Annotated in this window: 37 protein-coding genes, 1 pseudogene and 1 riboswitch; of the genes and pseudogenes, 10 read left to right on the top strand and 28 right to left on the bottom strand. The window is 43.3% G+C overall.

Going from position 1 to position 45,265, the window contains the following annotated elements:
• The 19 genes from R7P69_RS18820 to R7P69_RS18910 all read right to left on the bottom strand — a co-directional run.
• Positions 1-420 (bottom strand): hypothetical protein (locus R7P69_RS18820; protein ID WP_225478043.1); only part of this gene is annotated, 420 nt, incomplete at its 3' end.
• An 8-nt stretch (positions 421-428) separates the two neighbouring features.
• Positions 429-863 (bottom strand): MSHA biogenesis protein MshP, encoded by a 435-nt coding sequence (locus R7P69_RS18825; protein WP_115386313.1) that lies wholly within the window; start codon positions 861-863, stop codon positions 429-431.
• Positions 853-1,563, bottom strand: coding sequence for a PilW family protein (locus R7P69_RS18830; protein WP_213898999.1), 711 nt, complete (start codon positions 1,561-1,563; stop codon positions 853-855). Before R7P69_RS18830 ends, R7P69_RS18825 begins: the two co-directional genes overlap by 11 nt.
• Positions 1,563-2,144: a prepilin-type N-terminal cleavage/methylation domain-containing protein gene (locus tag R7P69_RS18835; protein WP_213898998.1), complete on the bottom strand. Its 582-nt coding sequence runs from the start codon at positions 2,142-2,144 to the stop codon at positions 1,563-1,565. Before R7P69_RS18835 ends, R7P69_RS18830 begins: the two co-directional genes overlap by 1 nt.
• Positions 2,141-2,689 (bottom strand): type II secretion system protein, encoded by a 549-nt coding sequence (locus R7P69_RS18840; RefSeq protein ID WP_213898997.1) that lies wholly within the window; start codon positions 2,687-2,689, stop codon positions 2,141-2,143. Before R7P69_RS18840 ends, R7P69_RS18835 begins: the two co-directional genes overlap by 4 nt.
• A 115-nt stretch (positions 2,690-2,804) precedes the next feature.
• Positions 2,805-3,038 (bottom strand): type II secretion system protein, encoded by a 234-nt coding sequence (locus tag R7P69_RS18845; protein WP_213898996.1) that lies wholly within the window; start codon positions 3,036-3,038, stop codon positions 2,805-2,807.
• A 64-nt stretch (positions 3,039-3,102) separates the two neighbouring features.
• Positions 3,103-3,564, bottom strand: coding sequence for a type II secretion system protein (locus tag R7P69_RS18850; RefSeq protein WP_213898995.1), 462 nt, complete (start codon positions 3,562-3,564; stop codon positions 3,103-3,105).
• A gap of 291 nt (positions 3,565-3,855) precedes the next feature.
• Positions 3,856-4,317 carry an MSHA biogenesis protein MshF gene (locus R7P69_RS18855; protein WP_213898994.1) on the bottom strand — a complete coding sequence of 154 codons (462 nt, stop codon included), beginning with the start codon at positions 4,315-4,317 and terminating at the stop codon, positions 3,856-3,858.
• A gap of 3 nt (positions 4,318-4,320) precedes the next feature.
• Entirely contained in the window at positions 4,321-5,544 is a 1,224-nt protein-coding gene (locus R7P69_RS18860; RefSeq protein ID WP_005381186.1) for a type II secretion system F family protein, read from the bottom strand.
• A gap of 8 nt (positions 5,545-5,552) precedes the next feature.
• Positions 5,553-7,277: a GspE/PulE family protein gene (locus tag R7P69_RS18865; RefSeq protein WP_213894241.1), complete on the bottom strand. Its 1,725-nt coding sequence runs from the start codon at positions 7,275-7,277 to the stop codon at positions 5,553-5,555.
• Positions 7,274-8,368: a tetratricopeptide repeat protein gene (locus tag R7P69_RS18870; RefSeq protein WP_225478045.1), complete on the bottom strand. Its 1,095-nt coding sequence runs from the start codon at positions 8,366-8,368 to the stop codon at positions 7,274-7,276. The genes R7P69_RS18865 and R7P69_RS18870 overlap by 4 nt, the downstream gene beginning before the upstream one ends.
• Entirely contained in the window at positions 8,365-9,210 is an 846-nt protein-coding gene (locus R7P69_RS18875; protein WP_053306808.1) for an ExeA family protein, read from the bottom strand. The genes R7P69_RS18870 and R7P69_RS18875 overlap by 4 nt, the downstream gene beginning before the upstream one ends.
• A gap of 44 nt (positions 9,211-9,254) precedes the next feature.
• Entirely contained in the window at positions 9,255-10,895 is a 1,641-nt protein-coding gene (gene mshL / locus R7P69_RS18880) for a pilus (MSHA type) biogenesis protein MshL (RefSeq protein ID WP_238952126.1), read from the bottom strand.
• Positions 10,896-10,915: 20 nt separating this feature from the next.
• The gene (locus R7P69_RS18885; RefSeq protein ID WP_225478047.1) at positions 10,916-11,248 is read right to left on the bottom strand and encodes an MSHA biogenesis protein MshK; all 333 of its coding nucleotides are present in this window, start codon (positions 11,246-11,248) and stop codon (positions 10,916-10,918) included.
• Positions 11,241-11,891 carry a type II secretion system protein GspM gene (gene gspM, locus R7P69_RS18890; RefSeq protein WP_005381197.1) on the bottom strand — a complete coding sequence of 217 codons (651 nt, stop codon included), beginning with the start codon at positions 11,889-11,891 and terminating at the stop codon, positions 11,241-11,243. The genes R7P69_RS18885 and gspM overlap by 8 nt, the downstream gene beginning before the upstream one ends.
• Positions 11,888-13,333: an MSHA biogenesis protein MshI gene (locus tag R7P69_RS18895; RefSeq protein WP_225478048.1), complete on the bottom strand. Its 1,446-nt coding sequence runs from the start codon at positions 13,331-13,333 to the stop codon at positions 11,888-11,890. Before R7P69_RS18895 ends, gspM begins: the two co-directional genes overlap by 4 nt.
• 11 nt (positions 13,334-13,344) lie before the next feature.
• Positions 13,345-15,354, bottom strand: coding sequence for an RNase E specificity factor CsrD (gene csrD / locus R7P69_RS18900; protein ID WP_005381201.1), 2,010 nt, complete (start codon positions 15,352-15,354; stop codon positions 13,345-13,347).
• A gap of 604 nt (positions 15,355-15,958) precedes the next feature.
• Entirely contained in the window at positions 15,959-16,198 is a 240-nt protein-coding gene (locus tag R7P69_RS18905; RefSeq protein ID WP_318097680.1) for a helix-turn-helix domain-containing protein, read from the bottom strand.
• A gap of 351 nt (positions 16,199-16,549) precedes the next feature.
• Complete coding sequence (locus R7P69_RS18910) at positions 16,550-16,798, bottom strand: helix-turn-helix domain-containing protein (RefSeq protein WP_318121648.1); 249 nt, start codon at positions 16,796-16,798, stop codon at positions 16,550-16,552.
• Between the two features lie 126 nt (positions 16,799-16,924).
• On the opposite strand from R7P69_RS18910, the gene R7P69_RS18915 reads away from it, so the two are divergent.
• The 3 genes from R7P69_RS18915 to R7P69_RS18925 all read left to right on the top strand — a co-directional run bounded on the left by R7P69_RS18915 (position 16,925) and on the right by R7P69_RS18925 (position 19,561).
• The gene (locus tag R7P69_RS18915; RefSeq protein WP_318097664.1) at positions 16,925-17,485 is read left to right on the top strand and encodes a hypothetical protein; all 561 of its coding nucleotides are present in this window, start codon (positions 16,925-16,927) and stop codon (positions 17,483-17,485) included.
• 466 nt (positions 17,486-17,951) lie between these two features.
• A complete protein-coding gene (locus tag R7P69_RS18920; protein WP_318097661.1) occupies positions 17,952-19,046 on the top strand; it encodes a hypothetical protein in 1,095 nt (364 codons plus the stop codon).
• 122 nt (positions 19,047-19,168) lie between these two features.
• Complete coding sequence (locus tag R7P69_RS18925; RefSeq protein ID WP_318097659.1) at positions 19,169-19,561, top strand: hypothetical protein; 393 nt, start codon at positions 19,169-19,171, stop codon at positions 19,559-19,561.
• A 160-nt stretch (positions 19,562-19,721) separates the two neighbouring features.
• On the opposite strand, the gene R7P69_RS18930 is transcribed toward R7P69_RS18925, so the two are convergent.
• Entirely contained in the window at positions 19,722-20,093 is a 372-nt protein-coding gene (locus R7P69_RS18930) for a hypothetical protein (RefSeq protein ID WP_318097657.1), read from the bottom strand.
• 31 nt (positions 20,094-20,124) lie between these two features.
• A complete protein-coding gene (locus R7P69_RS18935; RefSeq protein ID WP_318121649.1) occupies positions 20,125-22,110 on the bottom strand; it encodes a hypothetical protein in 1,986 nt (661 codons plus the stop codon).
• 182 nt (positions 22,111-22,292) lie between these two features.
• Between R7P69_RS18935 and R7P69_RS18940 the strand changes: the two are divergent.
• Positions 22,293-22,822, top strand: a pseudogene (locus R7P69_RS18940) (IS5 family transposase); the annotation flags it as partial.
• Between the two features lie 148 nt (positions 22,823-22,970).
• Here the strand turns inward: R7P69_RS18940 and R7P69_RS18945 are convergent.
• The 5 genes from R7P69_RS18945 to R7P69_RS18965 all read right to left on the bottom strand — a co-directional run bounded on the left by R7P69_RS18945 (position 22,971) and on the right by R7P69_RS18965 (position 29,350).
• Positions 22,971-23,390: a hypothetical protein gene (locus R7P69_RS18945; RefSeq protein WP_318097653.1), complete on the bottom strand. Its 420-nt coding sequence runs from the start codon at positions 23,388-23,390 to the stop codon at positions 22,971-22,973.
• A 5-nt stretch (positions 23,391-23,395) separates the two neighbouring features.
• Positions 23,396-25,762, bottom strand: a complete 2,367-nt coding sequence (locus R7P69_RS18950; RefSeq protein WP_318097651.1) for an integrase — start codon at positions 25,760-25,762, stop codon at positions 23,396-23,398.
• Positions 25,755-27,308, bottom strand: coding sequence for a site-specific integrase (locus R7P69_RS18955; protein WP_318097649.1), 1,554 nt, complete (start codon positions 27,306-27,308; stop codon positions 25,755-25,757). Before R7P69_RS18955 ends, R7P69_RS18950 begins: the two co-directional genes overlap by 8 nt.
• A 4-nt stretch (positions 27,309-27,312) precedes the next feature.
• Complete coding sequence (locus R7P69_RS18960; protein WP_318097648.1) at positions 27,313-28,635, bottom strand: tyrosine-type recombinase/integrase; 1,323 nt, start codon at positions 28,633-28,635, stop codon at positions 27,313-27,315.
• A gap of 175 nt (positions 28,636-28,810) precedes the next feature.
• Positions 28,811-29,350 carry a single-stranded DNA-binding protein gene (locus R7P69_RS18965; protein WP_005387798.1) on the bottom strand — a complete coding sequence of 180 codons (540 nt, stop codon included), beginning with the start codon at positions 29,348-29,350 and terminating at the stop codon, positions 28,811-28,813.
• Between the two features lie 277 nt (positions 29,351-29,627).
• Between R7P69_RS18965 and R7P69_RS18970 the strand changes: the two genes are divergently transcribed.
• The 4 genes from R7P69_RS18970 (at position 29,628) to R7P69_RS18985 (ending at position 36,125) form a co-directional block, all read left to right on the top strand.
• On the top strand, positions 29,628-30,272 hold the full coding sequence (locus tag R7P69_RS18970) for a LuxR C-terminal-related transcriptional regulator (protein ID WP_005381237.1): 645 nt from the start codon (positions 29,628-29,630) through the stop codon (positions 30,270-30,272).
• A 159-nt stretch (positions 30,273-30,431) separates the two neighbouring features.
• Positions 30,432-31,304: a UTP--glucose-1-phosphate uridylyltransferase GalU gene (gene galU / locus R7P69_RS18975; protein ID WP_238952127.1), complete on the top strand. Its 873-nt coding sequence runs from the start codon at positions 30,432-30,434 to the stop codon at positions 31,302-31,304.
• Positions 31,305-31,453: 149 nt separating this feature from the next.
• Positions 31,454-34,276 (top strand): excinuclease ABC subunit UvrA, encoded by a 2,823-nt coding sequence (gene uvrA / locus R7P69_RS18980; RefSeq protein ID WP_054575329.1) that lies wholly within the window; start codon positions 31,454-31,456, stop codon positions 34,274-34,276.
• A 67-nt stretch (positions 34,277-34,343) separates the two neighbouring features.
• On the top strand, positions 34,344-36,125 hold the full coding sequence (locus R7P69_RS18985; RefSeq protein WP_238952128.1) for a PglL family O-oligosaccharyltransferase: 1,782 nt from the start codon (positions 34,344-34,346) through the stop codon (positions 36,123-36,125).
• Positions 36,126-36,184: 59 nt separating this feature from the next.
• Here R7P69_RS18985 and R7P69_RS18990 read toward each other — a convergent pair whose 3' ends face one another.
• Positions 36,185-37,306, bottom strand: coding sequence for a pyridoxal-phosphate-dependent aminotransferase family protein (locus R7P69_RS18990; protein ID WP_054575331.1), 1,122 nt, complete (start codon positions 37,304-37,306; stop codon positions 36,185-36,187).
• Between the two features lie 220 nt (positions 37,307-37,526).
• A riboswitch (Lysine riboswitch) is annotated at positions 37,527-37,705 on the top strand.
• Between the two features lie 101 nt (positions 37,706-37,806).
• Between R7P69_RS18990 and lysC the strand changes: the two genes are divergently transcribed.
• Positions 37,807-39,159: a lysine-sensitive aspartokinase 3 gene (gene lysC / locus R7P69_RS18995; RefSeq protein WP_065274909.1), complete on the top strand. Its 1,353-nt coding sequence runs from the start codon at positions 37,807-37,809 to the stop codon at positions 39,157-39,159.
• Positions 39,160-39,245: 86 nt separating this feature from the next.
• Here the strand turns inward: lysC and metH are convergent, their stop codons facing one another.
• Positions 39,246-42,926 (bottom strand): methionine synthase, encoded by a 3,681-nt coding sequence (gene metH, locus R7P69_RS19000; RefSeq protein WP_054728895.1) that lies wholly within the window; start codon positions 42,924-42,926, stop codon positions 39,246-39,248.
• Positions 42,927-43,117: 191 nt separating this feature from the next.
• On the opposite strand from metH, the gene R7P69_RS19005 reads away from it, so the two are divergent.
• Positions 43,118-44,449, top strand: coding sequence for a cation:proton antiporter (locus tag R7P69_RS19005; protein WP_031781147.1), 1,332 nt, complete (start codon positions 43,118-43,120; stop codon positions 44,447-44,449).
• Positions 44,450-45,265: the final 816 nt, after the last annotated feature.

Raw genomic sequence — 45,265 nt, forward strand, 5'->3', positions numbered from 1 at the left:
GTTTCTGTCGGCTGTCACGTTACCATTGATGGTATTGGTGCCGCCTTCGGTTTTTATCTCACCGCTACTGGATAAGTTGATGGGAGCGTTTGAGTTGCCGACCTGACTATTATCTTTGAGTATAATCTGACCTCCTGTGCGAATAGTCATCTCACTTTCAGAAACAATGGTTTCGTTATTTAACGTGAGTCCATTCGGGCATACGTAGGTTGTAGGCTCAGGCCTCGCAGAGTCCTTACCCTCTAGGTAGCCGTTAGTACATAAATAATCCGCATCTCTCGGAGTCCAACCATCAAACACTGAGTAAATCGGCCAGATTATCCATCTGTAGTTCTTCTTAGGCGTAATATCGTACTCTTTTGCGAGGACGTTCGCCGTACTCGTCATCCATATCAAGGCTAAGAAAATCAGTTTTTTCATTCTTGTTATTACTCCCTCACCCAAATCTCTTGCTGGCGCTGAACTTTTGATAAGCCCGAGCCACAAACGGCCGTAGCTTGCACCCTAAATAATGACTCTGCTGCAGACGTATCTTTGTTCAGAGTTCCTAAATATACACAACTCATTGATTTAAGCGTGCATCCTGTCCCTTGTGTGACATTAGGCGTTGCACCACTTACCTCGTCAGTACAGAGCGTCGACACGCTATCACTCGAACCGTTGAGTGGATATAACTTGGTCAGTGCCCACTCATTTGCAGACTGAGCAACAAACCAAGCTTTTGTTCCCAAAAACTCTCTTGTTAATCCGCTTTGATTCGACCATGTCACTTTCATTAAAGAGGAAGCCAAATATCCCATTACAATAATGACGAACAACACGATGATTAGTACATTTCCGCTGGAGTTTCTTCTATGGAACATTGAGCACCTGCACGTCTTGCTGATACACACTACGCTCCCCATCCTGTAAAAACTCTAAGTTAATATGCACTAGTCCACCACGTTGTAGAGTTGGCTCAACATAACGCATGTAACTCGCTGAGGCATCAATACTATCCGTGACAATGACATTATTACGAAGTACTCGGCCGTTATCGAAGCAATAACGGACTTCAGTGCTGGGTTGGTAGATGTAATGACGACCCGAAACCGATGTCGCACCTATTGAACTGGCAGCACCACTGACGACAAATGCCTCTTTCGTTTTGGTTAAACCGCTAATATCAATACTTTGGGAAGACGACTGAAGGTCCTCATAGCGGCTAGGGTTTATCACCATCCGATTCTTCTCTGGAATAGACTCAAGATCAGGATCATTACCGACTAAAAATTCAATATCGTTCGCCGTAAATACATAAAAACCAGAATATTCAATCGGCACAAACTCTAGACAATTAGTTGTTCCTTTTGGCACATGAAAACTATTAGGTACAGCATGGCGGATTTCTCGGGTCATCTTTTCTAAAACAAACTGAGCCTGTGTTTGTATTCGTTGGCGATCGATAGTATCAGCGTAACCTTTCATTCCTAACTGGACATACCCAGCTATCCCCAACATGATGAAGCTGCCGACCACAATCGTAACTATCATTTCCATTAAGGTGAAACCACGATCTTTCATCAGTAGTTCCCCTTAATAGCTGTTAAAGTAAGGGGCTGCGTGTTCCCCGCAAAAATCCTTAATGTTACTTTTTTGTATTCGGTTATTTCATCGGGAGCTTTATCCGTCAGATCATCATAGGCAACGCTAATTTCTAATCTAAAGTTTTTGTACTGCTCAGTACTGTCCGCACCAAGTACATCACTAATATTCCCTCTAGGGACACCATCACACTGAGAAGCCGTTGTAGATGTGCTCCAACACCCGATATAGTCATCGACATCATTGAAATCACTAGGCGTTGTTTCCAAGGAACCGTCTAGTTTTTTATCCGCACCTAATTTATTTACGTCAGTGCAGCTCACTCCATTCTCACCACACCGAACGGTGCCACCATCAAAGTCGCTGTTTTCATCGAAGCCTCGCGACAATATCTGAGACATGAAACCTTGGCCTAATGCGGCAGCACGCATTTGATAATGAGGATTGGCAGAATCTCTAACCTGAGGGACAAGAAAAGAAGTAAACGCCACCATCGCAATGCCCATTAAAACAATCGCGATGATCATTTCTATCAAAGTCATGCCACTAGATTTCTTCATGAGCATGTACCTTTAGAAACATAGCCTTGAGTATTAATTTCAACTTGGCAGCGGCTTCGACCATGCTTATCTTCAATCAGGATTGAAACCCCACCACTCGCTGAGTTTATTGGATTACCCAATAAATCAAACTCGATTGGATTAGTTACAGCATTGGTCTGTGAAAACTTTGCGGATTTATCAACAACCATGTCACTACGAGTGTCTTGTTCCTTGCTAGCCAGGCCGCATGCAGCACTAGACCCGATGCAAGAGCTTGTAATCGACAAACAAAAATTAGTGTAGCTAGAGTCCTCTCCAGCTTTGTAGCTACTAGGTAGGCACCTTTCAGGATAAGACTTGTTTGGGATGCTGATATTCGACTGCATACGATTCACCTGCACTTGGCGAATCACAGAAATCACGCGTTCTTGTAATGCATATGCAGAAAAACTGCCTGAGCCCATAAAACGGCTGGCTGCAAAAAGTGAAAGGATAGAGAGGAGAACAATCACGAGGATTAACTCCATTAACGTGAACCCTAATGCAGAGCTGCGAATTTTCATAACCCAACCTTAGGCTTAGAACAAGCGAAATAAGTATACGATGAAATTATGAGATTAATGATAGGTTTGTAACTTTTCGATTCGAAGTGTGAACAGACGAACAAACAACCAATGTCTAGTTATTTTGCCCTTTTGAACGGCCAATCTCTTCTTCAATTCGATCGTACGTTTCTTTATTGCTTAGCGTTTCAGAAACATGCTCGGCGGTTTGCTTGGTTTGCTCCCACTTTGCTTCGTAAGTGTCTGGCTCGAAGCTGATAAATCTTGGTAATACCACATAACCGATCACACCCAAGATAATCAGCACAACCACAAACTCTATTGCACTAAGACCTGATGATTTACGCATATGAACTATTCCGAGATCAATCAAAATATAGAGTTAAAGGCCAGACTAGCTGGCCTTTAAAACTTTATTTAGAGCAAGTATCTGTTATTTCAGTTTTTGCAGGGCTATCCTTTCCTGAAGCTGAAGTATATTTCACACACTTGTCAGTGTATCCTTTTAAACCGTAAGTAATGCTAGAGCCTGCTGTCGTGCCATCATTGTTATCAATCAATAGAGCCCAATCTTGTAAACCATCAACAGCTAAATTAAGTGCCGAAGAGGTAGCTTGAGGAAAACCATGAATCAGGTCAAGAGTCTCACCATTAATTGTAAGCTTTCCAGTAGCTCCGTCTTGGTTCTCAATAGCTGCTTTACCATATACAATACCTGCTGCACCGTCCATCGCGCCTTTCAGCCCCTGAACTGCAGACTCTCGAGCATCATCTTGTAGGTTCAAAAAACGTGGTGCTGCAGTTACCGCTAGAATACCTAGGATTACAATTACCACTACCAATTCGATAAGGGTGAAACCACCTTGTCTTTTCATTGTTTACTCTCTCTATGTAAGCATGCAGTACAACTGCAAAGTTTTGTTTAGGTCACGCGACCATTTTGGATATTGTCAAAACGGTTTGGGGCAGCAACGTTCACTAAAACTGACCGTGAAGTGGATACTGTATCTACCGCTTGAGCAGAATGACGATTCGCCATTATTCAGTTCATGCTGAAATGAGAAAAACACATTATTGTTTACCCACTATTACAGCCTGTTACTTATGGTAATGATTGCATTATACCGACTTTCATTACCAATTATAGTGCTTAGGTGTCAAAAAATTCACTCCGCCGACATTTCGACGTATATTTTCAGTTGATTAGTAGTTGAGATAACTACAATCGACTGACCATTTTCATAAGTGTATTGACAGACATAACGATCAGTTTTGATGGCTCCACTGATATCTATTAACTTGTTGGTCATTATTTTACGTTGGGGGTAATGCACCGCTAGCCAATAACCACAATCTAATACACCTTGCTGAGTAAAGGGAGACACTAACCCGCCCTCAGTCATAGTAAGGTTTAAGCCATCCATCAGCATATGTTCTGGCTCGCCTTGTACTAGCCAAGCTTGACGATAACGCTGAACACTATCTTGCATCCAAACTCTCGCCAACTTAGCCCCAGTTACTTGTGCTTGCTCGGTCACAGGACGTAATTTGACCGCCAAGCCAACAGCGATGATCGTAGCAATAACCCCAAACACAATAAGCGTTGCTCGGCTTTGATTTTCAACCACCTATTAGCCGCCTTTGATGATATCGAGCATTCCCCACATTGGTAAGAAGATACCCAATGCCAGCACCATGACCATACCTGCTACAATCACCAAAAGTAATGGTTCTATTCTTGCGGTCAGTGTTTTTAGATCGTAATCGACTTCTCGATCGTAAAAATCCGACACTTCCAGCAGCAACTCATCAATACGACCAGTTTCTTCACCTACTGCAATCATCTGAATCACCAATGGGGTGAATATTTTACTGTTGATGGCCGTCACTGAAATGGTGCTACCCGCTTCAATTGCGGACTTCATCTCAAGAATTCGGTTTTCTAAAAAACGGTTCCCTAAGGCTTCCCCGGCCAAAGCCAAAGACTGGTTAAGTGGCACACCTGATTTCAGCATCAACGAAAAGGTTCTGGCAAAACGAGAAAGCTGCGCACGATTAACGATATCGCCTACAATTGGCAGCCGAAGCCGAAACTTATCGAACTTCTCCCGACCATCAGCCGTCGCCACCCACGCTCTGAACACCGTAAACGCGCCAATCATTGCCACAACCAGCAACACCCAATAATTAACAAAGAAATTAGAAGTCGCGATCAAAATACGCGTCGGCAGTGGTAGCTCAACCCCAAAGCGCGTGAACATCGATGCAAACTCAGGGATCACCAAGATATTCAATACAAACATGGCAATGGTGATAAAGATAATGACAAACGTCGGATAACGCATCGCCGCTTTAATGCGTTTGCGAGTCTCAAGTTCCTGTTCGTAGTAATTCGCCAGTTGCAATAGCGCTTGGTCAAGCCGACCCGTATTCTCACCGACGTTGATCATAGAAACAAATAGTGGGCTGAATACTTTGCTGTGTTGCTGCATCGCAGAAGACAAACCTCGGCCATTACTCAGTTCAGAAACGACATCTTCTAGCGCCTCTTTGAGCTGTTTGTTTTCGCAATTTTGCAACAAGCCACGCATAGAGCGCAGCAAAGGTACGCCAGCTTTAGTCAAACTAAACAACTGGCGAGAGAAAAGAATAATTACTTCCAACGGAATAGCAGGCACAAACAGCTTAGATAAGCTCACTTGGCTTTTTGCCGACTCTTTCTCTAACCGTACATTGAGCGGGATGACCCCTTTATTCATCAATGCTTCCGCCGCAGCTTCTGAGTTCACTGCTTCGATTTTGCCGTTAGTGGATGAGCCGTCTAGCGTGCGGCCTTGATAACGAAAAGTTGGCATTCACTTACCTATATGAAAATGGGATCAGTCTTACCAGAAGCATCGCCCTCACCTAGGGTCATCACTTCATCCAAACTGACGATGCCTTGTAGCGCCAGTTCCATTGCAGAAGCAAGCAGTGGCTTATAGTTTTCTGAGCGGCGCGCGGCTTGCGCAAAGCCAACCGCATCATTGGCGCGCAATTTATCCATCATCTCTTGCTCAAGTTCGAGCATTTCAAACACACCGATTCGGCCTCGATAACCAGTCAAGTTACAGTTTTGGCAACCTGCGCCTTTATAAAAAATGGTGCTAACTTGATTTGGGAAACGCCCAGCTAACCACTGCTGGCGAGACTCATCTAAGTGGTCTTCTGTTTTACAATCTGGGCAAACTCGGCGCACAAGACGCTGCGCCACCACAGCTCTGACTGCACTAGCAACCAAGTAACCCGGTGCACCCATATCGATCATACGTAACGCACTGTCGACAGCATCGTTGGTGTGAAGAGTGCTCAATACTAAATGACCCGTTAGTGCAGCTCGCAGACCAATTTCTACCGTCTCTTGATCACGCATCTCACCAACAAGAATGATGTCTGGGTCTTGACGTAAAAAGGTTCTAAGGACACGCGAGAAAGTTAGATCGATCTTACTGTTAACCTGTACCTGAGTGATGCGAGGCAGACGATATTCAACCGGGTCCTCTGCTGTAATGATCTTTTTCCCAGGTTCGTTGAGCTCACTCAATGCGCCGTAAAGCGTGGTGGTTTTACCAGAACCTGTCGGCCCGGTAACCAAAATCATGCCGTGCGGACGCGCCAGCTGTCGACGTAAGCGAGCAAGCAAGTCTGGCGGCAAGCCTGACTCTTCTAACGGACGCAAACCAGCGGACTGGTTAAGCAGACGCATTACCACAGATTCTCCGTACTGCGTTGGTAACGTCGACATACGAATATCTATTGATTGGCCACGAACTTTGATATTGAATCGGCCATCTTGTGGCAAGCGCTTTTCAGAAATATCTAGGTGTGCCATCAACTTCAGTCGAAGAACCAAAGCCGATGCAATATTCACTTCATTTAAGAGCGTTTCATGCAATACGCCATCAATACGCTGGCGCAAACGCAATACTTGATCGTCTGGCTCAATATGAATATCCGAAGCTCCAACCTGTACCGCATCTTCAAACATGGAATTAACCAGCTTTACAACGGTAACCTCTTCACTATCGGCTTCATCAATACCGTAATCAAAGCTTTGTACATCTTTATGCTCTTCATGCAGCTGCTCAGCAAAGGAGGCGATTTCTTTAGTACGGCGGTAATAGCGGTCAAAGCTTGAAATGAGCTGACGCTCTGAAGCCACAATGAACTCAAGGTTGTATTGGCCCAACAAGTTCATCAATGATTCTTGGATGAACAAGTCCGCAGGGTCACTCATAGCAACGCGCAGTGTGTCCCCATTTCGAGCAACGACCATCGCACGTAAGCGACGTGCGTGTACCTCAGGTAGAATCTGCACGGCTTCGGCATCCACAGGCGCACGACCAAGATCGATCAGTGGCAAACCAAGCTGCTGAGACAAGAAGTCCAACATTTGCTTTTCGGTAATAAAGCCAAGGTCAATTAACGCATCCCCTAGCTTCTGCCCGGTACTGCGTTGTGCGTTTAGTGCTTGCTGGATTTGTTCTTCAGAGACGATACCTTCCTCTACCAGAAGGTCGCCCAAGCGTTTTCTCAACTGAATTTTCATTGTGCGCTCTCCAACTCTTTCAAGATGCTCAAACGGTCACGGATAAATGCTTGCGATTGATTCGAAATGCCAACTTTACCCAGAGCTTGGTTGTAAGAGTTGATCGCGGTAGTGAAAGCCAGGGCACGCTCTTGTTGAATAGCCAAACCTAACCACCAGCGCGCGTTTTCCGGTTCACGCTGAGTGAGGAGTTGATAGCTCTCAAGCGCAATGTCATTTTGCTTGTGTTTTTGTGCCAATGCCGCACGCATCGCCAAGTAATCTCGACTTGGTACTGGAGGCAAATGAACAAGCGGGCTCAGCGCCGCTTCAGGTTGATTAGCTTTCACTAACAACTTAGACAAGGCCAAGCGAAGTACTTGGTTGTTCGTATCTAGGTTAATGCCTTCTTGAATAATCTCATATGCTTTACGCGTGTCACCTTTACCAAAGTACAACGCTGATAACTTTTGACGCGTGTCTGCATTCATTGGCTCATAACGCAACGCCTCGGCATAAGCCGACAACGCTGTTTGCATATCGTTAGCATCGAGTGCCTTTTCCGCTCGACTAACAGCCTTAAGGGAAAGCTGACGATGTGTAAGCTCAACCTGCTCAATACGCATTGAGCTGTTTTCTGATGTCGTGCGGGTTACGTGATCGTATTGCTCCTCGCTCGGCATCGTTGCTAACTGCGCGAGTAAAACTTCATCTTCAGAGGCGATATTTATCTCAGATTTTGGCGTGAACCTATCAGTCTCTTGCATGTGAGGCTGTTGCGCGACCGGCTGTGTGGCTGGTTTAGTGTAAACCACTTGAGTTGTATCGGGCGTCATTTTACTCGTTGGCGAGTGAGTGCGCTCCGATGAAACAATTGGTGAGACATTCACAGACGACAATGGCATAGCATCGGTTTGAAATTGTGATAGCTCGCCTGAAGGGACAGGACCGCGAGAAACCGCCCAGCTTCCGACCGCAAGGCTTAACGAAAAACCGGCAACAAGCCAAAGCCAAGGTTTACTGCGTGAGACACTTGGAATCTCCGCACGAGTAAGCTCTGACGGCGATGTTTTTTCAGCAAGTTCTGATAATGCTTTATTGATGGCACTCAAGGTTGACTCCATCCCCAAAATACGGGTGTTTTAAACTTAGGTTTACGGGCATCAAACGTATCGTGCATAGCGGCGTAAACGTGATGATTTTTCAATAGTGTGCAACGCTCATTAAATGCAGCAAGCAACGACTTGTGGCTAATTTGGTTTATCAAGCGCGGAATCCCCATGGATGAACGCCAAATCGCTTTTTTCTGTTCAATAGAAAAAATGTGTGCCCCATTACCTGCTTTATCTAAACGATTATTGATGTAAGCCACGCCTTCATCGATAGAGAGAGGACGTAACTGGCAGCTAAACGTAATGCGTTGACGAAACTGCCTTAGCTCATGGTTAGCCAATCTTTCATCCAACTCAGGTTGTCCGAATAACACCAATTGAATGAGCTTATCTTGTTCCGTTTCTAGGTTGCCAAATAGACGCAATGTTTCTAAAGCTTGTGGGGAAAGAGCTTGCGCTTCATCAACGATCAAGACGGTTTTCTTTCCCAAGGAGTGTACTTGAATCAAGTGCTCTTGAATGAGGGAAACGATACGCAGCGGATCATCGTTCTCGATACCCAACTCTCTGGCGACAGCAAACTGCAACTGTTCCCCATTCAACACTGGATTGGGTAAGTAAATAAGCTCAACTTCAGATTCAATCTGCTCGATCAGCTTACGGCATACCATGGTTTTTCCAGTGCCGACTTCTCCCGTCACCTTAATCACCCCTTCTCCCATTTGCACGGCAGCTAGGATGGTTTGGATCGCCTCATAGTGAGGGACTAACCCCAAGAACATTTCTGTATTTGGGGTTAACGAAAAAGGCTGAACTCGGAATCCAAAGTGTGACAAGTACATACTCGAATCACAAACCTTTTGAAAAACAGAACCTTTCCCAGCGCTTATTGCGCATCTGGGAACCACTCTTGCAGCAGATCACGAGAGCGCTCTAGCTCTTTCTGCCAAGAGTTCACGCCAACTACGGTCGGTTTTAGCAAGATGACCAATTCTGTTTTCTCAGTTACGTTATTTACGTTGCGGAACAAATGCCCCAGTGCTGGTACATCGCCCAAAAATGGGACTTTAGAAACAAGCTCACGATTTTGCTGTTTCATCAACCCGCCGATAACCACAACATCGCCATCTTTAGCACGAATAACCGAGTCTGATTCACGAATAGAGCTTTTCGCTAATGGCAGTTGGATGTTTTGGAAATCTCCGCCCAAGTTCAATTGCTTCACTTCTTCCGTGACTTCAATAACTGCGGGGTGAACATGCAGGAACACATTGCCTTTGTTATCAATTTGCGGAGTCACATCGAGGGAAATACCCGAGAAGAATGGCGTCAGTTCTACTTCAGGAACTGCATTTGAGTTTTCACCGTTGCCTGCATTGCTCGATAGCTCGGTAACAAAGTACTCATCGGTACCCACTTTGATGACAGATTTTTGGTTGTTGGCAGCGGTAATACGAGGGCTCGAAAGGACGTTCAAGTCACCTTGCGTAGACATAAAGCTCAACACGGCATTGAAGTTACCATCAGAGATAGTCACGTTAGTTTGACCGCCCAATAGCGTGCCAATCGCATCCAATGATGGTAATGCCGATTCAGGGCGGTTGACTACGATACTACCCGAGTTACCAATTGACGCCGATAAGTTTGACCAGTTGATGCCTTGTTGGTAGCCATCATTCAACGTCACTTCTAGGATTTTAGCTTCAAGAATGACCTGGCGCTGCATGCGCTCCTGCGATACACCTAAGAACTCGCGTACTTCGCGAATATCATCTGGAAATGCTCGAACCGTAATAACTCCCGCTTGTGGCGTTACAACCACACTTTGCCCTTTGCCTGAACCAATTAGATTCGCAACGGCTTGCTGCAGCATAGGCCAGAAGTCACTTTCAGTGATGGTTTCGATGCGTGTACCACCCGTAGATGTGGTTGAGCTATCGTTGTTGTTTCCATTGTTAGAGTCTGACGAGTCAGAACTGTCTGAGCTACCACCAGAATTAGACGTACCAGCCGAGGTTACAGAGCCCGTAACAATGCTGGTTAATGAGCGACCAGAACGCTTGAACTGCAGGTAATCGACTGGAATGGTCACAGTACGCATACCTGCTGGGTAGATTTGAATAACTTTGCCAGACCTCACCACGTCATAGCCATACATATTCTGTACGACATTCAGAACTTCATCCAATGTTACATCTGATAAGTTGACAGTGATATTACCTTGTACCGATGGGTGAATCGCCACACTGTACTCTGTGCCTTTCACCAACGAAGCGAAAAAGCTTCTTGCATCGACCGCATTCGCTTGAATACGAAAACGCTTCGAGGTGCCTTGCTCTGATGCAACGTTCGAGTCTAAATTTGGCATCAAGTCTGCCTCAACAGCAGAAGGGATTTCTTCCAATGTGCGGCTGTTCGCTTGATTGATCGATTCATTGAGCGCTTCTTTAACTTCCACTGGATTCCGATGACCCATTGAACATCCCATTAAAGAAGCAATCGCTATTCCTACAACTAATTTGCGCATATCTGATCGGGCTCTGGTTATTATTGTTTTACGTTTAAATCAAAAAGCTCTAGGTCCCACTGACGGTTACCACGCTTTAAAGTTACAAATTCACTATTAATGCTCGCGACGCGATAACCCTTAAATAGCTCGCCTTTTTCGACAAGTTTGTTATCCATAATCGCGATACAATCAGTACTTGGCTTACACACAATACTGTTGAGCTTAGGCAGTCGATACCGTTTAACTTTTAGTTTCGCTGACGTTTCAACCGCTGGCTTTTCCCAACCAAGTGGGGCCGTTGGGTCCTGGTTTGCCCAAGCGGTTCCTGCCGCTGCCATAACAAGCAATGAGATGATGAGTTTGTTAACCACCAATAAACTCCTCTCTAGATCCTAGTGTGTAGACTTCTAACACAAGCTTCGCTTTCGGGTACTCTTCGACTTTATAACTAAAGCTGCGCCAGTAATAACTCGCAGGAAGGCTCTCCAATTTATTCAGATAATTAGCAATAGAAAAATAGTCACCAGTCAGTTCCATACGAACAGGATGCACGTAGTAACCAGAGTATTGCGATGCTTCTTTATCTTCCGTTATTGGCTCAGATGGCAAGGTTTGCAGAGACAAAAGGTGAATGCCACTTTGCTGCTCCAACACATTTTCAAGCAGCTCAGCCATTTGCGAAGGTGTAATAAGATGCTCGATGATCTCCGCTAATTGCATCGAAAGATGCTGACTCTCAGCTAACAGATTAGATATCGCGCGATCAATCTCAGCATTTGGATCTTTCTTAAGTTGCGCCTGAATACGTAGCGTATCGATTTCAATCTTTTGATTGGCTTGCTTTAAATTACTTAGTTGCCTCTCATTACTGATGATCTCGTTAAGCTTTGGCTCCAATACCAGCGTAAAGAGCAACATGATCACGACAACTAAACCGCATAATGCGGTGAGCACTTTTTCACGCGTACTCATTTCGCCAAAGCGCCCTTCTAATGAGAGCCAGAATTCGTTCATTTCTCTTTATCCTCGCGCGTTTTTAGTTCAAACGTCACAATATCCTTATCATTTCGACCTATTTTGACGTCGTCAAACGTTCGACCAACCAAGCTAATTTCGTTTTTAAATTGGCTAACCCAATTTGGCACTGAGCTCGGTTTTTTCGCTAGTCCCTTCAGGTCTAAGGTATGGGTATTGATTCGAATTTCGGACAAAGAAATTTCTTGGTTTCCTAGCTTCGCTAATGATTGCATCACGCCAGAGTAACCCGTGCGTTGCGAGTCATCGTATTTCCCGACAGCTTTAAGCGAGTCTCGCTTCGCCTTGACTTCACGCTCTAAGCGGGCTTTAGCTGCCAGCTTATTATTGTCAGGTTGATGCTTACGTAGCTTGACTTGATAACGTTCAAGCTCTGACTTCATGATATCGCCTTTACTTTTTACAATAGCAATCTCATCTTCCAAACCACTACTCTGCCAAGTCACATAGCCGTAAGAAAATAGAATTGCAGCCGCCGAAACGCCCCAAGATAACGCGATATTTTTTAGCGTCAGGAGCTCTTTTTTCGGCTTTAAGTAATCGGGATATAAGTTGACGCGTCGAGTATTTGAAGTAGCCGCAGTGTCAGCCAAAACATGTCCAGATAGTTCATGTTCTGGTGGTAATAACGGTGAAACCTTAGTGCTTAAACGGTAATTAAGAGCCTGAACAAGCTCGCTCTCATCCTCTTCATCGCAGCACACTTTCAATTGATGTAATTGCACATGGCGTAACTGAGATGAAAGATAATCAATCGAACGTTGCAGTTCTAACGACAGACTGTCCATCTGTAAATCGCTAGACGGAACCCCCGTTAACGGTGGCGTCACACTGCGAATAGAGCGGTGGAACGCAATAGTATTTTCAACAAAAGCGCTTATACGGAAATGACCACGCACACTGCGTTGTAACAATAGGAAGTTTCCTAGTTCACCCGCAGTCTCTCCCCAAATATCGTCTTCAGGAAGAATAGCTTCTAATGGTAACTGGGCTCGGCTGGCCAGTAACACAATCTTATCCAATATTTTTCGCGATAAGACGTATGCTTGCACTTTGGTTGAATTCGGTAACTCGACCGCATCGGCAATAATGTCGATAGCACGCTCAGAGATCAGTTCTTTCAACAAAAACGGTAATGCGGCTGGCCATTCTTGACGCGGCATGATCGGTTTGTCGATTTGGTACATCTGGTAATAGTTATGAGAAAGAACAACCGTTAATGAATCATACGCACTCGCTGCAACGCTCAATGCTTGCTCAACGGCTTTTTCCCAATTGGACTCAGAAATATCAAATTGGTATGGACGACTACTTTTGATTGAAGATGATAAATAAACGGCGTCTGGCTGAATAACCAAAAAGCAGGAGCGACCACCACTAGATGATCGCTTAAGCTTGTCGAATAGTGCTTTGAAATCCATGATTATTATCTTTATTTTTTCCGCCAGCGATTTCGTCTTCCCAATTTAACTTGGGATTCTGATTGAGAATTCGGCAACGCTTGGGGACGAGGAAGAAACTGCTGCTCCGCAGAAAAGTAACGCCCTTGCCCACCATAAACCCCGAGCTCAATTAATGTGTTGAGCTCGTTCTGATTCTCAATTCCCACTGCTATAATTTTAGTTTTACTGTTTGCCGCCGCACCTAGCATACTGCGGACAAATAGCTGGTTTTCATGTCGTTGGTCGATTTTTGCTACTAAACTGCGATGAAGTTTAAGGTAACGAATGTCCACTTCTTTTAAATAGTGAGTGCTGACGATGGTACGCCCAGCCTGCCCAACCATTAAGTGGCACCCTAAACCGGCCAGCATTTTAGCGACTGGTCGCATAAAGTCTAAGTGTCTTACAAATTGTGCTTCAACAAACTCAAAACTGAGACACTTTCTCTGCTCACGTGACAACTGTAAGAGTTCATCACGAAACCATTTAAAGTACTCTCGGTTAGAAAATGGCGTTACATTCAAATTGAGCGCATACGATCTTGAGTTATCAAAATTATCCTTAAACTCTCTTAAGAATTTATTAATAACCGACTTATCCATTTGCGCTTCATAACCAACCTGTCTGATCGCAGAAATGAACCGAGACGCTTTAACAATCCCATTCTCAGGATCGCGAATCCGACATGTTAACTCTTCATATAATGATTTTTTATGCGTCGCGTCACTTATTGGGTGCACAGATTGTGCGTAGAGTATCACACTTTCAGGTGTAAGTGCTGTGTCAAATAACGTTCTCCACCTCACACTTCCGCGAGCTTCTTCATCGTGGTTCCATTTTTTGAAGCGACTCCAATTATTGTTATTTTGTAGTTGCGCACTACGCAAAGCAGTCTCGGCTTCATCAATGATTTGGCTGTGTCGCTCACCTTCTTTATAAGTGGTGATGCCAATATGGCACCAGTTGTCTGGATCAAGTGGCTCTGGCGGCATTAACTTTTCTAACTGGCGAATGCATTGCGAGGCAAGGTTAGCCACATCTTTCGCACTTTGGTGCGGTAGAAAAAGCGCAAAATCAGCATCGTAATAACGGGAAAATACAACATCTGGGTATCGTTGAACTAAATTGGACAATAAACTCCCAACTTCAACAATAAACTCATCCGTAATTTGCTTATCTTGCTCTTCTTCAACCAGTTTCCAGTCTTGAATACGCACTAGCAACACGGCGCCGCGAGCCCCACTTTCTAGTAACGCCGATTCCAACTTGCTATCAAATAACACTCGGTTAGCGGTACCGGTTAGCTTATCAAGGAAGGTTTGAGTTCGAATAAAGGTATCAAATCGGCTTCGCTCTTGACGCGCATCTTGTAACTCTTCGATTAATACATCGAGCGCTTCACTGGCGGTGTAAGGCCATTCTTTTTTGTCACCTTTGGCATACTGCTCCACCCTACCAGCCAGGATCATTCTGCCTCGCTCTTCGAGCATTTCGGAGCCTTCTAATTGTTCCTTAAGCCATGCTACGCCGCGCATTAAGCAGAAGATGATCAATATAACGGCAAGCGTGATCGACCAAAGCGCCTGCATTGAGTAGCTGTAACCTAAGTAAGGGGGAATTGCTTTAAAGTGAATCGTGTAATCTTGATTGTGAGTCAGCTGGTACTCAGCCTCAAACAAGACTGACGCTTCCATTTGATGAGAAGTATCTTTGAAGCGATAAACAACGGCGTTGTTGGTCGACAACGTCATTTCGACAATATTGGAAGCCTGTAGCATTTTCGGCATCCAGCGCTGCATAGAATAAGCGGCGTCAGGATCTTCCATCTCCTTGTCGACCACCTCTACGATCCCTTCTAAATAATGGGTGAGATATTCCTGCCCAAGACGTTTAAAAGAGAGGGTGCCACCGACAAACAAGATAAACATGGCGCAGATAACGATCATGGTGACAAAGGCCACCAGCCGTGTGCTTAACTTAAGAGTTGGGGTATACCTCATGAATACCAAATTCCTTTTTTATTCATCATATACCTTATTGAAATATTTATACTTGATAAGAGTTCATCAAACAATCGGATTAGTCTGATAGTGAGAGGCTGGAGCATAAAGAAAATCACACTCATTGATAAGTTTTATTGTTACGCCTAACCTTGCCAAGATAAGCCTGTGAGATCATTAGATTGCGACAATAAAAAAGGCCGCGATATTCGCGGCCTTTTCGATTCAAGCATAAGCAGAATTTAAAACGGTTGAGCTTACCTTGACGGACCTAACATCAACCTAAATTGCTGTTTTTTAAGCAACTACTCCCTAAAAAAAACAAAAGTGTAAACATTTTTGTTAAATTTTTCAGTGTTAGACCTTAAACTTTACAAAATTACCACTTTAGATATTCAGTATAACCTCACAAATTCTGCGAACAATAAAGCCTGATTAAAACCGTTCTTTGAAGAATCGAATCGTTAAAGGCAGATGTGTGGCAGTTTCGTACCATCAGAGAAACGTTTCTGTCAGATTAAAAAAGTAAAACAAACCTTGTCGTTTTTGTTAGTTTGCTATGCTTTGACACATATAACGCCTCTCATGAAAGCATGAAGTCGATTCACCATTCGTCAGCCACTCCTTTTGTTTCGGCAACGTTCATACCTTTTTTTACAATATGTAGTTCTAGCTCATTGATATTCAGAAGCTTAAATAGAGTTTCGATGGTGGATTTTTCAGGATTACTTTCAAAACTAGACACTGTTGCTTGTCGCATACCAAGTTCTGCTTGCTTTAACCCACTTTCTTTTCGGGCTTCGCGTAGTGCATTGCCAATAGCTGCTGGAGTGTTAACTAACATCATAATACCCTAGTTATGCATGGAGATAGTACGCATTATATACTCTAGAGGGTATACATATAAAATACACTCTACAGGGTATATTTTAGTTTTGTACGGGGGCTTTGAGCGTAATTAAATATTTGTGGTTAAAAAGTAACAGGTAAGAGGTTGCCAAAACGTTTTGACGCAGATTTGAGCTAACCACCGTAGCCAGCTCGATGTTAGACAAAACTGAATTTTGGATAATCGAAAATCATTTCCTAATCAATCACCTTAAGTATGGAAAACAACAGGGCTTGCACTCAAAAAGTGCCATTGAAGAACAATACTTAGCTTGGCGAGACTAGCGTTAGTGTAGGCTTACCGTGGCTATTCTGATTGCTTATCCACTTGGATCATCGCTTCAATATGTTTAGGATCCTCACTCGGCAGTAAATCGTAAATTGAGCAGTTCAAGTGGGCTGCAAGTATATATACCTTCTCAAGTGTTATTCGCTGTTCGCTACGCTCAAGCATACCAACTAATTTTTTGTTAAATCCACATGCTAAACTTAACTTTTCTTGCGAGATCTTCTTTTTAACCCTCTGCTTGTGCAGATTCTTTGCAAACTCACGCACTATCTTATTCATTATTTTTAAGTTATTTCTGGGTAACTGTGATTTTCTCTGTCCGTTTTTTCACGTTGACCTCTCTTTATCAACCCATTATATTGGGTGGGGCTGTGTGTTATTTCGGTATCAAAAATGACTGTACGATTGCGAGAACCATTTTTCAGTATTTACAACGATCTGTTAAGTGATGAAAAGATTACGCTGAACGACTTTGTAGCAAGCATCAAGCAAAGAGATCTAGGTTATGAGAAGGTTGATGAAAAAGAGTTGAGAAAAATAGCTTACCGACAAATATGCAGACTAAAGAAGCAAAATCTCTTATTGCAACTGTCACCTAATCGCGACAAAAATCCTGAGTTTGTGAAAGTGTGGGGCAATGACAAAAAGACCGTATTGCTACTGGGCTGTCGCGCCAATCCTCTCTCATCAGAAAGTAGTGATATTTCTGATGAAATAGCAAATATGATTGATCACGTTCAAGCACAGATCGACTGTTTACAAACAAAAAAAATCGAACTGGCTGGAGAAGAAGAAGCTTATAAAAACTTAGGTGAATGTTTCCCTTCCCTTAAAGAAATGGTTGCAGAAAGGAAGAAAAAAGTGAATTTTGAAACCGCAAAACTAAATGGAATGTTGAATGCGTTCACACTGACAATAAATATACTGAGTTCTTCAAACGAAGTTAGTTTGTGAGCATCATGCATCTTTTGGGTTTAACACTATCATCTCTAATATTTGCATATTGTACTTTGCAAATCATGATTCGTTTAGCAACCGTGGCATCAGGAAAGATCGCAAAAATAGATTTTTCAGGTTGGCTAGTTGCAGGATGGTCTATTTCATTTTCTGCATTGATTGTTCTTACTCACTATTAATCACCGATTTTTGATTAGGAAAATAGTCATATCTAGTTAGAGCTTCATAGGACTTACGTTCCTATATGCTTCCATCTCAACCACTTACATGCATTGCTTTATATTTTCTCAGTTTCATAACTTAACCCCATCCAAGTCAATAGCGATAAAAACACTATTTAACCATCTGAAATATGGAACAGATTGGCAGTAGTAACTTCAAACGTAACACTTTTTAGCCTTATAGTTTTGAGTTAAACAAAGTCTGTGATTTACTGTAACCCTAATAATAAAGGGAGTTTTTTATGAGCGAAGGTTTGGTTACATTTTTCAAATACAAGTCTTTGGGGTTTGCTCGTCGTGGGGATAATTACTTCGAACCTTTGGGCATGGATGTAATGCTTAACTCCTTACATAAATGGTTTCAAGACAGGATCTCTTTAGAAGATACGCTGCTTTGGGATGACCAAACCGTAGGCTATGGTAACCGTAAAAAAGTGTATTTGAAGGCAATAGAGCATAATGAAGAAACAGGCGATTACATGCTTATCCTTTGGCGCGCTATTGGTCAGGGAAATGGTGTATATGGCATTAAGGCTGATGCTGGGTTAGAAGACAATAACCTTTACAATGCTGACGATAATGTTGGTGAAGATCGTGTTATTTGGGGTGAAGCCGCTTATTACTGGTTTATTCCATCGTTAGATATTTTCGCCTCTATTCGTTTTCCTAACTCTGTTGCTGATACAGAGATTATGAACAGATTCATGCGTGACTATGTAGAGCTACATAGTGACTTCAGGCAAAGAAATGTCGTAGAGAAAGAACGCAAAGGCGGTAAGGGTAAGTACCTGTCTATTTCGTTTGCTCCGACTAAACAAGGCGAGAAAGGCAACTTATGGTTTCAGGCTTATTCTGAACAGTTTAAGAAGCCTACTACAGAAGCTGATTTGGAAGGTCTGACAGGTGAAATCACGCACTTCGTTAAACGTGACGTAATTAGTGCTCAGGTATTACAGCAAAACGGTTGGACTAACTTATTCAAAGGTCTACCCTTTGTTTCAAGCCAAGTTACGAGAGCAAACCGAAGAGTAGAGGTAAACATAGAGGCTAAGCCGACAGTAAAAGAGTTGAAAGACCTAATTGAGCTTTACGAGCGAGAGTACGCAGGCGGTGATGAATGGAGAAATATTGGCTTCAAGAAAGAAAACTCAGGAGTTGTCTGGTTAGATAACTTCGTTGTTAAAAGCGTTTTGCCTGTGAATGACTTAGCAGGTGGTGGTCGCGATGACACTGGGCATTACACAACAGAGCGTTTGTTTAAGGCAATGGAGTTTAAGCGCGGTAAGTTATTGTCAGCGTTTTTTGAGGAAGAACAAGAAGAAGCGGTTGGACAATGAAGACCTTGATTTGGCATGTCACATTAGCGTGCTTCATAGCTTTAGTTAGTTGGTTTTTCAAAGGTGACATAACTTACAGCGACCTATTACCTGTAGTGAGCACATTGCAAAACGGATCAGCTATGATTTTTACTATTATGGGGATCTGGATTGCTTACATTTACCCGCAAGCCATGCGTAAGGTTATTCAACCAAGTTCGTCTGCGATCTTCCCCGAAGAAGACAAAAAACGTGTGCAGTTGTTGGTTGGTGTAGTAGTTATCTCGGCTGTAATACTGGCGATACTGTTGATTGGCATTTCTATGAAACCGTTTTTGGTAAATACAAGCTTGTATCTAGAAGTGCCTGAACTATTTTCGTTTATTGGGCTTTGTATTTTGCTTTGTCTTGTATATGCTCAGTTGTTTTGCATTTATAGCGTGATAGCATCAAACATTAACTTCATAACGGATTTAGCGAATAAAGAGAATGACCAAAAGCTAAACAAGAAGCTAAACAGAACCACTGAAGATTAGCTGTCAGAAAGTAAAAAAACACCTAGTGCGTTTTTTACTTTCTGACATGAGATAAGGCCTTCGAGACATGTTATAGGTTAAAGACTAGCTAAATAACTGAGTTGGTTTGCGCTAATGTATTTAATTTAATACCTGTATACGCTTTTAATCAACATTTTAACTAGAACTCCATTTCATACAATTTTAAGGCGGTAACTTCACCAGAATCTACGCATACTCGAATAGGTTTGCCACTGTGTGAACGGATGTGAAGCGCTCCGAAGCCATACGCAACAATATCAAAAGGTTTAACACCTTCATAAATACTTCCTCTTGGTTTACCAAGAAGCATAATACCTGTGCCTACAATTATTTTTTCTCCTTTCGGCATTGCTACTGCATATTTGATGGTGCCGACTGCATGATCGCTAAACCACTTCCAATCGTCATCGACCTCTTTGCAGACTTTAGCCTCTAACCCAAAACTGACGAATAAACAAAAATATGCTATGTACGCTCTGTGTACCAGCCTTTTAAAGTTGCGATGTCTCATAAAATAAAAAACGTAGCTTTATTAAAATCACTTAGCAAGACTTTCCGCGGAGAAGCCTGCCTACACAACCCCTTTTAGCCGAATCCTCTGGGTTTTTAAGCCATTCATCTACTTTACCTATGGATGCTTCTGCACCAGCCTTTTCAAGCAGCTTTTTTAGCTCTTCAGCTGATTTTCCAAGAGCTTTTATAAATTTGACCAATTCGTTATTTTCGCCAAACTCTAATGGACCAAGGTGTACGGCTATAGAGTCAGAGTCTGGGCAATTCTTTGTTTTCGATAATTTTGCTTTTATATATTCGTCTATTATTTTCTTTGATCTAATCTGTAGCGCATCAAATTTATCCTTTGAATCAAACTGCTCTAATTCAATCTCATAACTTACACTCATACTGCTTGCACTGGCGTTATACATTAGATTTTTAAACTTGCTAGATAAGAAATTATTGGGAAAGGTTACTGTTAAATCACTTTTTTCAGCACCTTTTCGTGTTTCGTTTAAGGCAAAAGCATTGGGAAGTGAACTTACCATTACGATAGGTTCATTCGGTTCTTCATTAACAAGTTGCTCAATCGTAACACCAATCGAAGGAACACTTACCCAACCTCCAGAAAACTTAAGCCTCCCATCAGTTTTAACCGTAATAGGAATAGATTTACATTCCATAAATGGCATCAATATGAACAGATTTTCTGATTGGAATTGGTCAATCATCATATTTAAGCTCCCTCCAAACTCTCCTCGTGACTTGCCTTTTAATCCTACAGATGTACCAACTCCACCACCAATTAATGGATCAACATGAGCATGAATCTTTGCAGTAGCTTGTACTGAAGTAGTCACATTAAAGGATAGCTTGTCAGGGGTATCCCAATTCGATTCAATTTTGCCTAATGAAACGGAAGCTTGGATAGATTTATCATCAACAAATTTAACATAAAACCCGCCTTTACCTAGAACATCATCATGCCAATTAGTTTTACTAAACTCCCCCGTATTACGAGTACTTGCGATGCTAATCTTTTTATTTTCGGGAGGAAGTTCGTCAAATAAATCGAGAAAATTTTCGATAACTTTTTTCGAAAATATTGAGCCACTTTTGCTCATATCAAAAATAATGCTTTGTTTCAAAAGGCTTATTTGAGCCAATTTATTCGTCACATCTTCGTTAAGCTCTTCAATAGTGCCATCAGGTCTTTCAAATGTTGGCAATTCATTTTCCTGTGAATCTAGATCTAAAGCAAGCCATATCCCCTCTTTCAAGAATACAGGTGAGACTAAATTAAAATACTTCACTACTTCCGTGTTCGGAACATTAATTTTGAGAATAGTGGTTCCAATCACTTCATCTTTGTCATTTAGATGTTGAATTTCTTCAGTTAATTCTGAACCAAGCTGTTTGGAAATTTGATTTGGCACTGCAACAGGCAATAAAAAACCTTCTCCTTCTTTAACTTCCAACAAATCAACAATCAACTCATTAACTGTAGATGGTAAAGATAACCAAAATTGCCACCATCGAATCTTAGGAGTTATCTTTGTAGGTTTAAATCCAAAAAAAACATTTGTATGATTACTATCATCATTTCTTTCTAAATGTGAAAGTAGTAACAAAGCCTCCAACTCAAGAGTTCCTCGGAACTTCTTTTCATTGTCATAAACTGAAAGGTCAAGAAAAACGTTGGATTCGCCGTCAGTTGTAGATAATACGGCACTATCTACAACCACTCCCCAACCTTTGAAGTCACCATCTTTGTTGTATATAACTCTAGTTTTATAGAGTTGATTTAATAGAGCTGAAATGTCTTTAGATGAAAGGAAGACTGAAACATCGTAGCCCTGATCTATTGCTTTCGACTTCAAGGTTTTTTCTGTAATGTTGACCGCTTCCCATTTTGCTTCAATTCTTTGTTTCTCAGCTATCTGTTGAATTTCATCAGTACAGCCAGATACAAGTAGTAAGCAAGTCAATATTGCCGAAGTGAATATTTTATTTGAAATATAAATATTTTTCATAGCTCATCCTTGATGTTTGACCAGTCGATTTGTGAAATTAATGATCTAAACCCGCAAGGTGTTGTTCAATATTTATAGAACACTTTAAACGTACTTTCAAACGGCGTTGTTGCTCAAATCGAATTGAACCTTTCTAGTTCGTTGCGATCTGATTTTATATCAATGATTGAACGAGCGAAGTAATGGGTAAGTCAAAAGCTAAAATCACAAACTGGAGCGAGTACAACCGTGCATTATGCCAACGTGGTAGTGTGACTTTTGGGATTGACGACTCTGCCATTGAAGCTTGGATATGTACAACGCATCACTGGAAACGAGGTAGAGGTTTCCAATACTCAGATGCTGCTATCGAAACTACCCTTATGATAAAAGGTATTTTCTGTCTTCCGCTTCGTGCGTTTCAAGGTTTTATCGACTCCATTTTTAAACTGATGGATGTGTCGCTCACTTCTCCTGATTACACATGTATCAGCAAACGGTCAAAGACGGTGCAAGTTCGGTATCGCAATAAGTCTAAAGGCAGCATCCGCCATATAGCCATTGACTCTACAGGTCTTAAAGTCCTTGGAGAAGGAGAATGGAAAGTCAAAAACCACGGCAATGAAAAGCGCAGAGCATGGCGCAACCTCATCATGCTGTCGATGTAAATACACATGAAGTCATCGGTGCTGAAGTGAGCTTGGTTAATGTCGGTGATAGTGAGGCGCTTCCGTTAGAGACTTCTGTTCTATTTGGTTTTTCACCACAGCTCATTGCTGCCACATTAGTGGCAGACTGTGTTTCTTTCCATGACATGATTTAGCTAAGATTTCATCAGCTTGCGAGCCTTGAAATTCCTTAGTTGCTTTACTCATGAACACTCACTTTTCTTGCTTAGTTTCCAATGGTTGGTTTAGTTGCTCAATCGTAATTCCATGCTGGGTGGCGTTGTACAACCAAGTGTGGAATTGCTCAAGAAGTTTACTGTTCTCGACCTCAAGCCGCGCAATGGTTCGCTCGCGTTTTTCCAATTGATCAGCAGCTGCCTTCAAACTGGATGGCAGGTGTCTGTTGCGTGCAGCAACAGCCTTAGGAGAATTACCCGAAACAAGCCTCTTCACCTCGGTAAATGCGTTCTTGATACGTACCTGCTTTTGCAGTGTTTGCCTAGTGGTGGAAAGCTTGTAATCGTGTTCCACAGCCTCTACCAATCTATCCCATGTAAGTTTGGAGTCCATAGGCCAATCATCCAAAAGCTCACAAACGTTACTTACATCTTTATCCGTTAAATGTTTAGCCACAACAATCAGTCCTCGAAAAAGTCCATGCAATCCATATCCTCTAAAGCCTCAAACAGTTCATCGTCAATCGCTGACTCTGGATTACTATCAATCCCAATCATTTCATCAACCGTAACCTGCTGGGCTGCCTTGATGCGCTGGAAGTTTTCAATCTTAGGCAAACGCTTCTTACCATTAGCATCCATTGCACGATCCAGTTGCGTTACATCCTCAACATTGAGGAGTCTTATGAGGGAGCCTTCCTCAATACTTGGGTCTTCCATCATGGTAAGCAGTTGCTCACAGCGGTCTGTGGTTATTTTCCTGCGTTCATAGAACTGCAAAGCTCCCTGAACTCCATCATCAACCGCTTTTTTGTCCATTTTGAGAAGTCTTTTTTCATCTTTTAGACGCTTACGAATGCGCTCACATTTACCGTCGTCTCCTTTTTCACAAACTTGCTGGTCGCAATTAATACAGTCGCGGTATTTAGTGCAAGGTTCTGCCATGTAGGACGTCACACACATGCCAAACTCGTTTGTATGCGCTGTTAAAGCCGCCTTCGTGTTCAGCTCTTGCAGTGTTCGTGGGGTCGCAACCTGCACCTGAATTTGTGTAGTGCCTGTTGTTGGGTTGTCCATCAAGCCCTGTGAGACAAGCTCTTTTTCTCGGTCTTCAATAAAGTCAGCACCATATTCCTCAGGAGTTGTGTGGTCGTAATAACGATTGTGCCTAGGGTCACTACGCATCGCCCAGTTCGCTCGTTGCTCTCCATCCATACCATTGACTGCCGCCATGGTGTCCAACATATGACGAACCTGGTGTGAGGTCATGCTCAAGTTTCCATGTTCCCAACGCTGGAAAACTGAAAGCGAACCTGTTGATAGTTCACCTGTTGTCCTGTTCTTTTTTTTCGTAGGCGCAAGGTCTTCGTTCAACGTGTTAATGGTCGGAATATGCAACTCCGTAAGAATGTTTGATTTTACAGTGTCTAAGCCATTAGCAAAGCCAGCATACAAAGCCTCTGACCATTTAACTTTCACATATCCATTACCGTTATCAAACGGTATGTAAGGAAATCCCTCTGGAAGGTCTTTCCTGAGGATTAAGTTCAAATCTAGGAGCGTAACTAGGTAATCTTTTCGTAAAATGCCCTTACGCTTTAAAAGCTGGTTTCTGGCTGTATGCCACTTTTTGCGATTTTTTGCATTAGAGAGGTCGCCATACGTGGACATATTCAATCCTAGTGCCATCGCAGACTCGTCCATCGTCAGAAGTTGGTCTTCAGGCACATCTGGGCAAAGCTCGTGCCTCGGGAAACATGAACTCTCTTCTAGCATCTTTGCAAACTTTCGTGCTGGCTCTGACAGTGCTCGCAAACGCTCTACAGCTGTATCCACAACACCATACATACACGTGGGAATCCACTTGTGCGCGTGACCAAAATCCTTACCTGAATACCACTTTATTCCCTTAATCTGGATGGTAGCAGCGAGGTCTAGCTCTTCGTCATCAGCATCCTGAGAGTCTTCTATGACATTACCAGAGTCGTCAAATACAACCCCTTCAGTATCCTCAAAAACAATTTTGTTCTCTTTTTGGTATTTAAGAATTTCCTTCACATCATTTTTAGTAAAACCATCCTTTTTAAGCACTTCCCAAACTTTCAGCTCATCGGTATGAATGGGGTCAGAAAGCAAATATAACGGTTCTGAACCTCGGTTTGGGGCAGCCAGCAGCAAGGTAATGGTAGATGTTGTGAATATATCCCTAGGACTTAAGTCTTCCACCTTTTGTGCATTAACAGAAGCTAGTGCCAATAATGCATTCTCGTCGGGCATTTTGTCCTGCCGTCTCTTGTCAGCATCATCACCCGTTGCATTGTCAGCAGGTTTTTTGAGTCCACTCTTCCACGTAAATGGCTTCAATAATTTATGATCAATCAAGAACTTGAGCAGGTCGTTTAATCCACACCCTGCCTGATACGCAGCCCCTGGACTTAACGATTCTTTAGCCGCTCGTTGAGCGTCATCGAAAACTTTTTCAGTAAGCTTAGTGGTTTCAAAATCTTCACCCTTATGTAACCGCTGCCAGCCTGCATTGATTGCGCGCAAGGCTTGGAATTTAACGTTGATGCCTGCTTTGGTTCCCCCTCCATAGGTAACGTAGGCTTTTGCAAAGGGGATTAAAGATTCATCCAGCAACTCATCGGAATTTTTTTTTCGGCTATTAGCACCGAAAATGGTGAAGTTACCTACTTTAGACCAGTAGTTTTTATCGTAGACATACTCATCGTTTAATGGCGCAATATAACGTCCGAACTCGATGAAATCGACTTGGTTTTTAGTATGTTCAAGCTCGTACTTAGGCTTAAAAATCAATACATCAGCCATTGTTATGCTCCCTACATAACTGGATTACTTGGCATACAGCGAGGATGGCATTGTCATTGATTGAGACGATTTGCATGTCACCATTCGCGTCCACTTTTAATCGTTCTCGCTCTTCGACTAACCATTCGAGGATCAGGTGGTGAGGGGCATGTACCCATGGGCGGAATTTAGGGCATAAATAACAAGCAATAGGGGCATAATCTTGGCAAAAGCTGCTTGAACCGCAGGAGCCAACATCACAATCTTTTTCACGACAAGGAATACGTGCCGCACCTGCATTTTCTGCATTGGCTTCATCCTCATCCTCAACTAGTTTTCCAGCAAACGCAGAAGCATACCGAGCCAGTGGTTGGTTCATAATTTTGGAGATATGTACTGCATGTTCAGGGGTGTTAACAACATACACTTTTACATTTTGCGTATCAGACTGGTCAAGCAAGTTGGCAATAGTAAGCGTACCAGCCCCCTCCCTCGCAGCACGTGTACCCAGGGTGTAGCGAAAACGGTAGGCTGTTGATTTTAAAGGCTCACCAGTTCGTTCGCTGATGATTTTAAGCTTTTTGACCGCACTGTTTAGCTTATTCGTCAGGTTACCTGTTTTAATATGAGGTAGCTCAGACTTAAGATAATCCATTAAGGCATCTGGTTTTATTTGTTGAATCTCTTTAATGGTGCCAACGTCGATAAACAAAGGCAGCTCACCTTTTTCTTCAGACGTCATCTTCCGCCCTAAAGCCACTTCCACCTTAGCTGTTTGCTCTTTGATATGTAGTTCCACAATCTGTGCAATCGAATTCACTAAAGCATAAGGCTTTAGGATGCTACGGAACTTTCCTTTACGAACCTTTGCTCTAGGAATCAGTACCACATATGCTGGAGAACCCGTATATTCAGACGAGTAAGAAAAGTCTTTACACTTGATAGATGCAATCTGAACACCACGACGACCCGACGCTTTAAACATCGAAAGACAAGCATACTCATCCGTTCTCAGTGTTCCTTCGGCATACCGATGCGCGGCATTTAAACCGATTGCTTGAAACTCTAAATCACTGAATGGACCAGTTTCGGGGTCGAGAGTAAGTACTGCAACCCCTTTATCATTGCCACCCAAGCGCCACTGGTCAGTCAGCTTAAACACTGCATCATCAATATGTTTATCCAGTTTTAGAAACCGCATCTGGCGGAGCATTCCTCTTACAACCGATACCTTGTACCACTTCTTCTTCGGTAGTGCATTTTTAAACGATGCAAAACCCTGTTCAGTTAAGTCATTTTGACCTGTTATCGTTTGATAAAGCTTAAGTTGAATGGCTATATTCTGGGTGTGTTTAGCAGATGAAGTTTCAGCATAAAATACCAGTGCTTCTCGAATATCATCCTGCAACGGTTGAACAAAGGTATCCAAGAAGTCCAAAGATACAGTTACGTCCCGATTAAGTGTCCATCGGTTAGATAGATAATCAAACTCGAAGCCATTGTGGGACATGGATATCGTTACTTTGCTTTCGTTAGCAAGACCAAAATTAACAAAGTCGTGATTCAAATTCTTATTCCCCTGCCCAGACATCTTCATCTCTCTGCTGAACGATTGAACTTATGGTGTTTGACTCTTCTTCTTGAAGGTCTAATGCCATCTCCATGGCACGTTTATCATCATGTCGTTTGGAGTAACGTTTTGCGCTCTTGGAGTTATCTGTCCAGCCCATTAGTTTTTTCCTATCGGCTTCTGACTTGGCTTCCGTTGTTTTGCCTTCAGCAATGCGTTTATCTGCAAAACCACTGAATTCATCGTTCCACGTATGGCGACCTACATGAGAGTGTACCCTGAAACCAACAACGGCAGCGATTTGACGAAAAACCTTCTGTACCTGAGCCATTGATAAAGCAGCATTGGTTCTCTTTTTGTGGTGATGAGTAACGAACAAATATTCGATATGTTCAGAGCCAGTAGCATTAGGGCGATGATGGATAAGGTAGTTTTCGTACATCTCTACCAAGCGTCTATCCATTGGTACAAACCGCCCCACAGTCTTTCCTTCAGGTCTACGCTTGCGTTTGTCGCTGTTGTCAGTTTTAGAGCGGATCATCACGAAATAACGCCCGTCTTTGTCGCGCTTCCTGATATCGGATTGATTGTGGTCGGTTTTCACTCTGATTTTAAGCAACTCTCCAAGCCGACAACCTATGGCAAAAAACATGTTTACGATGAGTTGGTTGCGATGTCGAATCGATTCAGACTTCCACGGGTTCTCAGAGGAGTCTGGGTGAACAAGATCAAGCACTCGGGTTTTTTCTATTGGCTCTAAAGATTTCCAATCCCCCCAGTCAAGGGCTTCATCGCTGGTGCCAAACTTGTCTCCTCTAATCTTTTTCAGCTCAAATTCAGCCGTGGAATCTTTAGAGGAAAATAACTCTTTTTCTAACCAACCAATATATTGCGCAAATACCGTTAATCGGTTGTAGGTAGTGTGCGGGGAGATTTTTCCCTCAGGATTAACAACGATATTTGCCCTTGCCGTTTCGAGCTTCTTTTTCTTGATATTCAAGATATTAGAGGATTCATGTCTAGCAACCATTTCACGGAAAGATGCCACTTTAAATGTTGAGTGTTTTTTGATGTTTTCAAAATCCTTGCTTGTCAGAAAGTCGCCTGTCTTGCATCGCTCAATTAGATCGATTTTTTCGAACTGACAAATTTCTTCCAGGAAGCAAAGGTGCTCAAAAACACGATTGCAGGTGTTACTTGCTTTGGATTTATTTCGGTAATTCAGGGTGACAAAGAGGTTTTGGTAATGCAATGGCATACCATCCTCACCTAAAAGAATTGAATAGCTTTCCCCACTCGACATTTGAAATGCTTTTACCTTCATACTTCTCCTTAAATCCACCAAAAATTAACAAAAACTCAAGGTAACACCGAAACAAAAGGCGAGCATAAAAAAAGTTTACAGAAGTTACAACACTTACTGTAAACTTTTCCTCTTAACCCATTGTTATACTTGATTCAAATTGTAAAGTTTAACAAAATCAGGTCTCGGGTAATCGTCAGAACGGGATATCGTCGTCAAAATCCATTGGTGGCTCATTGTACTGCTGCTGTGGTTGCTGCGGAGCCTGTTGTTGTGGTTGCTGTTGCTGAGGCGCATTGTACTGCTGCTGAGCTGGCTGTTGAGGCTGACCCCATCCACCTTGTTGCTGCTGTTGACCGCCCATTGGTGCGCCGCCACCTTGAGCACGACCGCCAAGCATTTGCATCACACCATTGAAGCCTTGAACAACGACTTCAGTTGAGTAGCGATCTTGGCCACTTTGATCTTGCCATTTTCGAGTTTGCAGTTGCCCTTCAATGTAGACTTGAGAGCCTTTACGCAAGTACTCACCTGCTACTTCCGCAAGTTTGCCGAACAACACAACACGGTGCCATTCCGTTTTTTCGCGCTGTTCGCCAGTCGCTTTATCACGCCATGAATCAGAAGTCGCAATAGTAATGTTTGCTACTGCACCGCCATTCGGCATGTAACGAATTTCAGGGTCGTTACCTAGATTCCCCACCAAAATAACTTTGTTAATTCCACGGCTGGCCATGATGTGCTCCGTTTCACTCTGGATATATAAAATTTTAGCGCATTAGAATAGCACGCTTTAATGTTTTGATTAAAGTCTAATACCATTGTGATCTATTGAGTCACCCTCTAGAACCCAAATCGTATTTCAACTTACGTGTGTAGCATTTTTGATTCGCGTTGCAGACATCGTTTCGTGAAGCTTTGAATTCGAACGCATTTATTCAGTAAAGCGATGGTTATGGCCTCTCTTTAATGCCAGTTTATGGCTTCTAATGAACCCAGGGAGATTGGAACACGTGAGAAAGTCGGCTTACGCAAGAAAGCTATTTCTGATCAGTATGGAAGATAATGCGCAAAAAAAAGTGGCGGCACTCGAAAAGTACGTTGATATGAGCATCCCGGTGATTTCAACCGCAGCACTCATGGAAGCCAAGCCACAACACCGTAATAAAATTCTACTGATCGACTTCAGTGAACATAAATCACTTGTTCAATCGATCAAAAACTTGCCTCTTGTATGGAAAAACTTTGAAACCGTTGTCTTCAACGTGCCTAAAAGACTAACCACGGATGAACTTCTTTCATTTGGTCAATTAAAAGGTGTGTTTTATTCCGAAGATACGCTAGAGCAAATTGGAGAAGGGTTAAAAGGCATTGTTAACGGTCAAAACTGGCTGCCGCGTAATGTAACCAGTCAACTTTTACACTATTACCGCAATGTCATTAATACTCATACTGCACCAGCTACGGTAGACCTAACCATTCGTGAGCTACAAGTACTGCGTTGCCTACAAGCTGGCGCCTCGAACAGTCAGATGGCCGAGGAGTTATTCGTCAGTGAATTCACCATCAAATCGCACTTGTATCAGATATTCAAAAAGCTATCCGTAAAGAACCGAGTACAGGCAATCGCCTGGGCAGACCAAAACTTAATGTCTTGATGCAATGTGAGCGGCTCTGATAACTGAAATGACGAGTCGCTCATCTTTTTTCCGCACCGAGTCTCACATTTTTTCCTACTTTATTCATGATTCATTGATACCTCTCGTGTTAAAGTTATGCGCAGATTCTTGATAAAAACGAGATAGGATATTCCCCCAATGATAAAAAAATGTCTGTTCCCTGCTGCAGGCTATGGCACACGCTTCCTACCGGCAACGAAATCTATGCCAAAAGAGATGATGCCAGTCGTGAACAAACCGCTTATTGAATACGGTGTCGAAGAAGCAATCCAAGCTGGTATGAACGGCATGTGTATTGTGACAGGTCGTGGCAAGCACTCGATCATGGACCACTTTGATAAGAACTACGAACTGGAACATCAGATTAGCGGTACCAACAAAGAAGAGCTGTTGGTAGATATCCGTGAAATCATTGAATCTGCAAACTTCACTTATATACGTCAACGCGAAATGAAAGGCTTGGGCCACGCGATTCTAACTGGACGAGAATTGGTAGGTGATGAGCCATTTGCTGTTGTTCTTGCTGATGACCTTTGTGTGAACGAGCAAGAGGGCGTACTGGCTCAGATGGTGTCACTATTTAAGCAGTTCCGCTGTTCTATCGTTGCAGTGCAAGAAGTACCAGCCGAAGAAACACACAAATACGGCGTTATCTCTGGTGAAATGATCAAAGACGACATCTACCGCGTAGACGACATGGTAGAAAAACCAGAGAAAGGCACGGCGCCTAGCAACCTTGCTATCATTGGCCGCTACATCCTGACTCCCGATATTTTTGAACTGATTGAAAACACTGAACCTGGTAAAGGTGGTGAAATTCAAATCACTGACGCGCTGCTAAAACAAGCAAAAGCGGGCTGTGTATTGGCTTACAAATTCAAGGGCAAACGCTTTGACTGTGGTAGCGTTGAAGGTTACATCGAAGCAACTAACTATTGTTTTGAAAACCTGTATCTAAAAGATGAAAAAACCTCTGAGCTAGGTAAGCACGCAACACAAAAAGCTGTATAAAGCATCGTCGTAGTACGAAATTACTGTATCGAAAGCCCAGCACAACGCTGGGCTTTTTACTTTACTGTTTTTTTATCCAGTAATTTTCTTTGCACATTTCTCACACTATGTAATACTTGCCCCACTTGGTTATACATAGAGCAAAAACGATGGATAAAATAGAAGTTCGCGGTGCCCGAACCCATAACCTTAAAGACATTAATCTTACAATCCCTCGCGATAAACTGATTGTCATTACTGGACTAAGTGGCTCCGGTAAATCCTCTCTAGCTTTCGATACATTGTATGCAGAAGGCCAACGACGCTACGTAGAGTCTCTCTCTGCCTACGCTCGTCAGTTTTTGTCTCTGATGGAAAAACCCGATGTCGACCACATTGAAGGGTTATCACCTGCGATTTCTATTGAACAGAAATCTACTTCTCATAACCCGCGTTCAACCGTCGGTACAATTACCGAAGTCTACGACTACTTACGTCTATTGTATGCTCGTGTGGGCGAACCCCGCTGTCCAACGCACCATGCCCCTCTTGCTGCGCAAACCATCAGCCAAATGGTGGACAAAGTCCTAGAGATGCCGGAAGGCAGCAAAATGATGCTATTGGCGCCTATTGTCAAAGAACGTAAAGGTGAGCATGTTAAAACGCTTGAGAACTTAGCGGCTCAAGGCTTTATTCGTGCGCGTATTGATGGAGAAACTTGCGATCTTTCCGATCCTCCAACCCTTGAGCTACATAAAAAGCACACCATTGAAGTCGTGGTAGACCGCTTTAAAGTTCGTCCAGACTTACAACAGCGCTTGGCCGAATCTTTCGAGACCACGCTCGAATTATCAGGCGGAATTGCGGTTGTCGCGCCAATGGATGGCGACGGTGAAGAGATTATTTTCTCCGCCAACTTCGCTTGTCCACAATGTGGTTACAGCATGCAAGAGTTAGAGCCGCGACTTTTCTCATTCAACAATCCTGCTGGTGCATGTGGCACTTGTGATGGCTTGGGTGTTCAACAATACTTCGATCCAAGCCGAGTCATTCAAGATGATTCATTAAGCTTGGCACAAGGTGCGATTCGCGGTTGGGATCAAAAGAACTACTACTACTTCCAAATGCTCACCTCATTGGCCGATCATTATGGTTTTGACCTCCATGCCCCTTTTAATTCTCTGCCAAAGAAAACGCAAGATGTCATTCTAAAGGGCTCAGGTCGTACTGAGATTGAGTTTAAATACATCAACGATCGTGGCGATATTCGCGTTAAACGCCATCCATTCGAAGGTATTCTGAATACCCTAGAACGTCGCTATCGTGATACAGAATCCAACTCTGTCCGTGAAGAGCTTGCAAAATACATCTCCACTAAATCTTGTTCAAGCTGTGGCGGTACTCGTCTACGCCTTGAAGCACGTAACGTGTTTATTGCTGATACGACACTACCTGAGATTGTTGAACTCAGCATTGCTGATGCATTGGAATTCTTCCATTCCTTGAAACTGGAAGGTCAACGCGCCCAAATCGCTGAAAAAGTGATGAAGGAAATCAACGACCGCCTGCAATTCTTAGTTAACGTCGGTTTGAACTACCTAAACTTATCACGCAGTGCAGAAACCTTATCAGGCGGTGAAGCTCAACGTATTCGTTTAGCAAGCCAAATTGGGGCGGGTCTTGTTGGTGTGATGTATGTTCTGGACGAACCGTCGATTGGTCTCCACCAGCGTGATAATGAACGCTTATTAAAAACGCTCACTCATTTGCGCGATTTAGGTAATACCGTACTTGTGGTAGAACACGATGAAGATGCGATTCGCTGTGCAGATCATGTCATAGATATTGGTCCTGGTGCTGGCGTACATGGTGGTAATGTTGTTGCGGAAGGCACCATGGAAGAGATAGTCGCGAATCCGAATTCTCTGACAGGTCAGTACTTAAGTGGTGTTAAAGAAATCACAGTACCGAAAGATCGCACGCCGCGAGATCCGAAAAAAACGGTTGAGCTATTAGGCGCAACAGGTAATAACCTTAAAAACGTTAACCTTTCAATTCCTGTTGGGTTATTCAGCTGTATTACAGGGGTATCTGGCTCAGGTAAATCAACGCTGATTAATGATACTTTCTTTAAAATTGCGCATACCCAACTTAACGGAGCGACAACGGCTCAGCCTTCACCTTATAAATCGATTAAAGGTCTAGAGCACTTCGATAAAGTCATCGATATCGATCAAAGCCCAATTGGCCGTACACCTCGCTCTAACCCTGCAACCTATACGGGGATCTTTACACCAATCCGTGAACTGTTTGCAGGCACACAGGAGTCGCGTTCTCGCGGTTACAAACCGGGCCGTTTTAGTTTTAACGTACGCGGTGGTCGTTGTGAGGCCTGTCAGGGTGACGGTGTTATCAAAGTAGAAATGCACTTCCTACCAGATGTTTATGTGCCATGTGATGTGTGTAAAGGTAAACGCTACAACCGTGAAACGCTCGAAGTACGTTACAAAGGTAAAACTATTGATGAAGTGCTAGAAATGACGGTCGAAGATGCACGCACCTTCTTCGATCCAGTTCCTGCCATCGCTCGCAAACTACAAACACTGATGGATGTGGGTTTGTCGTACATACGATTGGGTCAAGCGGCAACAACACTCTCCGGTGGTGAAGCACAGCGTGTGAAACTGGCGCGAGAGCTATCCAAACGTGATACAGGAAAAACCTTGTACATTTTGGATGAACCAACAACCGGCTTGCACTTCCATGATATCCAGCAGTTGCTCACTGTACTGCACAGACTTCGCGACCACGGAAACACTGTCGTGGTGATCGAGCATAACCTGGACGTCATTAAGACTGCGGACTGGATTATCGATCTTGGTCCTGAAGGGGGTCAAGGTGGCGGCGAGATAATCGCTCAAGGCACTCCGGAAGATGTGTCGCAAATCGAGGGTTCGCACACAGCTCACTTCCTCAAGCCTATGTTGAAGTAGAAAAAACAGGTAAAGTATCGAGACCAGCAAGTGCTGGTCTTTTTTCATTCAAAACAACGCAATAACTATGGCTACTATACATGTAAGTGGAACAAAGCTTTCTCCCGAAAAAGTACAGGTTCCCCTCAATCGCAAGTTTCTCATTGCCTTGGCAACACTATTTGTGTTGGCAATGCACTTTTTCATGCCCAACCCCGGCGGTTCGGGGCTTTCGCTTTCGTTCAATGCGACAACTTGGATTGCTTTTAGCTTTGCATTAGGCATTGGGTGTTACCAACTAGCGAATAATCGAGTGCTACGTTACTCAAAACTAACCATCGGCTTGTTCATTAGTGCTCTTATCATGACAGTGCCCATTCTGTACCCAAATGCGAATAGCAGCTTGGCAGCCAATAAGCTCATTGGCCTGTGGTGTGGTGTCCTGTTCTTTATTGTTTTACAACAATTTCATTTCAGTAATAAACATCGCCAACGCCTATTATGGTTCATTGTCCTTGCGGTTGTTATCGAAGCCATTTTTGGTCTGACACAATATCTGTATCTCAAACCAGGCAATCCGTTTGGTTACGACACGGTGGCCAATCGTCCTTATGGTATTTTCCAACAGCCCAATGTAATGGCCAGTTTTCTTGCGACAGGGTTGGTGATTGCCAGCTATTTACTTGCACGTCAGCCCTACAAATACGATCGTAAGTTAAGCGATGTTTACCTTCTCTATGCCGTACCAGTTTTAACTTTACCACTAATTGTGGCGTTGGCTTCACGCACTGGTTGGTTAGCCTCGGTCATCGCCGTGTTGTTGGTCATTCCATACATGTACCGCTTTGCAACCAAAGGGCGCTTTATCCGCTGGGTTGTGTCACTTGTAAGTGGGCTCTTACTCTCAGTCGTTGTCATGCATCTTGCCTTTCCTGATGGAGGTGGGTTAGCCGCAGAAAAAGTAAATATGGAGTCTCCTCGAGCGTATACTTTTCCGCAAACATTAGACATGGTGATTGAAAAGCCTTTTACTGGTTATGGATATGGCAAGTTTGAATCTGAGTACATGCTGTATACGGCTCGTCAACATGCCCTAAATGAGAATTACCCAGCTGGTTTGCCAGCCATGGATCATCCGCATAATGAGCTACTTTACTGGGGAGTCGAAGGTGGCTTGCTGCCAATACTCGGCATCTTCTTAGCGATGGCACTGGTACTGTATCGAATCTATCAAGCCAAACGCGGAACTCGTCTTGCGTTGCTGGCCTTGTTTATACCTATCGTATTGCACTCGCAACTGGAATACCCTTTCTACCACTCTCTCGTGCATTGGTTGATCTTCGTTATCCTGCTGTACTGGGTCGATCAGCGCGTCTCTCGTTATCGACAAGTCGGCTTTAGTAATGTAACCAAAAGCTTGCTGCGTGTTTTTAGTTTGGTACTTCCCGTTGCGTTTACGTTTTACATGGTAAGCGCATTGCATATGAACTATGTATTGACGAAGTTTGAGACCACTAGGCCAACTAATCCTGATATTCTGAATCAAGTCAGTAACCCTGTGGTTTGGAAAGACAGATTTGATTGGGATGTTTATAGCACGTTTTTAAACATTGGGCTGTACCAACAAGACGCAACCTTGATTCAGCCTTATATCGATTGGTCGCTAAAAATCATCAAAGATAAGCCTCGCCCTGCATTTTATAATAATTTGATTTTGGCCTACCAAGGCTTAGATGACTCAAGTAAAGCGGAGCAAATTAGAGCTGAAGCGCAGTTTTTGTTCCCGAAGATTGATTTCAGTGACGTCAATTACCAACCACCTTCTCAAGCAATCTCTGCCTCACCAGCCCCCACTTCAGGTGAAGAGTAATAAGTACAAAAAAGCGAAGGGATGACCTTCGCTTTTCTTCATCTCATTGCTGTATGATTTTATTCAGTGAGTGACTCTTCTAACGCTTTTAAGCACAGCGCAACGTTTTCAGATCGAGCGCCGTAACCCATTAAGCCAATACGCCACGCTTTACCAGCTAATGCCCCAAGGCCTGCACCAATTTCTAGGTTATAGGTTTCTAGCAAGTGAGCACGAACTTTTGCTTCATCAATTCCTTCAGGCACGTAAATCGCATTTAATTGTGGCAACCGATGGGCTTCGTCCACAACAAATTCAAAGCCTAACTTTTGTAAGCCATTTTTGAGTTTTTCATGCATCAGTTGGTGACGAGCCCAAGCGTTTTCTAATCCTTCATTTTTCAGTATCAATAAAGCTTCATGAAGCGCATACAAGCTATTAACTGGCGCCGTATGATGATAACTACGCTTGCCTTCTCCACTCCAATACCCCAAAACTAAACTCTGATCGAGGAACCAACTCTGTACTGGTGTTGTTCTTGCTTGAATCTTTTCAATCGCGGCAGGAGAAAACGTCACTGGTGAGAGCCCAGGTACACATGACAAACATTTTTGACTACCAGAGTAAACCGCATCCAGTTGCCATTCATCCACTTTTAACGGCACACCACCAAGCGATGTCACCGCATCAACAATAGATAATGCATTATGCTGTTTCGCTAGCTTACCCAATGCTTGAGCATCACTGACTGCACCAGTTGAGGTTTCCGCATGCACAAAAGCAAGAACTTTTGTATCTGGGTGCTGTTCGAATGCTTGCTCGACTTTATCAATGGAAACAGGCGTCCCCCATTCATCATCGACGATAACAACTTCACCACCAGCACGGACGACATTTTCGCGCATGCGTTCACCAAATACACCATTACGGCAGACGATCACTTTATCGCCTTTCTCGATCAAGTTTACAAAGCAGGTTTCCATCCCTGCACTACCTGGCGCTGAAACCGCAATAGTGAACTCATTGTCAGTTTGAAAGACATACTTCAATAGCTGCTTGAGCTCATCCATCATACCGATAAACAGAGGATCAAGGTGACCTACAGTAGGACGGCTTAGTGCTTGTAACACTTGAGGATAAATATCAGAAGGACCAGGTCCCATTAAAATACGGTGAGGTGGAATAAAGCTTTGGATCGACATGTCAGCTCCTTGATTATCTTTTATCCTGAGCATTCTAAAAGTTCTATTCAATAACATGGCTCAGGTGTAGGGTTCTTCACCCTAATAGATTTTTCCTCTATCAGCAATTAGCCGTAAGTATGGAGGTCAAACCAGTGTCACAAAATCGTTAATAAAAAACACCATAAAGGTTGAAATATTGATTGACATTAAGGCCTCAAAACCGTTCAATGTTTGAGCTTTATGTAGAAGAGGAGCGCTACCCAGGTAGATGATTTGTGGAACCGCAATTCCAACACCAATCATTGAGGGGGAGTAGTGCCGAGGTAAGTCAAAGTTGCAGGATTTGACTTGTCGGTTGAATTGGGCTGAATCCCATCAACTGTCATCAGCGCAGTCTGATGAAGGGCTTCTGAGGGTAAATTTTTCAAATAGCATTCTAAATACCTCTCTTTTTGCTCTGTTCCTTTTCTCACTAAACATTGGATGTATAATTTTTTAGGAAGTCGTGGGAGAACGCAGTGAGCGCATTTAACGTAGCTAAATTCGGTGGAACCAGTGTTGCCAACTATGAGGCAATGAGTCGTTGCGCCACCATTATCGAAAACAATCCAAATACTCGCCTAGTCGTGAGCAGCGCTTGCTCTGGCGTCACCAACCTATTGGTAGAACTCGCCAACGGTGTTCAGGATCAAACGCACCGTACTGAGCTACTGCAAAATCTGGCCAACATTCATGACGCCATTTTAACTCAGCTCGAAGACAGCACGAAAACTGCTGCCGAGGTGTATGGCATATTAGATACCGTAACCAGCCTGGCCGAGGCTGCATCTATCCAAGCTAGTGCGAAGTTAACCGATCATTTAGTCGCATGTGGTGAACTCATGTCGACGCACATTCTAACTCAGTTAATGTGTGAGCGAGGCATTCAAGCAGTGCGCTTTGATATCCGCGATGTGCTGCGTACTGATGACAACTTTGGTCGCGCGGAGCCAAACATTGAAGCAATTTCGACGCTTGCGCAAGATAAACTCGTACCACTTTGCCAACAATCCGTTGTTGTTACTCAAGGCTTCATAGGATCTGACGAAGCCGGTAATACAACAACATTAGGTCGAGGGGGCAGCGATTACAGCGCCGCCTTAATTGCTGAGAGCGTTAAAGCGGCAGGGCTAGAAATCTGGACTGATGTTCCGGGTATCTACACAACAGACCCGCGAATTGCACCAAAAGCCTCACCAATTCCTGAGATCAGCTTTAGTGAAGCTTCAGAAATGGCTAACTTTGGCGCTAAAATCCTTCACCCTTCTACGCTAGTACCTGCATTGCGCCACGACATTCCGGTATTTGTAGGGTCATCGAAAGAGCCTGAAAAAGGGGGAACTTGGATTCGCCACCAAGTCGAAAGCTCACCGTTATTCCGTGCGCTAGCTTTGCGTTGTAACCAAACCATGGTAACGCTACGCAGCGCCAATATGTTCCACGCATACGGCTTCTTAGCAAAGGTCTTTGAGATCCTTGCAAAGCATAAGATATCTGTCGATTTGATCACAACATCTGAAATCAGTGTATCGTTAACACTTGATCAAACCGATACATCCGGCGGAGCACCACAACTGCCGCAAGCTGCACGAGAAGAGTTAGAAGAGTTATGTAAGGTAGAAGTTGAACATGACCTATGCCTCGTTGCTCTCATTGGTAACAACATGAGTGAGAGTAAAGGCTACGCGAAACAGGTTTTTGGCACGCTAGAAGATTTTAACCTACGCATGATTTGTTATGGCGCTAGCCCTCACAACTTATGCTTCTTGCTCCATGAATCGGTATCGAAACAAGCCATACAAAAACTCCACACTGAGTTGTTTGAGAAGTAAGTTCAACTCAATAAAACAAAGGGCTGCGTATCTGCAGCCCTTTGTTGTTTCAATAGTTGTTACATTTGGACGAGGTAAACATCAATTTAACCGTTAATGTTTGGCCCTAACCATTTTTCAGCCTCGATCCTATCCCACCCCTTACGATCGGCGTAACTCTCTAGCTGATCTTCTTGGATCTGTGCGATCGCAAAGTAACGTGAGTCAGGATGAGAGAAATACCAACCAGAGACTGACGCGCCCGGATACATTGCATAGCTGGAGGTTAGAGTCATGCCAATATTCTCTTCCACATTAAGTAGCTCCCAAAGCGGTCCTTTTTCAGTATGCTCAGGGCACGCTGGATAACCTGGTGCAGGGCGAATACCTTGGTATTTTTCACGAATGAGATCATCGTTAGATAAATCTTCATCCGCAGCATAACCCCAAATTTCTTTACGGACACGCTCATGCAAATACTCAGCAAACGCTTCGGCTAGGCGATCCGCCACCGCTTGAATCATAATTGCGTTGTAATCATCTCCCTGTGCTTTGTATTCATCAGCAAGCTCTCGTTCACCAATACCACCAGTGACAGCAAATGCCCCTATCCAATCATGCTTACCCGACTCTTTAGGTGCGATGTAGTCGGATAAACAATAGTTGAATCCTTTTGGTTTCTCGGTCTGTTGTCGCAAGTTACGTAATACTTTCACAACGTCGGTACGAGTTTCATCAGCATAAACTTCAATGTCGTCCCCCACGCTCGCAGCAGGGAATAAGCCACACATTCCACGCGCTTTTAACAGGCCTTCTCGCTCAACTCGATCAAGTAACTCGTTGGCATCTTCGAATAAACGTTTTGCTTCTTCACCAACTTCTTCATGTTGGAAAATTGTTGGATACTTACCCACAAGTGACCAAGTCATAAAGAATGGTGTCCAATCAATGTATTGACGTAATATAGCCACATCAAAATCATCGAAGATATGAATGCCAGGCTTAACAGGCACTGGAGGTGTATAAGCTTCCCAATCGATCGCAACTTTATTCGCTCGAGCCGCTTCTAATGTCACTGGTTTGGTTCTCGGTTTCTTTCGATTATGTTGATCACGTACTCGTTCGTAATCAGCTTCAAGTTTTTCAACAAATTCAGGGCGACGTTCATCTGACAGAAGAGAAGTACATACGCCCACTGCACGTGAGGCGTTGTTCACGTAAACCACTGGATGCTTGTAATTTTGCTCAATCTTAACTGCTGTATGGGCTTTTGACGTTGTTGCGCCACCGATGAGAAGAGGTAAGTTAAAGTCGAGACGCTCCATCTCTTTTGCAACATGTACCATTTCGTCTAATGAAGGTGTGATCAACCCTGATAAACCAATAATATCGACGTTCTCTTCTTGCGCTACTTTTAAGATCTTTTCGCAAGGAACCATGACACCAAGATCGATAATTTCGTAGTTATTGCACTGCAATACAACGCCAACGATATTTTTCCCGATATCATGTACATCACCTTTGACCGTCGCTAGCAAAATCTTACCGTTTGTTTGTCCCACCTGCTTTTCTGCATTGATGTAGGGCTCCAGATGCGCGACTGCTTGCTTCATCACTCGTGCAGATTTTACGACCTGAGGAAGGAACATTTTACCCTCACCAAACAAGTCTCCGACGACGTTCATCCCATCCATTAGTGGGCCTTCAATCACCTCTAATGGCTTTGAAGCGTTGACACGAGCCTCTTCGGTATCATCAACGATGAACTCAGTTATTCCTTTCACTAACGCGTGCTCTAAGCGCTTTTCAACAGGCCAAGTTCTCCACTCAAGTGCAGAGGCATCCTCCTCTTTACCTACCCCTTTGCCTGCATATTCCGCCGCGATATCTAACAATCTCTCAGTGGCGTCATCACGACGGTTAAGAACGACATCTTCCACAGCCTCACGCAATTTTTCAGGCACGTTATCGTAGATTTCTAACTGACCCGCATTCACAATCCCCATATCCATACCATTTTTAAAACAGTGGTAGAGGAACACCGCGTGAATCGCTTCACGTACATAGTTATTGCCACGGAAAGAGAATGAGACGTTAGAAACACCACCCGAGATCATCGCATGTGGTAAATCACGTTTGATATCGCCAACGGCTTCAATGAAATCCACCGCGTAGTTATTATGCTCCTCGATCCCCGTAGCAATGGCAAAAATGTTGGGGTCAAAAATGATGTCTTCTGGTGGAAAGCCCACTTCATCAACAAGAATTCGGTAAGCGTTGGTACAAATTTCTACTTTGCGCTCACGTGTATCTGCTTGCCCAATCTCATCAAACGCCATCACAATCACAGCCGCACCGTAACGGCGGATCAACTTAGCTTGTTCAACGAATTTCTCTTTGCCTTCTTTGAGAGAGATCGAGTTAACAATGCCTTTTCCTTGGATGCACTTAAGACCGGCTTCAATAACCTCCCACTTGGAAGAGTCAACCATGATTGGTACTTTTGAGATTTCAGGTTCTGACGCACAAAGGTTTAAAAAGCGAACCATACAAGCTTGTGCATCCAACATGCCTTCATCCATGTTGATATCGATAATTTGAGCGCCATTTTCAACTTGTTGACGAGCCACATCGAGCGCTTCATCGTACAGCTCTTCTTTAATCAAGCGCTTAAAACGCGCAGAACCGGTTACATTCGTACGCTCACCGACATTGATAAATAAAGAGTCTTTATCAATCGCGAGCGGCTCTAAGCCAGACAAGCGACAAGCAACGGGAAGTTCAGGTAATTGACGAGGGGCGATATTTTCAACCGCGAGTGCCATTTGGCGAATGTGCTCAGGAGTTGTACCACAACACCCACCAATCAAGTTTAAAAAGCCACTTTGAGCCCACTCTTTAACATGCTTAGCCATATCTTCTGGCGACAAATCGTATTCGCCGAATGCATTCGGAAGCCCAGCATTTGGGTGAGCGGAAACAAAAGATTCTGATATACGAGAGAGCTCTTCAACATAAGGACGCAGCTCATCTGGACCAAGTGCACAGTTCAAACCAAACGAAATCGGTTTAACATGACGTAATGAGTTGTAAAACGCTTCTGTGGTTTGACCGGATAATGTCCGACCGGAAGCATCAGTAATAGTCCCCGAGATCATCACAGGTAACTCAATACCCATCTCTTCAAACACACTTTCAACAGCAAATGAACAAGCCTTAGCGTTAAGCGTATCGAAGATGGTCTCGATAAGAATAAGGTCAGAACCACCTTTAATTAGAGCACGAGTCGATTCAGAGTAAGCCTCAACTAACTCGTCGAAAGAAACATTTCGATATCCGGGGTCATTTACATCAGGAGAAATAGAACAAGTTCGGTTCGTCGGCCCTAAAACCCCTGCGACATAACGCGGTTTATCGGGTGTTTTTGCGGTCCATTCGTCTGCAACTTCACGTGCAAGCTTGGCAGCTGCAAAGTTAATTTCTTCACTTAGGCTTTCCATCTCGTAGTCAGCCATCGCAATGGTTGTTGCGTTAAAAGTGTTGGTCTCAAGAATATCTGCACCCGCTTCTAAATATGCAGCGTGAATTTCCTTGATAAGTTGAGGCTGACTTAGAACCAACAGGTCGTTGTTACCTTTTAGATCACAATGCCAATCCGCAAAGCGCGTTCCTCGATAGTCTTGCTCTTCAAGTTTGTACCCTTGAATCATGGTTCCCATACCACCATCAATCAAAAGAATACGTTGCTTCAATTGAGCTTCAATCTGTTGTCTTACGTTACTTCCCACAGTACAGCCTCATTCCTTTAGTTATCTTTCCATCCTATCACACAAACTTCAGGAGTCTAGACGTCTAAACGTGGAATTAATGATTATTTTATCTCCTTCTTAACTTACAAAATAATCACGAAAAAATGTTTGCTATTTAAGCAGCATCAGCCGAGAATTCCATTCATAAAATGTTACAAATAGAGAGCTCTATGTCGGTCTATCATACTTTATGTTTTCTATCCGCAGCTGCGATGCTAATTGCTTTTGTAAACAGCAAGATAGGAAAGATGCAAACCACCATTGCGATTACCGCAGGTTCAATGGTGCTTTCACTTCTAATCTTAATTGCGGGTCAAAACAACTGGTTCCATCTCACCGAAATTGCGACGGAGACGGTCACAAGGATTAACTTCGAAGATTTCTTGCTCAAAGGCATTCTTGGCTTCTTACTATTTGCTGGTGGACTAGGCATCAAACTCCCGAACCTTAAAGATCAAAAGTGGGAGATCACTGTTTTAGCCCTTGGAGCTACACTGTTTTCTACGTTCTTTATTGGATTTGCGCTGTATGGGTTTTGTCAGTTAATTGGCATCCAATTTGATTTGGTCTACTGCTTACTATTTGGTGCTCTAATATCGCCAACTGACCCAATCGCTGTATTGGCTATTGTGAAAAAACTAGATGCTCCTAAACGTATCTCCACTCAGATTGAAGGAGAATCGCTCTTCAATGATGGCTTCGGTTTGGTTATCTTCGTCACTCTATTTACGATTGCATTTGGCACTGAGGCACCAACTGTAGGTAGTGTCACCTTACTCTTCATCCAAGAAGCTATCGGTGGTATCACATATGGTTTCGTCCTCGGTTTGCTATTCCACTACCTGATCAGTGCCACCGATGATCACTCAATGGAATTGTTACTTACCATTGGTGTCCCAACAGCAGGTTACGCATTTGCTGAATACATCCATGTATCAGGCCCACTCGCGATGGTTGTATCCGGTATTATGATTGGCAACTGGACACGCTTTATTGGCTTTTCAAAAGAGAGTGAAGATCACCTTGACCATTTTTGGGAGCTTGTTGATGAGTTCTTGAATGGCGTGTTATTCCTACTGATCGGCATGTCGATGCTGCTATTTGAATTCCACAAAGAAGACTGGATCATGATGGCTATTTCAGTCCCTCTTGTACTAGCAGCTCGCTATCTAAGTGTATTTCTTTCTTACATAGGCTTTAAACGTTACAGAAAATATAATCCATGGTCAGTGCGTATTTTGACGTGGGGCGGTTTACGCGGAGGCCTAGCACTAGCGATGGCACTTTCTATTCCATCTGGTATTTGGGTGATTCAAGATAAGTTAATCGATGTAAAAGAGATTATTCTTGTAATGACCTACTCCGTCGTTGTTTTCTCTATCCTCATTCAAGGCTCAACAATCACTCCAATGATTGAAAAAGCAAAAGCAGAAGAGAAGAAGATGGAAGAGAATAACCAAGCAATAACCACTCCGGAACATACGGAGCCATTGGACTCTTAAAGACACGTAACTTAATAAATAAAAAGCAGCTACCTAGCTGCTTTTTTCATAACTAATTTTCAGACTCCCCTTCAAGGACTAATGCTCCTTATTCTTTGATATACCTTCAAATATACTAAGAATCGCTACGCTACATTTTCATAGATACTAACTATTGCCGATAGATAGTATTCATAGACGAGCCTTTTAATTTACCCATTTTCATCTGTATCACTTCTCTTCCCTTGGCAATATAGGCTCCTCGCAAACATCAAAGCTAAACTTCCACAATACTTAGCAATGAGCGAGTTTGTATTTTTATGAGAAAGAGACATTTAGGGTGATTGCGTTCAGAACCCAAACAGGTTAGCAACCTCACCAAGATAAAACTGAGCTAGCATTCAGTAGATCAAAGCCTTAACAGAAATTTAGCCCCCTCCCTCTTGATCTCAGTGAGACTAAACTTGTATTCAAAGTCATCCTATTTTCAAATTAGAAACAAGCGACACTTCAAACAATTAAACTCTGTCACATAACTAGATTTTCTAATATCGAATAAAAGGAGCTTTGGTTAGAGCTTGGTATCGGAATAAGACTAAGACTAAGGCACAGAGTTACGTGCTAGCTCGTTCACGACGTATTAAAACCATGTGAAGAGGGTAGTGTAACTCGAGATGCAAGATTTAAATATGAGAGTGGGTTTAAGGTAAGTCAGGTAACCAAAACGAAAAAAGCCCCAGTCTTTCGACTGAGGCTTAATATAAGTGGCGGAGTGGACGGGACTCGAACCCGCGACCCCCGGCGTGACAGGCCGGTATTCTAACCAACTGAACTACC

This window comes from Vibrio sp. 661, from assembly GCF_033339315.1.
Taxonomy (GTDB): Bacteria; Pseudomonadota; Gammaproteobacteria; order Enterobacterales; family Vibrionaceae; genus Vibrio; species Vibrio alginolyticus.

Bases quoted from the DNA above. Each gene is read 5' to 3' on its own strand.
- R7P69_RS18845 (WP_213898996.1), bottom strand. From the start codon at position 3,038: ATGCGTAAATCATCAGGTCTTAGTGCAATAGAGTTTGTGGTTGTGCTG.
- R7P69_RS18875 (WP_053306808.1), bottom strand. From the start codon at position 9,210: ATGTACTTGTCACACTTTGGATTCCGAGTTCAGCCTTTTTCGTTAACC.
- R7P69_RS18985 (WP_238952128.1), top strand. From the start codon at position 34,344: ATGGCTACTATACATGTAAGTGGAACAAAGCTTTCTCCCGAAAAAGTA.
- galU (WP_238952127.1), top strand. From the start codon at position 30,432: ATGATAAAAAAATGTCTGTTCCCTGCTGCAGGCTATGGCACACGCTTC.
- R7P69_RS19005 (WP_031781147.1), top strand. From the start codon at position 43,118: ATGTCGGTCTATCATACTTTATGTTTTCTATCCGCAGCTGCGATGCTA.
- R7P69_RS18830 (WP_213898999.1), bottom strand. From the start codon at position 1,563: ATGAAAGATCGTGGTTTCACCTTAATGGAAATGATAGTTACGATTGTG.
- R7P69_RS18925 (WP_318097659.1), top strand. From the start codon at position 19,169: ATGATTTTTACTATTATGGGGATCTGGATTGCTTACATTTACCCGCAA.
- R7P69_RS18835 (WP_213898998.1), bottom strand. From the start codon at position 2,144: ATGAAGAAATCTAGTGGCATGACTTTGATAGAAATGATCATCGCGATT.
- R7P69_RS18920 (WP_318097661.1), top strand. From the start codon at position 17,952: ATGAGCGAAGGTTTGGTTACATTTTTCAAATACAAGTCTTTGGGGTTT.
- R7P69_RS18990 (WP_054575331.1), bottom strand. From the start codon at position 37,306: ATGTCGATCCAAAGCTTTATTCCACCTCACCGTATTTTAATGGGACCT.
- gspM (WP_005381197.1), bottom strand. From the start codon at position 11,891: ATGAACGAATTCTGGCTCTCATTAGAAGGGCGCTTTGGCGAAATGAGT.
- R7P69_RS18895 (WP_225478048.1), bottom strand. From the start codon at position 13,333: ATGGATTTCAAAGCACTATTCGACAAGCTTAAGCGATCATCTAGTGGT.
- R7P69_RS18865 (WP_213894241.1), bottom strand. From the start codon at position 7,277: ATGAAAATTCAGTTGAGAAAACGCTTGGGCGACCTTCTGGTAGAGGAA.
- R7P69_RS18850 (WP_213898995.1), bottom strand. From the start codon at position 3,564: ATGAAAAGACAAGGTGGTTTCACCCTTATCGAATTGGTAGTGGTAATT.
- uvrA (WP_054575329.1), top strand. From the start codon at position 31,454: ATGGATAAAATAGAAGTTCGCGGTGCCCGAACCCATAACCTTAAAGAC.
- R7P69_RS18950 (WP_318097651.1), bottom strand. From the start codon at position 25,762: ATGGCTGATGTATTGATTTTTAAGCCTAAGTACGAGCTTGAACATACT.
- R7P69_RS18965 (WP_005387798.1), bottom strand. From the start codon at position 29,350: ATGGCCAGCCGTGGAATTAACAAAGTTATTTTGGTGGGGAATCTAGGT.
- R7P69_RS18860 (WP_005381186.1), bottom strand. From the start codon at position 5,544: ATGCCAACTTTTCGTTATCAAGGCCGCACGCTAGACGGCTCATCCACT.
- R7P69_RS18960 (WP_318097648.1), bottom strand. From the start codon at position 28,635: ATGAAGGTAAAAGCATTTCAAATGTCGAGTGGGGAAAGCTATTCAATT.
- mshL (WP_238952126.1), bottom strand. From the start codon at position 10,895: ATGCGCAAATTAGTTGTAGGAATAGCGATTGCTTCTTTAATGGGATGT.
- R7P69_RS18935 (WP_318121649.1), bottom strand. From the start codon at position 22,110: ATGAAAAATATTTATATTTCAAATAAAATATTCACTTCGGCAATATTG.
- csrD (WP_005381201.1), bottom strand. From the start codon at position 15,354: ATGAGGTATACCCCAACTCTTAAGTTAAGCACACGGCTGGTGGCCTTT.
- R7P69_RS18905 (WP_318097680.1), bottom strand. From the start codon at position 16,198: ATGTTAGTTAACACTCCAGCAGCTATTGGCAATGCACTACGCGAAGCC.
- R7P69_RS18915 (WP_318097664.1), top strand. From the start codon at position 16,925: ATGACTGTACGATTGCGAGAACCATTTTTCAGTATTTACAACGATCTG.
- R7P69_RS18930 (WP_318097657.1), bottom strand. From the start codon at position 20,093: ATGAGACATCGCAACTTTAAAAGGCTGGTACACAGAGCGTACATAGCA.
- R7P69_RS18825 (WP_115386313.1), bottom strand. From the start codon at position 863: ATGTTCCATAGAAGAAACTCCAGCGGAAATGTACTAATCATCGTGTTG.
- R7P69_RS18840 (WP_213898997.1), bottom strand. From the start codon at position 2,689: ATGAAAATTCGCAGCTCTGCATTAGGGTTCACGTTAATGGAGTTAATC.